At 70.9% G+C, this 56213-nt stretch carries 51 protein-coding genes (1 of these 51 running past the window's edge); 20 read left to right on the plus strand and 31 right to left on the minus strand.

Going from position 1 to position 56213, the window contains the following annotated elements; translation table 11 throughout:
• The 3 genes from ACFOYY_RS30665 to ACFOYY_RS30675 all read left to right on the plus strand — a co-directional run.
• Window positions 1-1037: GAF domain-containing sensor histidine kinase (locus ACFOYY_RS30665; protein ID WP_386194438.1), on the plus strand; the 1037-nt coding region annotated here is incomplete at its 5' end.
• A gap of 362 nt (window positions 1038-1399) precedes the next feature.
• Window positions 1400-2107, plus strand: coding sequence for a hypothetical protein (locus tag ACFOYY_RS30670; protein WP_386194441.1), 708 nt, complete (start codon window positions 1400-1402; stop codon window positions 2105-2107).
• 163 nt (window positions 2108-2270) lie between these two features.
• Window positions 2271-2414, plus strand: a complete 144-nt coding sequence (locus ACFOYY_RS30675; protein WP_386194444.1) for a hypothetical protein — start codon at window positions 2271-2273, stop codon at window positions 2412-2414.
• A gap of 178 nt (window positions 2415-2592) precedes the next feature.
• On the opposite strand, the gene ACFOYY_RS30680 is transcribed toward ACFOYY_RS30675, so the two are convergent.
• From ACFOYY_RS30680 to ACFOYY_RS30700, 5 genes are all read right to left on the minus strand, one after another.
• Window positions 2593-2799, minus strand: a complete 207-nt coding sequence (locus ACFOYY_RS30680; protein WP_386194447.1) for a DUF1918 domain-containing protein — start codon at window positions 2797-2799, stop codon at window positions 2593-2595.
• A gap of 55 nt (window positions 2800-2854) precedes the next feature.
• Entirely contained in the window at window positions 2855-3289 is a 435-nt protein-coding gene (locus ACFOYY_RS30685; RefSeq protein WP_386194450.1) for an OsmC family protein, read from the minus strand.
• Window positions 3290-3316: 27 nt separating this feature from the next.
• Complete coding sequence (locus tag ACFOYY_RS30690) at window positions 3317-4153, minus strand: slipin family protein (RefSeq protein WP_386194453.1); 837 nt, start codon at window positions 4151-4153, stop codon at window positions 3317-3319.
• 123 nt (window positions 4154-4276) lie between these two features.
• Window positions 4277-4531 carry a dsRBD fold-containing protein gene (locus ACFOYY_RS30695; RefSeq protein WP_386194457.1) on the minus strand — a complete coding sequence of 85 codons (255 nt, stop codon included), beginning with the start codon at window positions 4529-4531 and terminating at the stop codon, window positions 4277-4279.
• Between the two features lie 264 nt (window positions 4532-4795).
• Window positions 4796-7465 carry a cation-translocating P-type ATPase gene (locus ACFOYY_RS30700; RefSeq protein WP_386194459.1) on the minus strand — a complete coding sequence of 890 codons (2670 nt, stop codon included), beginning with the start codon at window positions 7463-7465 and terminating at the stop codon, window positions 4796-4798.
• 197 nt (window positions 7466-7662) lie between these two features.
• Here ACFOYY_RS30700 and ACFOYY_RS30705 point away from each other — a divergent pair, with 197 nt between their 5' ends.
• The 3 genes from ACFOYY_RS30705 (at window position 7663) to ACFOYY_RS30715 (ending at window position 12968) form a co-directional block, all read left to right on the plus strand.
• Window positions 7663-9333 (plus strand): NADH-ubiquinone oxidoreductase-F iron-sulfur binding region domain-containing protein, encoded by a 1671-nt coding sequence (locus ACFOYY_RS30705; RefSeq protein ID WP_386194462.1) that lies wholly within the window; start codon window positions 7663-7665, stop codon window positions 9331-9333.
• Window positions 9330-12008, plus strand: a complete 2679-nt coding sequence (fdhF, locus tag ACFOYY_RS30710) for a formate dehydrogenase subunit alpha (protein WP_386194465.1) — start codon at window positions 9330-9332, stop codon at window positions 12006-12008. Before ACFOYY_RS30705 ends, fdhF begins: the two co-directional genes overlap by 4 nt.
• Before the next feature lie 108 nt (window positions 12009-12116).
• Window positions 12117-12968: a universal stress protein gene (locus ACFOYY_RS30715; RefSeq protein ID WP_386194468.1), complete on the plus strand. Its 852-nt coding sequence runs from the start codon at window positions 12117-12119 to the stop codon at window positions 12966-12968.
• Window positions 12969-13124: 156 nt separating this feature from the next.
• On the opposite strand, the gene ACFOYY_RS30720 is transcribed toward ACFOYY_RS30715, so the two are convergent.
• A complete protein-coding gene (locus tag ACFOYY_RS30720; RefSeq protein ID WP_362776384.1) occupies window positions 13125-13760 on the minus strand; it encodes a CBS domain-containing protein in 636 nt (211 codons plus the stop codon).
• Between the two features lie 34 nt (window positions 13761-13794).
• The gene (locus ACFOYY_RS30725; RefSeq protein ID WP_386194471.1) at window positions 13795-16449 is read right to left on the minus strand and encodes a bifunctional acetate--CoA ligase family protein/GNAT family N-acetyltransferase; all 2655 of its coding nucleotides are present in this window, start codon (window positions 16447-16449) and stop codon (window positions 13795-13797) included.
• A gap of 51 nt (window positions 16450-16500) precedes the next feature.
• On the opposite strand from ACFOYY_RS30725, the gene ACFOYY_RS30730 reads away from it, so the two are divergent.
• A complete protein-coding gene (locus ACFOYY_RS30730) occupies window positions 16501-16683 on the plus strand; it encodes a hypothetical protein (RefSeq protein WP_352011741.1) in 183 nt (60 codons plus the stop codon).
• 26 nt (window positions 16684-16709) lie between these two features.
• Here ACFOYY_RS30730 and ACFOYY_RS30735 read toward each other — a convergent pair whose 3' ends face one another.
• The 3 genes from ACFOYY_RS30735 to ACFOYY_RS30745 form a co-directional block, all read right to left on the minus strand.
• Entirely contained in the window at window positions 16710-18827 is a 2118-nt protein-coding gene (locus ACFOYY_RS30735; protein WP_386194475.1) for a glycoside hydrolase family 65 protein, read from the minus strand.
• Window positions 18802-19560 carry an HAD family hydrolase gene (locus ACFOYY_RS30740; RefSeq protein WP_386194477.1) on the minus strand — a complete coding sequence of 253 codons (759 nt, stop codon included), beginning with the start codon at window positions 19558-19560 and terminating at the stop codon, window positions 18802-18804. Before ACFOYY_RS30740 ends, ACFOYY_RS30735 begins: the two co-directional genes overlap by 26 nt.
• Before the next feature lie 115 nt (window positions 19561-19675).
• On the minus strand, window positions 19676-20350 hold the full coding sequence (locus ACFOYY_RS30745) for a pyridoxamine 5'-phosphate oxidase family protein (protein WP_362776372.1): 675 nt from the start codon (window positions 20348-20350) through the stop codon (window positions 19676-19678).
• Between the two features lie 447 nt (window positions 20351-20797).
• On the opposite strand from ACFOYY_RS30745, the gene ACFOYY_RS30750 reads away from it, so the two are divergent.
• From ACFOYY_RS30750 to ACFOYY_RS30765, 4 genes are all read left to right on the plus strand, one after another.
• The gene (locus ACFOYY_RS30750) at window positions 20798-23116 is read left to right on the plus strand and encodes a heavy metal translocating P-type ATPase (protein ID WP_386194480.1); all 2319 of its coding nucleotides are present in this window, start codon (window positions 20798-20800) and stop codon (window positions 23114-23116) included.
• Between the two features lie 207 nt (window positions 23117-23323).
• Window positions 23324-24013 carry a DUF305 domain-containing protein gene (locus tag ACFOYY_RS30755; protein ID WP_386194483.1) on the plus strand — a complete coding sequence of 230 codons (690 nt, stop codon included), beginning with the start codon at window positions 23324-23326 and terminating at the stop codon, window positions 24011-24013.
• Between the two features lie 81 nt (window positions 24014-24094).
• Window positions 24095-24430: an ArsR/SmtB family transcription factor gene (locus tag ACFOYY_RS30760; RefSeq protein ID WP_362776369.1), complete on the plus strand. Its 336-nt coding sequence runs from the start codon at window positions 24095-24097 to the stop codon at window positions 24428-24430.
• 9 nt (window positions 24431-24439) lie between these two features.
• Window positions 24440-24985, plus strand: a complete 546-nt coding sequence (locus tag ACFOYY_RS30765; protein WP_386194487.1) for a GNAT family N-acetyltransferase — start codon at window positions 24440-24442, stop codon at window positions 24983-24985.
• A gap of 136 nt (window positions 24986-25121) precedes the next feature.
• Here ACFOYY_RS30765 and ACFOYY_RS30770 read toward each other — a convergent pair whose 3' ends face one another.
• The 5 genes from ACFOYY_RS30770 to ACFOYY_RS30790 form a co-directional block, all read right to left on the minus strand.
• The gene (locus ACFOYY_RS30770; RefSeq protein WP_386194489.1) at window positions 25122-25520 is read right to left on the minus strand and encodes a metalloregulator ArsR/SmtB family transcription factor; all 399 of its coding nucleotides are present in this window, start codon (window positions 25518-25520) and stop codon (window positions 25122-25124) included.
• A 371-nt stretch (window positions 25521-25891) separates the two neighbouring features.
• The gene (locus ACFOYY_RS30775) at window positions 25892-26812 is read right to left on the minus strand and encodes a TauD/TfdA dioxygenase family protein (protein WP_386194492.1); all 921 of its coding nucleotides are present in this window, start codon (window positions 26810-26812) and stop codon (window positions 25892-25894) included.
• Window positions 26813-26846: 34 nt separating this feature from the next.
• Complete coding sequence (locus tag ACFOYY_RS30780; protein WP_352012079.1) at window positions 26847-26933, minus strand: putative leader peptide; 87 nt, start codon at window positions 26931-26933, stop codon at window positions 26847-26849.
• Window positions 26934-27061: 128 nt separating this feature from the next.
• Window positions 27062-28663 (minus strand): monocarboxylate uptake permease MctP, encoded by a 1602-nt coding sequence (gene mctP / locus ACFOYY_RS30785; RefSeq protein ID WP_352011750.1) that lies wholly within the window; start codon window positions 28661-28663, stop codon window positions 27062-27064.
• 3 nt (window positions 28664-28666) lie between these two features.
• Complete coding sequence (locus ACFOYY_RS30790; RefSeq protein ID WP_352011751.1) at window positions 28667-28879, minus strand: DUF3311 domain-containing protein; 213 nt, start codon at window positions 28877-28879, stop codon at window positions 28667-28669.
• A 265-nt stretch (window positions 28880-29144) separates the two neighbouring features.
• Between ACFOYY_RS30790 and ACFOYY_RS30795 the strand changes: the two genes are divergently transcribed.
• Both ACFOYY_RS30795 and ACFOYY_RS30800 read left to right on the plus strand, forming a co-directional pair.
• The gene (locus ACFOYY_RS30795) at window positions 29145-29441 is read left to right on the plus strand and encodes a hypothetical protein (protein WP_386194495.1); all 297 of its coding nucleotides are present in this window, start codon (window positions 29145-29147) and stop codon (window positions 29439-29441) included.
• Between the two features lie 76 nt (window positions 29442-29517).
• Window positions 29518-30432, plus strand: a complete 915-nt coding sequence (locus ACFOYY_RS30800) for an SDR family oxidoreductase (RefSeq protein ID WP_352011753.1) — start codon at window positions 29518-29520, stop codon at window positions 30430-30432.
• On the opposite strand, the gene ACFOYY_RS30805 is transcribed toward ACFOYY_RS30800, so the two are convergent.
• Window positions 30429-31385, minus strand: a complete 957-nt coding sequence (locus ACFOYY_RS30805; protein ID WP_352011754.1) for a helix-turn-helix transcriptional regulator — start codon at window positions 31383-31385, stop codon at window positions 30429-30431. The two genes, ACFOYY_RS30800 and ACFOYY_RS30805, sit on opposite strands and share 4 nt — an antisense overlap.
• A gap of 26 nt (window positions 31386-31411) precedes the next feature.
• Window positions 31412-33019 (minus strand): CocE/NonD family hydrolase, encoded by a 1608-nt coding sequence (locus tag ACFOYY_RS30810; protein ID WP_386194498.1) that lies wholly within the window; start codon window positions 33017-33019, stop codon window positions 31412-31414.
• Between the two features lie 309 nt (window positions 33020-33328).
• Between ACFOYY_RS30810 and ACFOYY_RS30815 the strand changes: the two genes are divergently transcribed.
• Window positions 33329-35473, plus strand: a complete 2145-nt coding sequence (locus ACFOYY_RS30815; protein WP_386194501.1) for an anthranilate synthase component I — start codon at window positions 33329-33331, stop codon at window positions 35471-35473.
• A gap of 220 nt (window positions 35474-35693) precedes the next feature.
• On the plus strand, window positions 35694-36419 hold the full coding sequence (thyX, locus tag ACFOYY_RS30820; RefSeq protein ID WP_386194503.1) for an FAD-dependent thymidylate synthase: 726 nt from the start codon (window positions 35694-35696) through the stop codon (window positions 36417-36419).
• A 14-nt stretch (window positions 36420-36433) separates the two neighbouring features.
• On the opposite strand, the gene ACFOYY_RS30825 is transcribed toward thyX, so the two are convergent.
• The 3 genes from ACFOYY_RS30825 to ACFOYY_RS30835 form a co-directional block, all read right to left on the minus strand.
• Entirely contained in the window at window positions 36434-37036 is a 603-nt protein-coding gene (locus ACFOYY_RS30825) for a hypothetical protein (RefSeq protein WP_386194506.1), read from the minus strand.
• 163 nt (window positions 37037-37199) lie between these two features.
• Window positions 37200-37586 carry a cupin domain-containing protein gene (locus ACFOYY_RS30830; RefSeq protein WP_386194508.1) on the minus strand — a complete coding sequence of 129 codons (387 nt, stop codon included), beginning with the start codon at window positions 37584-37586 and terminating at the stop codon, window positions 37200-37202.
• 21 nt (window positions 37587-37607) lie between these two features.
• Window positions 37608-39128, minus strand: coding sequence for an MFS transporter (locus tag ACFOYY_RS30835; RefSeq protein WP_386194510.1), 1521 nt, complete (start codon window positions 39126-39128; stop codon window positions 37608-37610).
• 64 nt (window positions 39129-39192) lie between these two features.
• Between ACFOYY_RS30835 and ACFOYY_RS30840 the strand changes: the two genes are divergently transcribed.
• The gene (locus tag ACFOYY_RS30840; RefSeq protein WP_352011761.1) at window positions 39193-39855 is read left to right on the plus strand and encodes a TetR/AcrR family transcriptional regulator; all 663 of its coding nucleotides are present in this window, start codon (window positions 39193-39195) and stop codon (window positions 39853-39855) included.
• A 43-nt stretch (window positions 39856-39898) separates the two neighbouring features.
• On the opposite strand, the gene ACFOYY_RS30845 is transcribed toward ACFOYY_RS30840, so the two are convergent.
• Window positions 39899-42730, minus strand: a complete 2832-nt coding sequence (locus ACFOYY_RS30845; protein ID WP_386194513.1) for a BTAD domain-containing putative transcriptional regulator — start codon at window positions 42728-42730, stop codon at window positions 39899-39901.
• 578 nt (window positions 42731-43308) lie between these two features.
• On the opposite strand from ACFOYY_RS30845, the gene ACFOYY_RS30850 reads away from it, so the two are divergent.
• Complete coding sequence (locus ACFOYY_RS30850) at window positions 43309-43647, plus strand: hypothetical protein (RefSeq protein WP_352011763.1); 339 nt, start codon at window positions 43309-43311, stop codon at window positions 43645-43647.
• 189 nt (window positions 43648-43836) lie between these two features.
• On the opposite strand, the gene ACFOYY_RS30855 is transcribed toward ACFOYY_RS30850, so the two are convergent.
• The 6 genes from ACFOYY_RS30855 to ACFOYY_RS30880 are packed head-to-tail and all read right to left on the minus strand — an operon-like array spanning window position 43837 to window position 50075.
• Window positions 43837-44811: a M24 family metallopeptidase gene (locus tag ACFOYY_RS30855; RefSeq protein ID WP_352011764.1), complete on the minus strand. Its 975-nt coding sequence runs from the start codon at window positions 44809-44811 to the stop codon at window positions 43837-43839.
• 7 nt (window positions 44812-44818) lie between these two features.
• Window positions 44819-45745: an ABC transporter ATP-binding protein gene (locus tag ACFOYY_RS30860; protein WP_362914783.1), complete on the minus strand. Its 927-nt coding sequence runs from the start codon at window positions 45743-45745 to the stop codon at window positions 44819-44821.
• A complete protein-coding gene (locus tag ACFOYY_RS30865; protein ID WP_352011766.1) occupies window positions 45742-46512 on the minus strand; it encodes an ABC transporter ATP-binding protein in 771 nt (256 codons plus the stop codon). The genes ACFOYY_RS30860 and ACFOYY_RS30865 overlap by 4 nt, the downstream gene beginning before the upstream one ends.
• On the minus strand, window positions 46509-47348 hold the full coding sequence (locus tag ACFOYY_RS30870; RefSeq protein ID WP_352011767.1) for an ABC transporter permease: 840 nt from the start codon (window positions 47346-47348) through the stop codon (window positions 46509-46511). Before ACFOYY_RS30870 ends, ACFOYY_RS30865 begins: the two co-directional genes overlap by 4 nt.
• Complete coding sequence (locus tag ACFOYY_RS30875) at window positions 47345-48490, minus strand: ABC transporter permease (protein ID WP_386194520.1); 1146 nt, start codon at window positions 48488-48490, stop codon at window positions 47345-47347. The genes ACFOYY_RS30870 and ACFOYY_RS30875 overlap by 4 nt, the downstream gene beginning before the upstream one ends.
• Entirely contained in the window at window positions 48465-50075 is a 1611-nt protein-coding gene (locus ACFOYY_RS30880) for an ABC transporter substrate-binding protein (RefSeq protein WP_352011769.1), read from the minus strand. Before ACFOYY_RS30880 ends, ACFOYY_RS30875 begins: the two co-directional genes overlap by 26 nt.
• 121 nt (window positions 50076-50196) lie before the next feature.
• On the opposite strand from ACFOYY_RS30880, the gene ACFOYY_RS30885 reads away from it, so the two are divergent.
• A complete protein-coding gene (locus ACFOYY_RS30885) occupies window positions 50197-50835 on the plus strand; it encodes an Lrp/AsnC family transcriptional regulator (RefSeq protein ID WP_352011770.1) in 639 nt (212 codons plus the stop codon).
• Between the two features lie 34 nt (window positions 50836-50869).
• On the opposite strand, the gene ACFOYY_RS30890 is transcribed toward ACFOYY_RS30885, so the two are convergent.
• The 4 genes from ACFOYY_RS30890 to vanY-N all read right to left on the minus strand — a co-directional run bounded on the left by ACFOYY_RS30890 (window position 50870) and on the right by vanY-N (window position 54170).
• Window positions 50870-51223, minus strand: coding sequence for a hypothetical protein (locus ACFOYY_RS30890; RefSeq protein WP_352011771.1), 354 nt, complete (start codon window positions 51221-51223; stop codon window positions 50870-50872).
• Window positions 51224-51421: 198 nt separating this feature from the next.
• On the minus strand, window positions 51422-52192 hold the full coding sequence (locus ACFOYY_RS30895) for an MgtC/SapB family protein (protein ID WP_386194524.1): 771 nt from the start codon (window positions 52190-52192) through the stop codon (window positions 51422-51424).
• Window positions 52193-52224: 32 nt separating this feature from the next.
• Window positions 52225-53466: a serine hydrolase domain-containing protein gene (locus ACFOYY_RS30900; protein WP_386194527.1), complete on the minus strand. Its 1242-nt coding sequence runs from the start codon at window positions 53464-53466 to the stop codon at window positions 52225-52227.
• 59 nt (window positions 53467-53525) lie between these two features.
• Entirely contained in the window at window positions 53526-54170 is a 645-nt protein-coding gene (gene vanY-N, locus ACFOYY_RS30905) for a D,D-peptidase/D,D-carboxypeptidase VanY-N (RefSeq protein ID WP_352011774.1), read from the minus strand.
• 187 nt (window positions 54171-54357) lie between these two features.
• Here vanY-N and ACFOYY_RS30910 point away from each other — a divergent pair, with 187 nt between their 5' ends.
• The gene (locus tag ACFOYY_RS30910; protein ID WP_352012080.1) at window positions 54358-55032 is read left to right on the plus strand and encodes a response regulator transcription factor; all 675 of its coding nucleotides are present in this window, start codon (window positions 54358-54360) and stop codon (window positions 55030-55032) included.
• Window positions 55029-56213 carry the 5' portion of an ATP-binding protein gene (locus ACFOYY_RS30915; protein WP_386194530.1) on the plus strand. 291 nt of this gene lie beyond the right edge of the window, so 1185 of the gene's 1476 nt are visible here — the first part of the coding sequence; it begins with the start codon at window positions 55029-55031; the stop codon falls past the right edge of the window. The genes ACFOYY_RS30910 and ACFOYY_RS30915 overlap by 4 nt, the downstream gene beginning before the upstream one ends.

Raw genomic sequence — 56213 nt, forward strand, 5'->3', positions numbered from 1 at the left:
GGGTGCTGACCCTGATCGCGCGGCGGGCCAGGCAGATGGCGGGCGCCGACATTGTGGCGGTGCTGCTGCCTGACGACACCGGACAGGTCCTGCGGGTGGCCGTCGCCGATGGGCTGACAAGTGATCAGGTGGCCCATGTCGAGGCGGAGGTCACCGATTCCTTGGCAGGGCGGGCTTTCAGCAGCGGCGAGTCACTCATGGTCACTACGCTCGACGAGGCCGGGGCAGCGGTGGCCATTGCCGAATATGCCGAGTTGGGGCCGGTGGCAGCGGTGCCGATTGGGGCTGCGGGAGCCGTACGCGGGGTGCTGTCGCTGGGCAAACGGTCGGGTCGTATCCCGTTCACCCAGGTCGAGCTGCGCACTCTGCACGCTTTCTCCGCGCAGGCTGCGATCGCCCTGGAGCTGGCCGAGAGCAGGATGGACGCCGAGCGGCTCGGTCTCCTCGAGGACCGTGACCGGATTGCCCGCGACCTGCACGACGTGGTGATCCAGCGGCTGTTCGCGGTGGCCATGACGCTGATGAGCACGGTGCGGCTGGTCGAGCACCCTGAGGCCTCCTCACGCGTGAAGAACGCGATCGACGAACTCGACAGCACCATCCGGCAGATCCGCTCGACCATTTTCGCCCTGCAGACGCCCCACCAGGACGGCGAGGCGGGGTTGCGCACGCAGATCGTGGGACTGGTTGAGGGCGCCCGCGGCCACCTGGGGTTCATGCCGGGTCTGGAGATGGAGGGCCCGCTGGACACCCGGGTCGGGCCGGAGCCGGCCGAGCATCTGCTGGCCGTCCTGCGGGAGGCGCTGTCCAACGTCGTACGGCACGCCAGGGCGACCAAGGCCGACGTGTGCGCTGAGGCGACGGGGGACCGGCTCACCTTGGTGGTGACCGACAACGGGGCCGGACTTCCAGCCGACAGCAGGCGCAGCGGGCTGCGCAACCTCGCCGAGCGCGCGGAGCGGTTCGGCGGCTCCTTCGAGATCAGCTCCCCTTCCGAGGGCGGCACCCGGTTGACCTGGAGCGTCCCCCTCACCTGAGGCTGGATCGGAACAGGTGGCACCGTTCGTGCCGCGTCCGTTCGATCAAGGCAGGGTCGGCCACCGACACGGGGACGACCCAAGATATGGCCGGCCGCTCGCGGGTACGGCGGCTCGACGCTGCGGCGCGATGAGATCTGCTCCGCCCACAGTACGACGCGACGCGCTAAAGGACTTCGCCGCCGTACCGGCACGGTCGTCGAAGTTTCGTCAGATGCCCGCGGCTTCACCTTTCGGCGGGGCCGGTGTGTTCACCTCCGGTCGGTCCACCGAGCCGATGCCTCCCAGCAAGGGCACAGCGGGTGGAAGGGACCTTCGTCCCTGGAAGCGACGGTGGGAATGGCGGATGGTGGAAAGCGGGGGTGATTGACGTGAAGGAAGGTCATGAGTTCCGCTGGGGCGGGCTGGCCGGGATCACCGCGCTGGTGTTCATGATCGCCGGACGGCTGACGATGGGAAACGTGCCGAGGGTCACCGATCCTGCGGCGGTGATCGCTGGCTACTTTCCGCAGTACCGCGTTCAGATCCTGATCGGAGCACTGCTATACGCCATCGCGATCGCACTGCTGTTGTGGTTCGGGGCCGCACTCGCCACGGCCTTCCGCCGCGCGGACGAGACGGGGGACGCTCCCGCGCTGGTGCTTGCCGGGTATGTGCTCATGTGCGTGCTCGGGTTCATCGGCGTGGCGCTGTTCGCCGGAATCGCGTACGCGCTGACCATGTACCGCGGCCTTCTGGAGGTCGCCGCGGGGCCGTACACCGCGCTGACCGCGATGGGCACCGTTGCCGGGATCGCGGTGGCTGTACCGTTCGGAGCCTCTGCGGCGGCCATCTTGCGCACACGGGTCTTTCCCGTCTGGATGGCCTGGTTCGCCGTCGTCGTCGCCGCGGTCAATGTGCTATCGGCGTTCGCGGTGGGAGTCACAGGAGGTGCGTTGGCACCCGATGGTCCGATCGTGGGCTACGTTCCCGGGGCACTGGTGGGCCTGTGGGTGCTGGTTGCGAGCGGGCTGCTCATCCGCGAACACCTGCCGCTCCCGGCGGGAGCACGGCCGGTGATGGGGCACTGACACGATTCCACCCGCGTGTAGGGCGTGTCCCCCATCAGAGATCGTGCGGCCAGCGAGACTGACGCCAGCGGAGGAACACGAGCGGGCCGAACTTCTTCGTCGCGTGTGACGTTTCCGGAACGGTCGCGTCTCGCTGGATCCGGCGGGCCGTACGGTGATCGTGGTGGACGACAGCGTTGCCACCGGCGGGACGGCCAGGGCGGCCTGCCAGGTCGCTCAGGCCCGAGGAGCCTCTCGGGTGGTGCTGGCGGTTCCCGTGGGGCGCCGGACACGATCGCGGGCCTGCGTGAGGTCTCCGATGACGTGATCTGCCGGCGGATCCCCGGTTGTCTTCGCGGGCTCGGGGCATGGCACGGGACTTCACGCAGACCACCGACGAGCAGGTGATCGAGCTGCTCAGGCGGAGCGCGCCCTCCCGGGCGGGCGCACGACGGGAGGTCCCTCGTGACCGTGGCAGGCTAGAAGAGCCACTTGGCGGGAGGCGGTCAGGGGCTCTCGGTCCTCGCTTCCTCGTGCTCGACGTGGGCGTCCGGGCCGGGGAAGAACATGACCTCGTGTTCCTGGTCGAGCCAGTGGACGTCGTACGGAGGCGTACCGTCAGAGTGGTGTAGCCCGGTGATGACGCCGATACGTCGTGGCTCGCCCACGTGGGTGCTCTCGACGATCAACCGGTCTCCTACTTGCGCCTTCATGATCCTTACCTCTCTCGGTTCTTACCGGCTTTCGGAAAGTACGGTGGTCTGTGGGCTACGCGTGCCCCGGCGTGGACAGGTCCTCCGTGATGTGAAGCCGGAAGGCGATCTCCGGTGGCGTTCGCAGCGAGTTGTACACAGCACTGTGCTCAATCGCCGAGATGAAGGAGTCCCGTAGCCCAGCAGGTACGCCTGGAGCTTCGACGACCAGTTCGATCCGGTTGACGCGTGCGGGACGCAGGGCGAGCTCGTAGTGGGCGGTGACGGTGACGCCGGCGGGCAGTTCACAGCGGTGAAGGTAGCGTTCGGCGCGCTGGGCGGCACAGGCGGCGAGACTTCCGGCGAGCAGTTCGACCGGGTCGGGGCCGGTGTCGCCGCCGCCGAAGTCTCTGATCTGGTCGACGCGGACGATGTGTTGCCGCATGTGGACGTCGAAGCGGTCACCACCGTGCCAGACGATTTTCACGGTGCCGTTGTGGTTCTGCCCCATGCTGGCCTCCCGGGATGGGTCCGGGTTTCAGGAACCTGGATGTGAGGTGGTTCGCGAGCCCGTCGCCTGTGTCCATGGCGTGCCCGCCTTCGTGGTTTTGTGCTGTTCCGTGCCGCGCCAGGTCTTGAGCGCACGGGGAGCGATCCTGTCGCGTTCGGCGGTGACGAAGTCGGACAGTTCACGAGCGCGGGTGAGGAACTGGGCAGGGAAGACGATGGTGGAGTTGTGTTCCACGGCGATCTCGCTCAGTACCTGAAGGTTACGCAACTGCAGCGCGATGGGGTGGGCGGCGATGACGTCGGCGGCCTCGGCGAGCCTTCCGGCCGACAAGGCCTCTCCTTCGGCAGCGATGATCTTCGCGCGCTTCTCGCGCTCCGCCTCGGCCTCGCGGGCCATCGCCCGCTGCATCGACTGCGGCAACTCGATGTCCTTGAGTTCCACGAGCAGTACGTAGACGCCCCACTGCTGGGTGATCCGGTCGAGGATCTGCTTGATCGACTCGTTGAGCGTCTCGGTGTCTGTCAGCACGTGATCCAGCAGGGAGCGGCCGACGACGTTGCGGACGGTCGTCTGGGCGATCTGGCTGACCGCGTCCTGCACGTTCTCGATCTCCACGATCGACTTCACCGGGTCCACCCGGCGGAAGTAGGCCACCGCGGCGACTCCGATGGAGACGTTGTCGCGGGTGATGATCTGCTGCGAGGCGATCGGCATCGTCACGGTGCGCAGGCTCACTTTACGCATCCGATCCACCAGCGGGATCATGAACCGTAGCCCGGGCTCGCGAACCGCCCGCACCTGGCCGAGCCGGAACACCACTCCGCGTTCGTACTGCCGCACGATTGCGATACCGAGGTTTGACATGACGATCCCCTTCCTGCCGTCCCCTCCATCCTGTGTCCGTGTCACGCTGGAACACGGACCCGGTGGCCGGTGGCCACGACCGCGAACCTCCCTGTTCCGGACGGTCGCGCCCCACGAGACCTGTTACGAGGCGGAGCCTGTGAACTGGGCGATGTCGTCCGAGGTGACGTTGAGCAGTCTTGCTGCCAGGTCGGCCAGCGCGCGGGCGACAGCGAGCTCGTCGCCGATCTCGGCCACCGGCTCGTCGACCGGGTTGCGGCGTGCCCGGCCGACCCCGGTCAGGTCGTGGGTGTCCCTGGTGGCCAGAACCGCTCTGGCGAAGGTCTCGTCGCCTTCCTCGGTGATGTGGATCTGTACGGTCCACTGCTTGGCTTCCATGATCTGAAACTCCGTTCGACGAAGTGGTGATCGCGATGCCGAGCCGGGTGCCGGATCTCCTTGCCGCTGTACGGTTCGGCGCAGCGCTCTTCGAACCGCCGGGCGCGCAGCATCCGGCGCGACGACTCCCGCTGTAGGATGGTCCACGCCTTGCGTTTGACTGTCATAGCCGTGTCTCACATGCGTACACCCACCTTCTCCACTGTCGGTACCGCACGGCGATGATCGACAGTGGCTAAGGTCCCATTTCTCCAGGTAATTCGGCTATTCCTCGGTGGAACCGTTCATCGGTCGAACACGGTCGCGGGCCGCTGCCGAGCGGCGTACGAGCCAGCGACGGAACTCGTCGCTCCCCCACACGACGAACGGGAACAGGGTGATCAGGGCAACGACGTCGAGCGGGAGCATCGCCGTGCCGAAGACACGTTGCAGAGGCGGAACGTAGACGACCAGGGCGGTGAAGGCCAGCTCGAAGGCGATTCCCCACAGCAGCAGCGGGTTGGTGAACAGTCCGATCCCGCGCAGGGAGGCGTGTTCGGTGCGGGCGGCGAAGGCCGTGCCGACCTGGCACATGACGATCCCGGCGAACGTCGCGGTGGTGGCCTGGACGTAGGCGTGATTCAGGGCCGTGCCCGGCCCGGTCGGGGCGCCCGGATACCAGCCGGACCGCCACAGGATGAGGAAGAACACCACCATGACCAGGGTCGCGGAGATCAGACCGAGGAAAACCCAGGCCCGCACGAGCATGGCAGCGGTGATCACGCCTTCCTGCCGGCGGCGGGGCGGACGGTTCATGATGCCGGGCTCGGCGGGCTCACGGCCCAGGGCGAGGGCCGGGAGTGTCTCGGTGCCCAGGTCGATGGCCAGGATCTGCAGGACCGTCAGCGGTAACGGCACCGCGCCGCCGCTGAGGGCGAAGATCAGGAACGGCACGACCTCGGGAGTGGTGTGGGCGAAGATGTACAGGATGAACTTGCGCACGTTGTCGTAGACCCGACGCCCCGACTCCACGGCGGTCACGATGGTGGCGAAGTTGTCGTCGGTCAGTACCATCGTCGCCGCCTCCCGGGCGACATCGGTGCCCGAACGGCCCATCGCGACCCCGATGTCCGCCCGATGCAGCGCGGGGGCGTCGTTCACCCCGTCTCCGGTCATGGCCACGATCTGTCCCTGGCCGCACAGGGCGTCGGCGATGCGGAGTTTCGTCTCCGGCGACGAACGGGCGAAGACGATCTCCTGGTCGCGGGTGAGCAGTTCGTCCAGTTCGTGATCATGGACGTGTTCGGCCTCGGCGACGACGCACAGGCGGGGGTGGCCGACGCCGACCTCGCGGGCGACCTCGGCGGCGGTGATCCCGTTGTCACCGGTCACGATGTGCACGCGCAGTCCGGCCCGGTGACAGCGCTCCACGGCCCCGGCCACCTCGGGGCGGGGCGGATCGTCAAGGCCGACCAGGCCGATCAGCCGCAGGTCCCGTTCAGCGTCCTCACGGCGTTCAGGGGCGCGACCGGTCGTACGGGCGGCCACGGCCAGGACGCGCAACCCACGTCCGGCGAGAACGGCCACCTCGGCCATCACGTGTTCCCGGTCGCAGTCCGGGACACGGGCGAGTACGGCCTCGGGCGCCCCCTTGACGTAGACCACATGATCGGTCGCGACGGACATCAACCTCAGGAGCGGGTCGAACCTGAACAGCGCCCGGCGGCGTTTGTCGCGACCGTCCAGGTCAGCGGGGTGTCCGAGCCAGTCGGCGCCCTCGACGAGCGCGATCTCGGTCGGGTCCCCGGCCAGGCCGTCAGGGGTGCGGGCGACCGTGGTGCACTCGGTCGTCGCGGCCGCCAACCTCTCGAAACCGGCAGGGTGCGGACACGAGCGGTCGACCGTGCCGTGCGGGGTCCACGCCGCCTCAAGGCGCATCCGGTTGCGTGTCAGGGTTCCGGTCTTGTCGGTGCAGATGACGGCGGTGGATCCGAGCGTCTCCACCGCGCTCAGCCGTTTGACGACGGCGCCGTCGCGGGCCAGCGCGCGCACTCCGACGGCCAGTGCCAGGGTGATCGTGGGTAGCAGTCCTTCGGGTACGTTGGCCACCAGCAGGCCGATGGCGAACGTCAGCGCGGCGACCGTGGACATCCCCGAGGCGACGCCCGCCAGGAGGAACACCGCTCCCATACCGACGGCGGCCAGGGCGATGAGCCAGGCGACTCGTCTCACCTGTGTCTCCAGCGGGCTGCGCTCTCGTACGGTGCGTTGGCTGAGCACCGCGATGCGGCCCAGTTCGGTGTGGTCACCGGTGGCGAAGGCCACCGCCGTCGCCTCTCCGGCGACGCAGGTGGTTCCGCTGAAGACCAGGTTGGGCTCACTGAGCAGAGGAGCGCCCTCCCGCGACGGGTCGGCCGTCCGGGCCACCGGCATGGACTCACCGGTGAGCATGGACATGTCCACCTCAAGGGTGCCGTCGATCAGGCGCAGATCGGCGGGAACCCTGTCGCCCTCACCGAGCAGCACGAGATCTCCGGGCACCACCCCGCGAGCCTCGATCGACACCTCCTGGTCATCTCGTGTCACACGGGTGTGTTGCGGCAGGTAGCGGGCGAGGGTTTCGACCGCCCGCTCGGCCTGCCGTTCCTGCAACAGCGCGAACACCGCGTTCAACACGACGACGGCGATGACGGCGGCCGCCAGCACCGCCGTACCCGCGGCGTAGGCCAGGGCCCCGGCCGTCCACAGCAGTAAGGCGAGAGGATGGACCAGCTGACCGAGTAATTCGTCGAGCAGCGACCGGTGCCGTCTGCGGCGTACCTCGTTGGGGCCGTACACCGCAAGACGGCGGGCCGCCTCCCGGGATGACAGCCCTCCGGGACCGGTGCCGAGCTCCCGACGCAGCCGGGACAGGGGTTCCCGAGGGTCCAGATCCCTGACCTCGGCACTTTCCATAGTTCTCACCGTCGGATTCCCGGGGGCGTTCACGGTAGCGGTCCAAGGACTCTTGACATGGGGCGAAGGTCCCACGTCCTGGTAGGAGGGCCTGGCCCGTCGAACCCGGACCAGGATCGGGCAGGAGGGGCGAAGGTCCCGTCGCGTCGGGTCCATGGACCCTGAGAGGCGGGATACGGCGGAACCATTCTGGACTTATGGGCGGTTTCAACGGCTCCAACGGCTTTCGTGTGCTCGCGGGGCGAAGAGGGCACCTCGGCGCCAGGCTGCTGGAGGCTTTGGCCGGGGCCGCCGAGAGGTCACCGGACGGCCCGCAGGTGTGGGCTCCGCGGGTGGCCCGGCGCCTGGGGCTGCCGGCGGCCGCGGGGCTGGGGTCGGCCACCTTCTACGCCGACCTGGCCGCCCCGCGCGGCCGCCGCCACGTGCGGGTCTGCGCCGCGGCGGCCTGCTTCGCCGCCCGGGCGGGTCGTCAGCTCACCGAGGTCGAGGAGGCCCTGGGCGTCGCGGTCGGTGGCGTCGGCCGGAACGACGTCTCGCTGCAGGCGGTTCGCTGCCTGGGCTTCTGCTACGCGAGTCCTGGCTGCCTCGACGGTGACACGCCGTGCGTCGGCCCCACCCTCACCGAGCAACTGGCCGGGGGGCTGCCTCCCACGGCACCCGTCATTCCGGCCCGGGACGTCACCGGCGATCCGGTGGCGCTCGCCGGGATCGTCGCCGGTGAAGAGCCCTGGACGGTGTGGCCCGAGGCTGTGGCCACCGGAGCCGCACAGCGGGTTCTGGCCGAGGTGGCGGCCTCCGGGCTGCGGGGACGAGGCGGTGCCGGTTTCCCGGTGGCCGCCAAGTGGGCCGCCACGGGCGGATCGCCGGACACGGTGGTCGTCGCCAACGGTGACGAGGGTGATCCGGGTTCCTACGCCGACCGGTTGCTGATGGAAGCCGATCCGGCGCGGGTGCTGGAGGGCCTGGCTCTGGCCTGCCTGGCCTGCGGAGCCCGTCGTGCCGTGGTACTGGTGCGCTCGGAGTACCCGCAGGCGCTCACCCGGATGCGGGCGGCGGTCGGCCAAGCCTACGCCGGCGGCCATCTGGGCGGGTCGGTCCACGGCAGTGAGGTGAACCTGGACGTCGAGGTCGTCGAGGGCGCCGGATCCTATGTGGCGGGAGAGGAAACCGCGCTGATCGCCGGGCTGGAGGGCGGCCGCGGCTGTGCACGGTCCCGCCCGCCCTACCCCACGCGACAGGGCCTGTGGGACGCCCCGACCGTGGTCAACAACGTCGAGACACTAGCCGCCGTACCGTGGATCGTACGGCGTGGCGGAAACGCCTACGCCTGCCGCGGCACCCGAACCGAAACCGGCACGAAGCTGGTCTGCCTGTCCGAACGCTTCGCCCGGCCCGGCTGCTACGAGGTCGAGCTCGGCACTCCGGTGATCCACATCGTCACCGAGCTGGGCGGCGGCCTGCGGGAGGGGGCCGAGCTGGGGGCCCTGCAGGTGGGCGGTCCGCTGGGCGGATTCCTGCCCCCTGACGGGCTGGACGTACCGCTGACCGAGGCCGATCTGGCCCGCCACGGCGCCGCCCTCGGACACGCCGGTCTTGTCGCCTTCGACCGGCGTGTGACGGGGAGGGAGGTGCTGCGGCACGTGTGGGAGTTCGCCGCCGCAGAAAGCTGCGGAGCCTGCTCCCCCTGCCGGGTCGGCTCCCGCCGGGGCCTGGAGATCACCGAATCCGGCACGCCGTCCGAGGAGTACACGCGGCTGTTACGGGTGATGGGCCAGGCGAGCCTGTGCGCCTTCGGGCGCAGGGTGCCCGCCGCGGTACGGAGCCTCGCCCGAGCCTACGGGGACCAGCTCAGGGAGTGGGACCGATGAGGGTCGACGTCGACGGCGTCGCCGTCCATCTGGAAGACGGTGCCTCACTGCTGGACGCGGTCCGTCTCGCCGGGGGCGAGTTGCCCACGCTGTGCCACGACGACCGCCTGACATCGGTGGGCTCCTGCCGTACCTGTCTGGTGAGATCCGGCGGGAGCGTGGTGGCCGCGTGCGTCACCCCGGCCGTGGACGGTGCCGTGGTCGAGGTCACCGCCGGCGAGTTGCGAGAACTGCGCCGTGACGCCGTGGAACTGATCGTCTCGGCTTTGCCGCCCCGCGCCTTGGACGGCGATGCGGACGGTGGCGAGCTGGCCCGGATCTGCCACGAGCTGGGGCTCGCCCCGGACATCGCCCAGGGGCCGGGCGGACGAGGGCGTGACGACACCCATCCCTACGTCCACCTGGACCGGGATCTGTGCATCGCCTGCGGTCGGTGCGTTCGCATGTGCGCCGAGGTCCAGGGAACCTTCGCCCTCACCCTGACCGGTCGGGGCGCCGACACGGTGGTCGCCCCCGGCACGGGCGGATCATGGGCCGACTCGGACTGCGTCTCCTGCGGCGGCTGTGTCGACACCTGCCCCACCGGGGCGCTCACCGAGCCCGGTCTGCCGGTGGGAGACCGGGCAAGGACCTCGGGACGGACCCGTACCACCTGCGGCTACTGCGGGGTCGGCTGCTCCTTGGAGGTGCTCACCCGCGATGGCGAGATCGTCGCGGTCCTGCCGGACCACGATGGTCCGGTCAATCGTGGGCACGCCTGTGTCAAAGGCCGTTTCGCGCACGGGTTCCTTCACGCGTCCGAACGGCTCACCCGGCCGTTGCTGCGCCGCGACGGGCTCCTCACACCGGTGAGCTGGTCCGAGGCTCTCGACCATGTCGCCCGTGGCCTACGTGCGGCCGTCGCCGCAGGGGGTCCCGACGCGGTGGCGGCGATCTCCTCGGCCAGGGCGACCAACGAGGAGAACTACCTGATCCAGAAGTTCATGCGGGTCGCCGTCGGCACCAACAACGTCGACAACTGCTCCCGCCTCTGCCACGCCCCCTCGGCGGCCGGTCTGACCGCGGCCTTCGGCCTGTCCGGCGGCACCGACAGCCTCGACGACGTGGAAGGAGCCGACTGTCTGCTGCTGGTGGGCGCCAACCCGGTCGAGGCCCACCCCGTGGTCGGCGCGCGGCTGCTGCGGAGGGTTCTGCACGGGGCACGGCTGATCGTCGCCGACCCCAGGACCGTCGGCCTGGCCCATCACGCCGACGTGCACTTGCGGTCCCAACCTGGCTCTAACGTCGCCCTGTTCAACGGCTTGGCGCACGTGATGCTCGCCGAGGGGCTCGTCGACGACGATTTCCTGCGCCATCGGGTCGCGGGGCTGCCGGAGCTCACCGCGCTGCTGGCCGGTTACGGGCCGGACCGGGTGGCCGCCCTCACCGGGGTTCCGGCCGGGGACCTGCTTGAGGCCGCCCGGCTCTACGGGCGGGCCGAGCGGCCGGCGATCGTCTACGGACTGGGCGTCACCGAGCACCTGCACGGCACCGACGGGGTCCGCGCCCTGGCCAACCTGGCGATCCTGCGTGGCGCGGTCGGCACCGGACACGGTTTCGGGATCAACCCGCTGCGCGGCCAGAACAACGTCCAGGGCGCCTCCGACATGGGCGCGCTGCCCGACCTGCTGCCCGGCTACGCCAAGGTGACCGATCCCGCCGCCCGGGCCAGGGCCGCCGACGTCTGGGGAGCGCCGGTTCCGGACCGGCCCGGGATGCGCATCCCGGAGATGTTCGCCGCCGCACGCGCCGGAACGCTGCAGGCCCTGTGGATCGTCGGTGAGGACGTCTGCGCCACCGACCCCGACACCGTCCGGGTCACCGAAGCCCTGGAGACCTGCCCGCTGGTCGTCTGCCAGGAGCTGTTCCTGTCCGAGACGGCCCGCCACGCCGACGTCGTGTTGCCAGCTGCGGCCTGGCTGGAGAAGGACGGCACCTTCGTCAACTTCGACCGCCGCTTCCAGAGGGTCCGTCCTGCTCTGGATCCTCCGGGGGACGCCAGGACCGACTTCGCGGCGGTCCACGCTCTCGCCTCCGCCCTCGGCGTGGACCTCGGCTGCCGGACGCCGGCCGAGACGCTGGCCGAGTGCGCCCGGATGGCGCCGCTCTTCGCGGGGATCTCCCACGAACGCCTCGACCGTGAGGGCGCCGTCTCCTGGCCCTGCCCGGATTCCCTCCGGCCGGGAGAGGCGAGCCTGTATCGGGAGCGGTTCTCCACCTCCGACGGCTTGGCCCACCTGGCCGCCTGCCCCTACCTCCCGCCGGGGGAGACGCCGGACGACCGCTACCCTCTCGTCCTGGTCACCGGACGACGCTGGGCGCACTACAACTCCGGGAACATGACCCGCCGTACGGCCAACCTTCAGCTGGAAGGGGTCGATCTGCTCGATCTCCATCCTGCCGACGCCGCTCGGTACGGCCTCGGGGAGGGGGATCCGGTCACGGTGAGGAGCCGGTACGGCCGCGCCGTGTTGACCGCTCACCTCAGTGACGACATGGTGCCCGGCCAGGTCTTCTGCGCGTTCCACTTCCCTTCCAGCGGGGTGAACACTCTCACCTCCCGCCATGCCGACACCGTGACGTCGTGCCCGGAGTACAAGGTCACCGCGGTACGGCTGATACCGGGGTGCGTCTGAACGGTGACCTACCCACGGCGGGGCGAACGTCCTTTCCGGATCGGGACGATCGCCTCTGGAGGAGGCGGTTTGCCCGCGGTCCGATGAAAGAGGGAAAGGGGGAAGGACATGACCAAGTCGATTGTCGTCGCCACCGACGGCTCATCCGCCGCCACGGCCGCCGTGCGGTGGGCGGCCGACGACGCGGCACGCAGAAGACTGCCGGTGCGGATCGTGCACGTCGTGGAACGCTGGCCGTACGGGATCTCGGCGTTCTCTCCACCGGAATGGCAGGACGCGCTGGCCGACGCCGGTGAGCGGGTGCTCACCGAGGCGGCGAAGGCCGCCGCGGAACGCAGGCCGGACATCGACGTGACGACCGAACTGGTCGGGGGAACACCCGCTGAGACCCTGCGCGAGCGGGCCGCCTCGGCCGTCGAACTCGTGATCGGCAACCGAGGCCTGGGCGGCTTCGCCGAGGCGCTGCTGGGTTCGGCGGTCCTGCGACTGGCGGGCCACGTGCCCGGCGCCATCGTGGTCGTCAGGACTGAGGAGGGTGAATCGCGAGATGAGGTCGTCGTGGGCGTCGACGGCTCCCCGGAGTGCGAGCCCGCCCTGGGCTTCGCCTTCGAGCAGGCCCGGCTGCGCGAATGCACCCTGCGTGCCCTGCACGCCTGGCAGGTTCCGTTGCACGCCTTCATGCCGGAGCCTGTCCGTGACCTCTCCGGGGAACGGCGGGAGCAGCAGCGGATGCTCGCCGACCGACTCACCCCGTGGCGGGACAGGTTCCCCGAGGTCGAGATCGTGTCGGAGGTGACCTACGCCCACCCGGTGTCGGCTCTGAGGGACGCCTCGGCGCAGGCCGACCTGCTGGTGGTGGGTTCCCGCGGGCTGGGTGCCGTCGGTTCGGCGGTGCTGGGGTCCGTCAGCCGGGACGTGCTCCACCACGCCCGCTGCCCGGTGGCCGTGGTCCGGTCGTGAACCTCCCGCGGGAGAAACGTCGGGTCGTGGCTGGGGACGATCTTCTGGTGGTGGACTCCGTGGACGTGGTGACGTCGCCTCGGTCTGGACGGCGCTTCCTCGCGGGCGAGGGCGGGGGAGTTCCCGTCCGGCCGTCGGCCAAGGTCTGTGGATCTCCTATCTCTCTTCGGGTCTTCCTTCGGGGCCGGTGTTGTCCCGGTCCCAGGTGAGCTCGTCGACCACGTCGACGACTCCGTCGACCTGCCCAGTCATCCGGACGGCGAGCCGGACGTCCTTGCGCAGAGTCATCCTCCCGCTCAGTGTGACCACGCCGTCGGCGACGACGACACGGATTCGTGAGGTGTCCATCCACAGCGACCGGGACAGCACGTCCCGGCGTATCTCACGCGCGATGTCGTCGTCGGAACGGGCGAACACCTTCAGCAGGTCACAGCGGCTGACGATGCCCGCCAGATGACCGTGGCCGTCGGTCACCGGCAGCCGCTTGACGCCGTGGTGTTCCATCAGGCGGCCCGCGGTCACCACGGGGGCGTCCACCGGGACGGTGACGGCCGGAGCGCTCATCAGGTCTCGGGCCGTCTCGCGCCCCGGCCGGGGCGACCCAGTGCGGAACCGCTCCCGGCGCACCAGGTCGGCCTCGGAGACGACGCCGACCACGTGGCCGTCGCCGTCCAGGACCGGTACGGCACTGACTCCGTGCTCCAGGAGCGTCTCGGCGATGTCCTTGAAGCAGGTGCCCTCGGTGACCGAGACCACCCGCCGGGTCATGACGTCCTTGACGGTGACGCGCATCATCGCCTCCCACCGGATCCGCAGGTCCGGTCGCTCATCGCAGTCTCCTGCGGAAGGGCGACGGCGGCGGGGCGGCGGGTGCGAGCCGTATCCGGACGTCCACGGCGAGCGCGCCGGACGTGGTGACGATCACCGGGTTCAGGTCGAGTTCGGCCACCTGCGGAAGGTCGTCCAGCAGCTGTCCGACCCCGGCGATCTGTTCCCGGAGCGCGGCGACGTCGACGGCGGGGCGTCCCCGGTAGCCCGAGAGCAACGGGGCGCATCGCAGTTCGGCGACCATCGCAGCGGGATCCTGATCGTCGAGCGGAGGTACCCGGAAGGAGTGGTCGGCCATGAGCTCGGCGGCGGCGCCGCCCATGCCGACCATGAGCAACGGGCCGAAGGACTCGTGTGCGACGCCACCGATGATCATCTCCACACCGGGCTCGGCCATCGGCTGGACGATCGCGCCGGTCATCGCCGGTCCGATGGCGTCGGCCATCTCCTGGTAGGCGTGGCGGACCTCGCCGGGAGTGGAGAGGCCGAGGCGGACTCCGCCGACGTCGCTCTTGTGCACCAGGCCGGGCCCGGTGGCCTTGAGCGCGACCGGTAGCCCGGTGGACTCGGCGGCCGCCGCGGCGGTGTCGGGGCCGTCGGCCTTGGTCGAGGCGATGACACGGACGCCGTAGCAGCCGAGCAGGCGGGCTGCGGTGGCGTGGTCGAGCCATCGGCCGCCGGGATGGCGGGCCAGGTCCGCCGCCACGAGGCCACGGGCGGTGACGGTGTCGGCCGCCGGTGGCTTGGCGGGCGCGGCCTGTGGCCTCGCGCGCCACGCCGCGTACCCCACCGTGTGACGCAGGGCCCCCACGGCCTGTTCGGGAAAGGCGTAGCACGGGATCCGTCCGTCCAGCAGGCCGTCGTGCCCGGCGATACAGGCGGCCACGGTCTTGGTCGTCGTGGCGGTCGCGGCGATGATGGCATGGCGGGTGCCGGCCAGTCCGGAGCCGAACGGCGGGGTGTAGACGATCAGGACGGCGTCGATGTCGGGGTCGGCCAGGACGGTCTCCACGGCGAAGGCGAGATCCCGTGCGCTGCCGCCGGCGGTGAGATCAACGGGGTTGGCCACGGCGGCCGAGGCAGGAAGCTGGGAACGCAGGCGTCCACGGGTGAGGGGCGACAGCCCGGGAACCAGCAGGCCGTGCCGCTCGCAGGCGTCGGCGGCCAGGGCTTGAGGTCCGCCGGAGTTGCCGACGACGGCCACCCGCCCGCCACGGGGCAGCGGCTGGGTTCCCAGCAGGCGCGCGGTGTCGAGCATGTCCTGGACGCTGTCGACGCGGATGACTCCCGACGCTTTGAGCAGGGCGTCGACGGCGACGTCCGGGGTGGCGGCGGCCGCGGTGTGGGAGTGGACCGCCCGCTCCCCGGAGACGCCCCGGCCGCTCTTGATCACGATGATCGGCTTGCGTCTGCTCACCCGCCGTGCGATGCGGCCGAATCTGCGGGGGTTGCCGAACGACTCCAGGTACAGGGCGATCACGTCGGTCGCCGGGTCGTCCTCCCAGTACTCCAGCAGGTCGTTCCCGCTGACGTCGGCCTTGTTGCCGACCGAGGCGAAGCCCGACAGGCCGACCCCCAGGGCGTTGGCCCGGTCGATCAGAGCGACCGCGACCGCGCCCGACTGCGACATCAGGGCCAGGCGCCCGGGAGCGGGAGGATGAGGCAGGAAACTGGCGTTGAGATTGGCCCCGGTGTCGGCGACACCGAGGCAGTTGGGGCCGATCAGACGCATGCCGGATTCACGGCAGATCCTCAGCAGCTCGCCTTCCATACCTGTCTCACCCGCCTCGGCGAATCCGGCCGTGACGACGACGAGGTCGTGCACGCCGTGGCCGGCGCAGTCGCGGGCGATCTCCAGCACGGTGTGGGCCGGGGTGGCGACGACCGCCAGGTCGACCGGGCCGGGCACCTGCCGCACGGTCGCGTACGCGGGCAGGCCGAGGATCCTGTCGGCGTGCGGGTTGACCGGGTGGACGGGGCCGGAGAAGCCGGCGTCGAGAATGCTGCGCAGGATGCGGTGGCCGATCCCGCCCGGGGCGCGTCCCGCGCCGATCACCGCGATCGACTCCGGGTGGAACAGCCGCTTCAGGCAGGCGGAGGTCGCCTCGTGGGCGCGTTCCTCGATCCGCTCCAGCAGGCCCGGAGTGGGATGCGGATCCATCCGGATCTCCACCGTCCCGTCGAGGAAGGCCCGCCGGGTGGGCAGTCCGAGATCGTCCAGCACTCGCAGCATGGGGCGGTTGTCGGCCAGTACCTCGGCGACCAGCTCGCGCACGCCCTCGTCGGCGGCCTCCAGCGCCAGGTGCTCGACCAGCAGGGTGCCCAGGCCACGGTGGTGCATCGTGTCGTCGATCAGGATCGCGAGTTCGGCGTCGCCGTCCTGACCGGGGACGTACTCCGCGACCGCCACCAGGCCGCCGTCCACTGCGGCGACCAGGACGCGGCCCGGGTGGTCCGGTTCGGTGACGCGGTCCATGTAGGCGTGGGCGCCGGCCTTGCCTCCGGTGAAGAACCGCAGGTAGGCCGAGCGTTCGGACGACCTGTCGACCAGCCTGTGCAGGGACGGCCCGTCGCCGGGACGCAGGGGGCGGATGTGGGCGATGCCACCTTCACGTAACAGGACATCGCATTCGTCGGGGACGGTTCGCCTCATACCAGCAGCCTCCGCCACCGCCGCGCCGGGTCCTAGGGCCGAAGTGCCCTGGTGGCAGGGCCGGTCGTCGTCGGCTACCTGGTCCTGGTCGAGCCGGCCAAGAAGGTGTTCTCCGCGTTCCCGGAGGGTGGTGGGCCCGCCGTCCGGCGCCGTGGACACGCCCACCACGCGCGGCGCCGGGCGTCCCGGCTCAGCCACACCGGCCCCCTGCCGAGTGGAGCCGCGCGGCCCTGACGGTCACATGCGCTAGCCGGTGGTGCTCAGGGCCTCTCGAACAGAACGGCCACCCCGGCCATCGCCCCCAGATGGACCCCCTCCGCCGTGGTTCCGCCCTGCAGGTCCCGTACGTCGTTGTTCAGCGCCTCGACGAGGAAGGGCTGGGAGGCGCCGGGACGTACGTGGGCGAGGACCCCGGCGTGCACGACCGCACTGAGCGTGGAGCCGTGGCAGGTGCGGGCCAGGTAGTAGTCCACGGTGCGCGCCGCCATCGCGGAATTCCACGTGTGGCCCAGGCCGGTCAGCGCCTCGCCAAGCCCGTCGGAGCCCAGCAGGTGGAACAACATCAGCACGTCGGCCTGTTTGGAGATCTTGTACCGGTTCGGAGTGTCTCCCTCGGCCTCCAGGATGCGATCAAGCCGCCGAATGTCACCATATTTCCTGCGATAGGAGGCCCAATCCAGTTCCTTCAGGGCGTCGTAGCCCTCGAACTGGCTGATCACCCCGTCGTGGAAGTCCACCCGCATCCGTGCGGCCATGGCGGTGAAGCGGTCGACCTCCTCCTGGCTCACCCTTCCGGCTCCGACCAGGGCGATCATGTCCAGGACGCGGCGCATCAGCCAGGCGGTCATCACGTTGGTGTAGGCGTTGTTGTCCACTCCGGGCTCGGCGCGGTCCGGGTAGCCGTCGTGGTACTCGTCGGGCCCCATCACGCCCCGGATGGCGTACCGATCTCCCTCCCGCACGGCGAGGCAGGCGAAGAACCGGGCGATCTCCACCAGCAGCTCGCCGCCGAAGCCGGCCAGGAAGGCGGTGTCCCCGGTGGCCAGGTAGTGCCGCCAGACGTTGTAGGCCACGGCCAGGCCGATATGCCGCTGCAGATGGGAGTGGTCGAGCAGCCAGCGGCCCGATCGGGGGTTCAGGTGCAGGCGGGGGGTCTCCTCCCGGCCGTCGCTGCCGCTCTGCCAGGGGAACATCGCCCCGGTGTACCCGGCTTCACGCGCGGCCCAGCGCGCCTCGGGCAGCCGCCGCCACCGGTAACGCAGCAACGCCTCGGTGACCTCGGGCAAGCGCGGCGCCAGGAAGGGGAAGGCGAACACCTCGTCCCAGAACACGTGTCCCCGGTAGGCCTCGCCGTGCAGGCCGCGAGCGGGAAGCCCGGCGTCGAGTTCGGCCAGGTGCGGGGAGGCCGTCTGCAACAGGTGAAAGATGTACAGGTTGAGGACCTGCTGGACGTCGGCGTCCTCGGCTGTCACGTGAGCCCGCTGCCAGAGCCGATCCCAGGCTCGCGTGTGCCGTCCGAGCAGAGCCTCGAAGGAACCCGCACGTGCCACCGCGGTCCTGGCGGCGCTCTCGCTCCCGGCGATGGCCCGGTCACGGGAGGTGTGCAGGGCGACCACCTTCTCCACGACGATCTCCTGGCCCTCGGCCACCTCCACGGTCCGCTCGTCGCTCACCCACTCCTTCCGGGCGTCGTGTGAGACACCGCCGTCGGCATGGTCGTGTCCTCCGGTCAGGGTGGTGCGGGCGGCCAGGGCGATCTCCACGCGAGAGGTGGCGGTACGCGTCAGCAACCCGATCACCCCGTGGGCGGCGTGCGAGCTGATCGGCACCAGGTGCCGACCGGCCAACCCCTGATAGCGGGCGACCCCGGAGTTGACGACACGCCCGTCCAGAGCGGAGCGGACCCGGAGCGTGCCGCTCCAGTTCTCCGGGACGATCGTCGTCCTCAGGGCGGCCAGGTGCGGATCGTCCATCGAGAGCAGCCGTCGCTGCTCCAGCCGGGTGATCCGTCCCCGGAAGTCGCGGACACGCAGCAGCCGGGTCAGCACTCCCGCACGCATGTCGAGAACGCGGCGGGCGGTGAGGAACTCAACCGTGCCGGGGGCGAACCAGTCGTCATCGTCGACGCGGAAGGTCAGCGGCAGCCAGTTCGGCACGTTGACGAGATCCTCGTTGCCCACCGTACGGCCCGCGACCCGGGAGAAGAGCCGGTCGTAGCAGCCGGCCACGTAGGTGCCGGGATAGCGCACACCGTCGGCGTGCGCCTCCGGTGCGGCTCCACGGGTGGCGAAGTAGCCGTTGCCGAGCGTCGTCAGTGCCTCCCGCAGTCCCTCGGAGGCGGGATCGTCATCGTCATAGATGAGGAGCCAAGGGTTCACCGCTTCTCCCGGCCAGTCGTAGCTCCGCCAGATCGCCGACGACGATGTCGGCTCCCGCCGCCCGTAACGCGTCCCCCGAGCCGTGCCGGTCGACGCCGATGACGAGGCCGAACCCACCCCGCCTGCCCGCCCGCACCCCGGCGAGGGCGTCCTCGACCACCGCCGTCCGCCGCGGCGACACTTCAAGTTCCTCGGCCGCCTTCAGGAACAGCGCGGGGTCGGGCTTTCCGGCCAGTCCCAGCCGAGCTGCCTCGACACCGTCGACTCGGACGTCGAACAGGTGGTCGGCCGCCGCCGCGCGGAGCACCCGCGCGCAGTTACGGCTCGCCGAGACGACGGCCGTACGCACCCCACGACGCCGGAGCTCACGAACGACCTCGACGGTCGAGGGGAAGGCGGCGACACCGTTCCTGTGGATCTCGGCCAGGAAGAAGGCGTCCTTGCGCGCGGCCAGGTCCGCCACCGTTTCCGGGTCCGGCGCGATGCCCCGGGAGCGGAGGAAGTCCTCCACCCCGTCGCGGCGGGATTTGCCGTCGACATGACGCAGATACTCCCCACCGGCGTCGAAGGGCCGGAACCGCCCCCCGGATCGGTCGGCGTACTCACGCAGGAAGGGGTCGAACACCTGTTTCCACGCGGCGGCGTGCACCCCGGCCGTGTCGGTGACGACCCCGTCGGTGTCGAAGACCACCGCGGCGATCCGTCCAAGGTCGACGACCGCGGGCAACGGCATGGCGCACCCCCTCACTCGCACGGTACGGCGGCGCGCGCCGCCGCCATCAGGGCTGACCGATCATTGGAGGATCACGCACGTGGTGGATCACCGGCCACGAGACGGTCGTGCGGCCTCACAGGACGTGCTGGATGCGCCGCCCGCTGATCTCCGCGGGGGTGATCGAGACGTACAGCTCGCGGTCGCCGCCCGCCCACGGCTGGACGCCGGAGGTCTCCGCGTCCGCCTGTTCGTCGCCGGTCACGACGTGGTGGAGACCGCCGCGGATGAGCACGCTCCAGCCCTCTCTGCCGGCCTCGTCGATCCGGTCGACCTGGAAGGCGACCTTGAACTCGGCCCCCTGGACGCCGGTGCGCAGATTGCCGTCGAGCGGGCCGCCGAAGGCCGTGCGGAAGACCACGGCACCGTTGTGCACCGCGTAGTTGACCGGCAGGACCACCGGCCCCTCAGGCTCGTTGAAGGCGACCCTGCCTACGCCGCCGGGAGCGATCAGCCGCAGGCACTCGGCGGGGTCGAGCCTGTTCAGGCGGGGACCCGCGGTGGGGCGGCCCCGGCCGGGAGGCAGATCGACCGTCCCACCGAGCAGTTCGGCGACGCCGACGCCCAGAGCGGTGGCCAGCCTGCGCACGGTCTCGGCCGACGGCGCGGCGGGCGTCTCCTCCAGGTACGCCAGGTACAGGGCGTCGATTTCGGCGTGGTCGGCCAGCTGGTCGCGGGTCAGCCCCAGGTCTTCACGCCGTCTGCTCACCCGGCGGCCCAGGTCTCCCGGGGTCGTCATGTGTCCGGTCATCGAGATCTCCCAGCGAGAAAGGGGCGGACCGCCGCAGGTCCGCCATGCCCTCCATTCCATCGCAGGGAAAAGGAGGAGGTGAGGGCCGGAAGTCCCAGGACGACGGGCCTTTCGGGCCGCTGGGAAGGAGAGGCAGCCGGGTGCAGGATGCGCGGTGACACTCACCGCGCCGGGATTTATGGAGAAACGGGTCCAAAGTCACCAAATAGCAGGTCTGTCGTCTCTGGGTTCCTTCACTCCCGCGTCCGACGCTTGATCTGACCGTGGGCTTGTACATGAGGACTCCTGTCCCGTCGATGCCTCCAGCAGGGCGGACCGGTCGTTGTGAGCCTCTCCGCGGCACCGAGGAACGCGGCACCACGTTCACTGTCCGGTGGCGATCCGGTCCTGGGCCCGTGCGGGCCGGCGGATCCGGGCGAGCCGCTTCGCAGCGGAAAGGCTGAGAACATGCGAAAGTTCGGCGGCACCGCGTTCGTGGTGGTCACCGTGGCCGGGCTGGCGGCCGGGGCCGTGTGCCATCTGGCCGGAGCGGCCCCGGTCGGAGACGCCGTGTGGGCGGCCGTCACGGTGGTGGCCCTGCTTCCCGCGCTCTGGCAGGTGCTGTCGGCGCTGCGCGAGCGCCGGCTGGGCGTGGACGCCATCGCCGTGCTCGCCCTGGCCGGGGCGCTGGCCGTACGGGAGTATTTCGCCGGTGCGGTGATCGGCGTGATGCTGGCCACCGGCCAGGCGCTGGAGGACTACTCCCTGCGCCGGGCCCGCCGTGACCTGACCGGCCTGTACGAACGCGCTCCGCGCTCGGCGCGTCGCTACGAGGACGGGACGCCCCGCCAGGTGGACGTCGGCCTGGTCCGCCCCGGTGACCTGCTGCTGGTCCCCAGTGGTGAGACCGTCCCTGTGGACGGGGTGGTCGCCGCGGGCCTGGCGTCGCTGGACGAGTCGGCGCTGACAGGGGAGGCGCTGCCGGTCGAACGCCCCGCCGGGCAGGGGGTGCGCAGCGGCGTGGTGAACGCCGGTGCCGCCTTCGACCTGCGGGCCACCCGGATCGCGGCCGAAAGCGCCTACGCGGGAGTGGTACGGCTGGCACGGCAGGCCGAGGCGGGCAGCGCTCCCGTGGTGCGGCTCGCCGACCGGTTCGCCGCCTGGTTCCTGCCCGCGACGTTGCTGCTGGCCGGGGGCGCCTGGCTGCTGTCCGGAGATCCCGTCCGGGCGGTCGCGGTCCTGGTCGTCGCCACCCCCTGCCCGCTGTTGCTGGCCGCGCCCGCCGCCATCGCCTCCGGTCTGTCCCGTACGGCGCGTCATGGCGTGGTGGTCAAAGGAGGGGGAGCACTGGAGAGGCTGGGGCAGGCCCGCACGCTTGTCCTGGACAAGACCGGCACGCTGACCGCGGGGTGCCCCGAGGTGGTCGACGTGGTGGCCGCCCCCGGTGCCCAGGCCGACGACGTGCTGCGTCTGGCGGCCGCGCTGGACCAGATGTCCTCCCACGTGCTCGCCGCCGCGATCGTCGACGCCGCTCACGCTCGCGGCCTCACGCTGCCCCAACCAACCGAGGCGCAGGAGAAGCCGGGCACCGGGACCACGGGGTTGGTCGGGGGACGCCGGGTAGAGGTCGGCAAGGCGGCGGCCCGGTCCGATTCCGAATGGGAACGAGCCCAGCGGGCCAGGGCCACGCTGGACGGCGCCATGACCGTCTGGGTCACGGTCGACGGCCGGACGGCCGGGGTGATCCTGCTGCGCGACGCCGTACGGGCCGACGCCGCGCGGACCCTGCGGCGGCTGCGCACCGCCGGGATCGAAAAGGTGATCATGCTCACCGGAGACAGGGCCGAGGTCGCGGAGAGCGTGGGCACGGTGCTCGGCGTCGACCGGGTGCTGTCCGAGCAGACGCCGGTGGCCAAGGTGGAAGCGGTACGGCGGGAGGTGGCCGAGGCGGTGACCGTGATGGTCGGCGACGGGGTCAACGACGCCGCCGTGCTCGCCGCCGCCGACGTCGGGGTGGCCATGGGCGCCCGAGGGTCGGCCGCCTCGGCCCAGGCCGCCGACGTGGTGCTCACCACCGACCACCTGGACCGGCTCGCCGACGCCATGGACGTGGCCCGTCGCTCCCGCCGCATCGCCGTACAGAGCGCCGCCGCGGGGATGGGACTGTCGCTGCTGGCCATGGCTGTGGCCGCGGCCGGAGCACTGCCTCCGGCGGCCGGCGCCCTGCTGCAGGAGGCCATCGACGTCACGGTGATCCTCAACGCGCTGCGGGCGCTGCGTCCCACCAGGGGGACCAGAACGGTGGTCGACGCGGAGACCGAGTCCCTGCTGCGCCGCTTCGAGATGGAGCACTCCTCGCTGAGGCCACCCCTGGAACTGATCCGTGAGACGGCGGACCGGCTCGGCCAGAGCCCCCCGGAGGTGGCTCTCGACCGGCTGCGGGAGGTCCACGACTTCCTCACCGAACGCCTGCTGCCCCACGAACGCGCCGAGGAGAGACGACTGTACCCGGCCATGGGACAGGCCCTGGGCGGTTCGGAGGTCACGATGACCATGAGCAGGGCGCACGCGGAGATCGAACGCCTCATCCGCCGCCTGGACGGTCACCTCGCCCTTGCCGGAGCGGAAGGGCTCCGTCCCGAACAACTCGACGACCTGCGTGCCTGCCTCTACGGCCTGTACGCGGTCCTGGTGCTCCACTTCGACCAGGAGGAGGAGGCCTACTTCTCCCTGACCGCCGCTCCGGACTCCGCGCACCCGGTTTTCTCCTCCCTCCGCTCACCGTGAGCCGAACCGGTTGCTCCTTGGTCTCCTCCAGAACAGGACATAAGTCCCACAAAGGGGTGACATCAGGCGGCTGTGATCAATCGGTCCAGAGCATGGGATGGAGTGGAGGCGGGCCTGCCGCGTTCCCGCACAGGTGGGGCGCCCGCCACCAAGAATCCGTGCCGTCCGGCCGCGCGCCGGATGTGAGAACCCCGTCAGGGGGACGCCATGGCTGCACCGAGTTTTCCCGCCCGCCGCGTAGGTCTCGCGGCTCTGGGCGTCAGCGCCGTTCTGATGGCCTGCGGTGGCCCCGGCGACCTTCATGTCGCGCTCGTCGGGCCGTGGATCGGTGCTCCGGCCGTCTCGTCCACCGGCGTCCTGGCCGAGGAGCACAACGCTCAGGACGTACGCTTCGCCCAGGAGACGATCCTTCACCACCGGCAGACATTGATCATGACCGGGATGGCCGGGACACACACCTCGAACCCCCGGGTCAGGGCATTGGCCGAGCGGATCGGACGGGCCGAGGAAGCCGAGATCGCCCAGCTGACCGCCTGGCTGAGGAACTGGGGAGAACCGGCTCCCGGCCTGGGTCCGTGCATGACGGGACCACCCGGCGGAGGGGACGACGAGCGGGGTCCGTGCAACCGAGGGCCGGAGGACATGGGACCCGGTATGCACCGGGGCCCGCACATGATGGGCTGGACTGACCTGGAAACCCTGGATGAGGCGTCCGGGACCGACTTTGACCGGATATTTCTGGACATGATGGTCTGGCACCATACTGACGCGATCGGCCTGGCCGTGGCCGAGCGGCGAGACGGCCTTTCTCCACGCGCCACGGCACTGGCCGCCTCGATCATCACCCGCCAGAAAGCCGAGCTCGTTCAGATGCGTTCCATGTTCACACGGCTCTGAACGCCGACGACACTTCGCGGCAGAGGCCGGTTGACGGCCATGGTGGCACATCCGTCATTCATCGTATATCGTCGATAGACGATGAATGACGAGAAGAAGTCACTGCCCCGTGCGGAGGCCGAACAGTACGCGAGCTGGTTCAAGGCCCTCGCGGACGCCACCCGCATCCAGATCGTGTCGTTGCTGGCCCGGCGGCGCACGCCGATGAGTGTGGGCGAGATCGTGACCGTGTCCGGGGTGGGGCAGTCGACCGTCTCGCACCACCTGAAGGTTCTGGCCGAGGTGCGGTTCGTGCTGGTCGAACGGCAGGGCACCACCAGCCTGTATCGGATCAACGAGGCATGCGTGAGCTGTTTCCCCACCGCCGCTGACGTGGTGATGGGTAACCCCGTTCCGGCCGTACCGGTTTGTGAGTGAAGGGAACCCATGATGACGCACGAGGAGATCGTCCAGGCAGCCAAGCCCGCCGGGACGGGCCTGGGGATCCGGCCGATGCTCCAGAGTGACGCCGAGCAGGTGCTGGCCATCTACCAGGCGGGCCTGGATACGGGGCAGGCCGGTTTCGAGACGACGGCGCCCTCCTGGGAGGGGTTCACCGCGGGCAAGCTGGCGCACCTGCGGTATGTGGCCGTCGACACCGCGACCGGTCAGGTCGTCGGCTGGGTGGCCGCCTCGCCGGTCTCGGCCCGGCCGGTGTACGCCGGGGTGGTCGAGCACAGCGTCTACGTCCACCCGGGGTGCCAGGCGCACGGCATCGGCCGGGCGCTGCTGGAGGAGTTCATCGCCGCCAGTGAGGACGCCGGGATCTGGACGATCCAGGCCGGGGTCTTCCCTGACAACACCGCCAGCCTCGCCCTGCACGACAGGCTCGGTTTCCGCGTGGTCGGCACCCGCGAACGCGTCGGCCGTCACCGCGGCCTCTGGCGGGACGTGGTCCTGCTGGAACGGCGCAGCGCCGTCACCGGGCAATAAGGCCAGAATGCCTCCGGGGTGGTGGGCGTTCAGGAGATGACGAAGTCGGCGCCCGCTCGTCGCAGGTGGTAGCCCGCCGCCGGCCCGGCTGTCCGGCGCCGACGACCACGACATCCGTCAGACGAGCCGCGTCGGCTCATACGGTGAGCAGTTCCACGTCCACGGGGCCGTTCTGCGCTGCGGCGGGGGTGGCGAGCGGGGTGAACAGCGCGCCCAGCTTGTTCACCGCCTCGGGGATGATCCGGTAGTAGACCCAGGTTCCTCGGCGTTCGCCGTCGATCAGCCCGGCGGTGCGCAACACCTTCAGGTGGTGGGAGATGGTGGGGGCGGTCAGGTCGAAGACGCCGGTCAGATCGCACACGCACGCCTCACCGCCCGCGTGGGAGCCGATCATCGACAGCAGCCGCAGCCGCACCGGGTCGGCCACGGCCTTGAGCAGCGTGGCCAGTTCGGCGGCGTCGGCTTCGCTGAGGGGCTCGCGGGCGATCGGCGCACAGCACTGCGCACCGGTGGAGGCGGGGGCGGTGACGGCCATGGGCGATTCCTTAATTCGATGCTGGTCTAAATTATAGGCGGTGCTAGGCGACCAGCGCGAACACGGCGTACGGCTGTGGCGGGCTCGCCACCCGGGACCCCGGGCGATGGTGGGACATCCGTCGGACACCGGCCTCCCGATGGCTGCCACCTCACAGGTGCCGGGCGTCGGCACCGGCCCCGCGCAGAGTGTTGGAGGAGGAGGGGGCTTGCGCGTGGAACGCCTGAGGCGACGAGAGCCGCCCCTTTTCGCGGCACGAATAAGCCCGCCCGGTGGAGGAGGAGCCGGGCGGGCTTGCTTCGGAGGGGAGGCGGCGAAGTTCTTCGGCGCGCCGTACCCGAGGGGACCGTGCCCCTGTCAGACGGCCCCCGTCAGGCGGCGACGGGCGTGACGGAGGCGATGGGCGAGTAGATCGAGGCGTCGCCGGACAGCACCTCGCTCGGGCGGCCGTCGACGCCCACGGGGACGTCGCCGGCGACGGTGACCCGGTGCAGGCGGCGCGGTTGTGCCCCGAAGTCGTGTACGACCCGGTGCTGGGTCGCCCGGTTGTCCCAGATGGCGACGTCGCCGGGGGACCAGCGCCAGCGGACGGTGTTCTCGACCAGTGTGACCTGCTCCTGGATCAGGCGGATCAGTGAGGCCGACACGTCGTTGGGCAGGCCGATGATCCGTCTGGCGAAGTCACCGAGCAGGATCGAGCGTTCTCCCGTCTCCGGGTGGACGCGGACGACGGGGTGTTCGGTCTCGAAGGAGATGGAGGAGAAGACCTCGGCGTGCCTGCGGGCCTTCTCCGGGTCGTCGGAGGCGTTGACCCGCGCGTAGTCGAACTGGTTGGTGTGGATGGCGCGCAGCCCGTCGATCAGCCTCGCCAGTTCCGAGGGGAGGTTCTCGTAGGCGGCCACCGTGTTGGACCACAGGGTGTCGCCTCCTGAGGGAGGGACGACGACGGCCCGGAGCACCGAGGCCAGTGGCGGACGGTCGACGAACGTGACGTCGGTGTGCCACCGGTCGACCTTCTGCCCGCTGCTGTAGTCCAGGTCGAGGATGGGGAAGTCGTCGTTGAGAGCGGGGACGGTCGGGTGGGCGGTGGTCAGCGGGCCGAGCAGGCGGGCGAAGGCCACCTGGCCGGGTTCGTCGAGGTGTTTCTGACCACGGAAGAAGATCACCTTGTGGCGGAGCAGGGCCGCACGGATCTCCTTGACGACTTCGGCGGGCAGTTCACCACCGAGCCGGACGCCGACTATCTCGGCGCCGATGCGCCCGGCGACGGGGGTGATGACGAGTGACGACATCGTGTCTTCCTTCCAACGAGCCAATGGAACCTTCTCAAGACCGGGTGGAAGGACACAGCGCGCTGGCCACGCGGCAGAGGTCCACGTGACCTCGTGTCGTGAGGTACAGCGGGGAGGTCATGCCCTCACGGTAGGCTTCCTCGCCGATAATGTCAACTAATACGGTAGGAAATTAGGGTTATTGCGGAGGGTCCCGCCGGGTCCGTCCGGCCCATCGGGGACGGACCCGGCGAAAGCCGTATTCGGATGTCAGCCGACGAGGTCGAGATCCTTGACCCGGGGGTCGCCCTCGTCCGCTGTGTAGTGGGCGGGGCTGGTGAGGTCCCCGCCGTCGGCGAGCCTGGCCGCGCGGGCGGCGAGGGTGCCGATCGCGGCGACGAGCAGGTTGACGGCCAGGGCGAGCAGGCCCGCGTAGACCGTCATCCTGGTGTCCAGGCCCAGGTTGCTCAGCGGGAACGCGGATCCGGCGAAGTGCGCCTTGCCGGTCACCGGGTTGCCGATGCTGTAGAGCATGAGCACCCCACAGGTCATGCCCGCGGCCCACCCGGCGACCAGGCCGCCCCGGTGGAACCAGCGGGTGTAGAGACCGAGCCCCACCGCGGGCAGTGTCTGCAGGATGATGACGCCGCCGACGAGCTGGAGGTCGATGGAGAAGCCGGTGTCCATGAACAGGATGAACAGCACCGCGCCGACCTTGACGAGCAGGGACACGATCTTCGAGACTCTGGCCTCGTCCGCGTCGGTCGCGGCGGGCTTCAGGAACTCCCGGTAGATGTTGCGGGTGAACAGGTTCGCCGCGGCGATCGACATGATGGCCGCCGGGACCAGCGCGCCGATGCCGACCGCCGCGTAGGCGACGCCGGTGAACCAGTCGGGGAACATCTGGTCGAACAGCTGCGGGACGATCGTGTTGCTGTCGGGCCTGCCCGCCGTCACGATCGGCTTCACCCCGGCCGCGATCGCCATGTAGCCGAGCAGCGCGATCACGCCGAGCAACAGGCTGTAGGCGGGCAGCGCGGACATGTTGCGCTTGATCACGTCGCGGTTCTTCGACGCGAGCACGCCGGTGACGCTGTGCGGGTAGAGGAACAGCGCCAGTGCCGAGCCCAGAGCCAGCGTGATGTACTGCAGCTGGTTGCCGCCGTTGAGCAGGATGCCGTCACCCGGCGCGGGCGTGGCGGCGAACTTGGCCTCGGCCGCGTCGAAGATCGCATCCCAGCCCCCGAGCTTCAGCGGGATCACGACGAGGGCTGCCAGGATCACGATGTAGATCAGCGAATCCTTGACGAAGGCGATCAGGGCCGGGGCGCGCAGCCCCGACTGGTAGGTGTAGGCGGCGAGGATGGCGAAGGCGATGATGATCGGAAGGTGTCCGGTGACGCCCATCGACTTCAGTACGGCCTCGATGCCGACGAGCTGGAGCGCGATGTAGGGCATGGTCGCCACGATGCCGGTGATCGCGATGAGCAGCGCCAGCGTCGGGGAGCCGAAACGGGCCCTGACGAAGTCGGCGGGCGTCACGAACCCGTGTACGTGCGAGACCGACCAGAGTCTGATCAGCACCAGGAACACGATCGGGTAGGTGATGACCGTGTACGGCATCGCGAAGAAGCCCGTGGCGCCCGCCCCCCACAGCAGGGCGGGCACGGCCACGAAGGTGTAGGCGGTGTAGAGGTCGCCGCCGATGAGGAACCAGGTGACCCACGAGCCGAAGCTCCGGCCGCCGAGTCCCCACTCGTCCAGGCTGGCGAGGTCGTCCGGGCGGCGCCAGCGTGAGGCGACGAACCCCATGACGCTGACGGCCAGGAACAGCACGGTGAAGACGATGATCTCGGTGAGGTGGGCGTTCACGGGTCACCGCCTCCGTTTGGTCATCTGGTAGACGGTCGCGGTGCAGGCGACGCCGAGGGCGACGAAGGCGAGCTGCAACCAGTAGAACCGTGGGAAACCCAGAAACCGGGGGTCGAGGGCGTTGTAGAGAAAGGGCAGCAAAGGCACGACGATCGGAATGATCAGCAGCCGGTTCCACGGGCTGCGATCGCCTCTGTCCTTGTCCGGAGTGGCCAATACGGTCTCCTCGGGGCTGGAGAACGGACAACCGAATGGGGGGTTGACTCCTTCGGCTGACCGGAAGCGTAATTACGTGGTTGTTTCATTGCGGTCACGGAGCGCCGAACGGGGTGCTTTACGCGGCGAACGGTAGGTCGATACCCCGGTGACCGGGGCAAATGTGGAGAATTCGCCCTATCGACCGGAGTATCAGCTTCCTTGACAGGATTAGTGGAGGTATGGCGGTCGGCCGCGTCCGGCGAATTCGCAATAGGCTGGTGCCATGCCGAATTTAGGGCCTACGGAACTGGTCATCATCGGTCTGATCCTCATCCTGTTCTTCGGTGGGATCATCACCGCCCTCGTCCTTCTCGTACGGCGCTCCTCCAGGCCCGCGACGTTTCTGCCGCACTCCGCGCAACCCCCTTCCGCGACTCCGCGTCGCGGCGGCGCCGATCTGGCCTCCCGGGTCCACGACCTCAAGACCTCCGGCCGAGCCGAACAGGCCGTCCTGCTCGTCAGAGGAGAGACCGGTATGACCGAGCCCGACGCGCGGCGCTTCGTCGACGCCGTCGGCTGACCCGACTCCGGCCGCCGCCGGACACGGCGCGAAAACATGACATAAGGTGTCCTGTTTCTTGGGCAGGGTCAGTGGCATGCACACGACACTGCGAGAGAAGGTCGCCCTGGTCGCCGGGGCGACCAGGGGGACGGGCAGGGCCATCGCGACGGCGCTCGGCGAGGCCGGAGCCACGGTCTACTGCACGGGCAGGACGACCCGCGAGCACCGCTCGGAGATGAACCGCCCCGAGACCATCGAGGAGACAGCCGAACTGGTGACGCGGGCCGGCGGCCGGGGCATCGCCGTACAGGTGGACCATCTGGAGTCAGAGCAGGTGCGCGCGCTGGTGGAGCGGATCGACCGTGAGCAGGGCAGGCTCGACCTGCTCGTCAACGACGTCTGGGGCGGCGACCCGCTGGCCGCCTGGGACACCCCGCTCTGGAAGCACTCGCTTGAGGACGGCCTGCGCCTGCTCAGACTGGCGATCGACACCCACGTCATCACCAGCCACCACGCCCTGCCGTTGCTGACCAGGAACCCCGGCGGCCTGGTCGTCGAGGTGACCGACGGAACCGCCGAGTACAACGCCGTCAACTACCGCGTCTCGTTCTTCTACGACCTGGCCAAGGTCTCGGTCAACCGCCTGGCCTTCTCCCAGGCCCACGAACTGAGGCCGTACGGCTGCGCGGCCGTGTCGCTCACACCGGGCTGGCTGCGCTCGGAGATGATGCTTGAGCACTACGGCGTCACCGAGGAGACCTGGCGTGACGCCCTCGTCAGGGAACCGCACTTCGTGATCTCGGAGTCGCCCGCCTACACCGGGCGCGCGGTCGTCGCCCTGGCCGCCGACCCCGACCGGGTCCGCTGGTCGGGACAGTCCCTCTCCAGCGGGCAGCTGGCCCAGGTCTACGGCTTCACCGACGTGGACGGCAGCAGGCCGGACGCCTGGCGCTACATCGTCGAGGTCCAGGACCAGGACAAGCCCGCGGACGCCACCGGCTACCGCTAGACCTGTCGGTCGTACAGGCCGTGCAGCCGGGCGGCGGCCTCGGCCACGCGGGCGCGCAGGGACGGCGGGTCGAGGACCTCGGCCTCCGGGCCGAACCTGAGGATCTGCGCGTAGGCGACCTCCGGGGACTCGACGGGCAGGTGGAGCGTGACCCACCCCCGCTCGTCGGGCTCCCCGGCGGAGGCGAGCGCGTCGTCGAGGGCCGCCGGGTCGGCGAAGACGGGCAGCGCGCGCAGGCCCTCGGGGCTGAGCCGTACGGTCACCCGCGTCTTGAGCAGGGAACGGGCGAACTCGGCGGCGCGCTCGTTCCAGAAGGCGGCCAGGTCGAAGCCGGGATCGCGGGTGAAACACCGATCGGCGTGGACCTCGACCTCGCTGAGCCGCTCGACCCGGTAGATCACCGAACGGGCCGCGACGTACCAGACCCCGGCCTTGAGCACCAGGCCGTACGGTTCCAGGGTCCGCCGGGCGCCCCGGTAGGCGGCCGTCACCGGATGATCGCCCCACACGGCCCTGGCCAGCGGCAGCAGGGACTCCGGCGGCGGCCGGTCACGGGCGAACCAGCCGGGGGCGTCCAGGTGGAAGCGCTGCGCCGCGTCCGCCTGGGCGTCCCGCGCGTCCGCGGGCAGCGCGGCCGACGCCTTCAGGCGCGCCACGGCCCCGACCTCGCCCAGGCCCATCTCGCGCAGCGCCTCGGGCACACCGGACAGGAACAGGGCCTGCGCCTGCGCCCGGTCGAGGCCGGTGAGGCGGGTGCGGTACCCGTCGAGCAGGCGGTAACCGCCACCCCTGCCCCGGTCGGCGTAGACCGGGATCCCGGCCTCGGACAGGGCCAGCACGTCCCGGTGGACGGTCCGCTCGGAGACCTCCAGCTCCTCGGACAGTTCGGCGGCGGTCATCCCGCCACGGGCCTGGAGCAACAGCACCAACGACATCAGCCTGGCCGCGCGCACCCTCCGACCCTAACCCCGCCCCGCTCTCAGCCGGTCACGAGCGGCAGCACGACCGCCGAGGGACGGACGGGGTCGTGGAAGACCTCGTGCAGGCAGGCGACCATCGCGCTGCCGGTACCCAGCGGCTCTCCGGTACCGAGGTTGCGGGCGATGCGGGGGTAGGCGCCGCCCGCGACCTGCAGACGGATGCGGTGACCCCTGCGGAAGCGGTGGCCGACCGGCCACAGGTCGACCAGGACACGGCGCACGCCGTCCACGTCGGGCTGGGGAGAGCCGGGAAGCAGGCGGCGCACGCCGTCGCACACGTCGTAGGAGGTGCCGTCGGGGTGCACGTCGCAGACGCGGACGACCACGTCGGCGTGCTCGGTACTCGTCCTGACGTACAGCTCGGCCCGGACCGGGCCGATCACGTCGGTGTCCTCGCGCAGCTCGGGCCCGGTGTAGACGAGCACGTCACGGCGGGCCTCAAGGCGCCGGTTGTCCCGCGGCTCGGAGTTGCCCAGCAGGACGGGGCCGCCCAGCGCGGGGGTCGGGTGCGCGGGGTCGTAGCGGTAGCGGTCCGGCTCGCCGGAGGAGGGGCTGTCCGGGGAGAGAGCCCGGCCGGGCTGCAGGTGCCAGCGTCGTTCCCGCATGCCGGGAACCGGCCAGTCGGGGTAGTCGCGCCACTCGCCCGCGCCCGTGACGTACAGCCTGACCGGCTGCCGGCGCAGGCCGGAGGGATCGCCGAGCAGGTGCGCCCTGAACCAGGCGAGCGCGTCGGCATTGGCGGCCCTGCCGTGCCGGACGTCGGCGTGGTACCACGGCCCGATCGTCAGCTGGGGGCGTCTGCCCGCGGCCCGCATCGCCGTGTAGTCCTTGATCTGCCACGGCAGGAACACGTCGTACCAGCCGCCGACCATGGTGACGGCGGCCCCGACCTCGCCGACGGAGGCGGAGAAGTCACGTGCCGCCCAGTAGGACCCGGGGTCGGCGTGGTGGGTCAGCAGGTCCTGGAAGAACGGCAGGTCCCGGCCCGCCGACAGCACGTCCATCTCCCCGAGGGGCCGCCCGGACAGCGCCGCCCGCCTGGTCCTGCGCGGCGCGAGGAGGGCGGCGGCACCGCCGAACGGGCCGTCGATCGAGGCGGTCAGCGTGATCCACATCAGCGTGGACTCCAACGCGAACGCCCCGCCCACGTAGGCGGCGTCACGGAACTGGGAGGCGGTCACCGAGGTCGCCATGGCCTTCAGGTCGGGGCCGGCGAACGGGGCGATCGCCCACTGGGCGTAGCCGAGGTAGGAGGGGCCGTGCATCGCGAGGTCGCCGCCGTACCAGGGCTGGGCGCGCAGCCAGGCGAGGGTGGCCAGGCCGTCGTCGTGCTCGTCGCCGAGCGGGTCGAGCAGCCCGCCGGAGCCGAACCCGCCCCGGCAGCTCTGCAGCACGACCTGGAACCCGTGCCGGGCGAACGCCCTGCCGTAGGCGAACCCGAACATCCCCCGCCTGCCGTACGGCGAGCGGACCAGGATCGTCGGCGGGCGCACGGCGCCGACGGGCGCGTAGCGGTCGGCCAGCAGGACGACCCCGTCGGCCATGGGCACGGGCAGATCGCGCTGGATCGTGACCCGGTGCGCGGACCGCGGCCATGTGATCGTCATGCGGCCTCCTCACCTGGCCTTTTACTCGCCGGTAACGAAACTGCCCTCCTCCCTACTGGTAACAGAAGAAGGGGCGTGACGGCTACCCGGCCGCCACGCCGCAGGGGCGGTCACGTTGCATGATCACAGTTTCCGCCGCTAGTCTTGTGGCATGCGACACCCCGAAACCCAGCAGTGGTGGCGCCGCTTCTAGGCGGCGCGGGTTTCGCATTCGCGAGAGCACACAGACGGCCGCCCCGAGTGAGGCGGCCTTTTCTGTGTCAGCCGCCTCTTTGAGGGCCCAGGAGAACCTAGAGGGACGAGGCAGCAGTGGAGACGAGCGGATATACCACCGCGGGGGGCATAGAGGTCGAGGTCACCGCCTCCGACGTGCCCGAGACGATGCTTGAGGATGTCGTCACGACGCTCGGTGAGCGTCGCGGCGGCGTGCTGTCCTCCGGCATGGAGTACCCCGGCCGCTACAGCCGGTGGCATCTCGCCTACGTCGACCCCTGCCTTGAGATCGTGGCCCGGGGACGCAGGATCTCCGCCCGCGCCCTGAACGCCCGCGGCCGGGTCGTGCTGCCCGCCGTCGCCTCCTGCCTGCTCGCCGCGGGCAAGCCGACCGGTGAGCCGACCGCCGACCACGTCGAGGTGTACGTCGCCGAGTCCGAGGACATCCTCCCCGAGGAGATGCGCAGCCGCCGTCCCACCGTCTTCACCGCGATCCGCGAGGTGGTCGCGGCCTTCGCGGGCCAGGACGAGCACCTGGGACTCTACGGCGCCTTCGGCTACGACCTGGCCTTCCAGTTCGAGCCGATCAGGCAGGTGCTCACCCGCGCCAAGGACCAGCGTGACCTCGTGCTGCACCTGCCCGACCGGGTGATGGTCATCGACCGTAAGCGGGAGACCAGCAAGGAGTTCCGCTACGAGTTCACCGTGGACGGCGTCTCGACCAGGGGCCTGCCCCGCGAGGGGGAGAGCGTCCCGCTGCCCCCGGTCCCCACCGAGCTGCCCGCGGACCCGGAGCGGGGCACCTACGCCCAGGTCGTCGCCGCGGCCAAGGAGAAGTTCGTCCGCGGCGACCTGTTCGAGGTCGTGCCCGGCCAGGTCTTCCACTCCTCCTGCACCGACCCGGCCGCCTTCTACCGGACGCTGCGCAAGGTCAACCCGGCGCCGTACGAGTTCCTGTTCAACCTCGGTGAGGACGAGCACCTCGTCGGCGCCTCCCCCGAGATGTACGTCAGGGTCAACGGCGACCGCGTCGAGACCTGCCCCATCTCCGGCACCATCGCGCGCGGCAGCACCCCGATCGAGGACGCCGAGGCGATCCGCACCCTCCTGTCCAGCGTGAAGGAGGAGTCGGAGCTGACGATGTGCACCGACGTCGACCGCAACGACAAGTCCCGTATCTGCGTGCCGGGGACCGTCCAGGTCATCGGCAGGCGCCAGATCGAGATGTACTCGCGGCTCATCCACACCGTGGACCACATCGAGGGACGCCTGCGGCCCGGGTTCGACGCGCTGGACGCCTTCCTCACCCACATGTGGGCCGTCACCGTCACCGGCGCCCCCAAGACCTGGGCGATGCAGTTCATCGAGGACCACGAGGCGACCACCAGGCGCTGGTACGGCGGCGCGGTCGGCTACATCGGCTTCGACGGCTCCATGAACACCGGCCTCACCCTGCGCACCGCGCAGATCCGCGGCGGGGTCGCCACCGTCAGGGCCGGCGCCACGCTGCTGTTCGACTCCGACCCCGAGGCCGAGGAGCGGGAGACCGAGCTCAAGGCGAGCGCACTGCTCGGCGCCCTGGCGGCGGTCAGCGCGGGACAGACCGACCAGGCGGTCGAGGAGCGGGCCCCCGCCGTACGGCCCGGCGAGGGCATGAAGGTGCTGCTCGTCGACCACGAGGACTCCTTCGTCAACACGCTGGCCGACTACTTCCGCCAGCAGGGCGCCGAGGTCGTCACGCTCAGGCACGGGTTCCCGGTGCGGATGATCGACGAGATCGCGCCGTCGCTCGTGGTGCTGTCGCCCGGACCCGGCTGGCCCTCCGACTTCGGCCTGAGCGGGCTCATCGAGGCGCTCTACGAGCGGGACCTGCCGGTCTTCGGCGTCTGCCTCGGCCTGCAGGGCATGGTCGAGCAGGCGGGCGGAAGCCTCGACCTGCTGTCCTACCCCGAGCACGGCAAGCGGGGCAGGGTCAGGAGGCTCGGTGAGAGCGCGCTGCTCGACGGCCTGCCCGAGGAGTTCACCGCCGCCCGCTACCACTCGCTGCACGCCAAGCAGCCGGGAGTCGCGGGCTTCACCGCGACCGCCCTCACCCCGGACGGCGCGGTGATGGCGATCGAGGACGTGGCCAGGCGGCGCTTCGCCGTACAGTTCCACCCCGAGTCGATCCTCACCGCGGAGGGCGGCGCCGGGGCGAGGATCATCGCCAACGTGCTGGAACTCTGCAGGGCCTCGCACTGAGGAGACGCCGGATCGCACGGGAGGGCCGTGAGGCGCCGCTCCCGGTGTGAGGCCGGTGTCGGGCCACGGGCGGATCGGTGCCGGTTCGCCCGTGGTCGCCCCGTGGCCGCCCCGTGGCCGCTTCGCGGCCGGGTTCGGGAAACGCGCGCCGCGTCTGTGGTCTTCTGGGGCCGCCGGTAGGGTTGAGCCGCCCCAACCCCGACGCAGGAGGTCTTCGCCCGTGGACGACAGCAGGCCCCGTTTCCTCGACGACGTCACCGTCGAACTGGTCAAGCACAGCGCCTCGGACTCCGACGTGCTCTGGGCGGCCCGGGTGTCCACCGCGGGGGAGCAGTCCATCGAGGAGATCGACAAGGACCCCGAGCGCTCGAAGGGCCTGATCAACTTCCTGATGCGCGACCGTCACGGCACCCCTTTCGAGCACAACTCCATGACCTTCCTGGTCAGGGCGCCGATCTTCGTCTTCCGTGAGTTCCAGCGCCACAGGGTCGGATGGTCGTACAACGAGGAGAGCGGGAGATATCGGGAGCTCCAGCCTGACTTCTACGTTCCCGGTCCCCAGCGCAGGCTGGTGCAGGAGGGGCGCCCCGGCAAGTACGTCTTCGTCGAGGGCACCGAGGAGCAGCACAAGATCGCCACAGAGGCGATGGAGACGGCCTACCGGCGGTCCTACGAGGCCTACCAGGAGATGCTGGAGGCCGGGATCGCCCGCGAGGTGGCCAGGGCCGTGCTGCCGGTCGGCCTGTTCTCCTCGATGTACGCCACGTGCAACGCCCGCTCGCTGATGCACTTCCTGTCGCTGCGCACCAAGAGTGAGCAGGCCAAGGTGCCGTCGTTCCCGCAGCGGGAGATCGAGATGGTCGCCGAGCGGATGGAGGCGGCCTGGGCGGGGCTGATGCCCCTGACCCACGCCGCCTTCGTGACCAACGGCCGGGTCGCCCCGTAGGGGTCTGCCGGGTCTCAGTGCGTGGAGGCCCGGTAGAGGTAGAACCCGAAGGACCAGTAGCCGCTGTTGTCCCCGGGGTTGGGGTCGTTGACGCCGAACAGCAGCCGGACGGGCGGCCCCGACCAGACCGTGCAGCCGCCGAACGCGGTCGCCTGGTGGATCGGCCCCACCCAGCCGCCGGGGTCGTTGTTGAACCGCAGGATCGCCGAGTACTCCAGCGACCCCGGGTACGGCCAGCCGGTGCTCGGCGCCGGGACGCCGTTGCCGTCCGGCGGGTAGCTCGGCCCCCAGGGCCAGCTGTCGAACTTGACCTTGTAGTAGCTGGACGACAGCAGGAGGAAGACGTCGCCGTCCTGGAGGAGGTTGGGCGGGTTGCTTCCCTGGGGGATGCCCCCGCCGCCGTTGCCGTAGACCCTGAAGTCGCCGATGCCGAAGTCGGCCGACTCGCTGCGCCGGCAGGCGGCCAGGGCGCCCGCGGTGTCGGCGTGCGCGACCTGTGGTGCGGCGGGTACGGCGGCCAGGGGGACGAGCGCCAGCGCGGCGGAGGCCAGCGCCCTGCCGACGCGGGATCCGCGGGGCCGGGTGCCGGTGTGACGTGACGATCCGGACGGGGACATGGCGACCCTTTCGAGGACGACGAGGACGGGACGCCCGGCCGGGGGCGTGCCCGGAGGCCCGCCAGAGGCGGCCGGTCGTGTCCTGAGGATCCGGCCGGGTCCGTCCCCGGGAGAAGGGGGAGGCCATATGTCCGTACAAGGCCGTACAGCCTCCCGGTCGCGTTCATCCCCGGCGTTTCTCCAGGAGGGTGCCACGGCGCAGGGTGACGGACATCAGGTCGCTGGGGCCGTCGAGTTCCAGGCGGTGCCAGCGGCCACGCGGGACGACGAAGGCGGTTCCCGCGGTGAGCGTGACCGCCGTCTCGCGCTGTTCCCGGTCCTGCGGCCGCAGGTAGAGCCGGGCGCCGCCGCTCAGCACGCACACCGCCTCGTCGGCGGCCGGGTGCATCTCCCAGTGGTCGGCGTGGACGTCCTCGTCGGTCTCGACGTGGAAGGCGGCGACGGTCCAGCCGCCGGAGTCGCCGGTCATCCGCCGTGGTCCGGGCAGGACCGTCCCGTCGTCGTCGAGGTGGATGCCGATGGAGAACATGTCGATGGGCGTGGTGTTCACGGTGAGGTCGCCTTTCTGTGGTTATTCGTGGGTTCCGGCTGTGGCCACGGCCTCCGGCGGAGCCGTGGCCCGCAGGGGGTTCGTGGCCTCCAGAGGGGCCTCCGGCGGGGTCTCCGGCGGGGTCTCGGGGGCGGGCCTGACCGTACGGCCGCGCCTGGGCAGCACCGTCACGGCGACGGCGACCGCGGCGGCCAGCAGGACGCCGGAGACGGCCAGGCCGAGGGAGTAGCCCGAGGTGACGGCGGCGGGGGTGGTGCCCGTTCCGGTACGGCCCGCCGCGACGGTGGTCAGGGCGGCCAGGCCCACGGAGCCGCCGAGCTGCCTTGAGCTGTTGAGCAGTCCGGAGGCCATGCCCGCCTCGTGTGGCGCGACGCCCGCCGTTCCCGCGGCGGCCAGCGGGGCGAAGCACATGCCGAGGCCGACGCTGGTGACCAGCGAGGGGCCGAGGACGTCCACGGCGAAGTTTCCCGAGGGGTCGATCAGGCTGAACCAGCCGAAGCCGATCGCGGCGAGCACGCCACCGGGGATCAGCAGGGCGCGGGGAGCGTGCCGGGCGGAGACCCCGGTGGCGATGACGGTTCCCACCACCGTGCCGAAGGTGAAGGGCAGGAACGCCAGGCCGGTCGCGGTCGCGCTCATGCGCAGCACGCCCTGCATGTAGAGGGAGACGAAGTAGAAGGCGGCGAACATGCCCGCGCCCGCCAGGAAGATGAACAGGTTGGCCCCGGCGATCGAACGGTTCCGCAGCAGGCCGAGCCGGATCATCGGGGTTCTCGGGCCCCTGGACCGTGCGGTCTCGACCAGGACGAACACGGCCAGCAGCGCGACGGCCGCCGCGAGCGTGCCCAGCGTGACCGCCGAGGTCCAGCCCTCCTCGCTCGCGCGGACGACGCCGAGGACCAGCAGGGTCACCCCGCAGGTGCCGAGGAACGCGCCGAGCAGGTCGGGACGCTCCCCCTGGGCCCGGCGCCGGTCGGCGGGGACGGACGCCACGGTGAGCGCCAGCGCGGCCACCACGACGGGCACGTTGACCAGCATCACCCAGCGCCATCCCACGTGGTCGGTCAGCAGGCCTCCGGCGAGCACTCCCGTGGCTCCGCCGGCGGCGTTGACCGCGCTCCACACCCCCAGCGCCCTGGTACGGCCCGGGCCTTCGGGGAAGGTCGTGGTCAGTGTCGCCAGTGCGGCGGGGACCAGTGCCGCGGCGGCCAGGCCCTGGACCGCGCGGGCGGCCACCAGCAGGTCCGCCGACTGGGCCAGTCCTCCGGCCAGGGAGGACAGGCCGAACAGGCCGAGGCCCGCGCAGAGGAGTCCGCGTCTGCCGTACAGGTCGGACATCCTGCCGCCGAGCAGCAGCAGGCCGCCGAAGGCCAGCGTGTAGGCGTGGACGACCCACTGCAGCCGGGCGGCGCCGAAGCCCAGGTCGGCGCGGATCGCGGGCAGTGCGACATTGACGATCGAGATGTCGAGGGCCGCCATGAACTGCGCGGCGGCCACCGCCGTCAGTATCAGCCCGGGGCGGCCGATGCCTTTTTTATACATGTATAAAAACTAGCCCGGCCGGGACGCGGGCGTCAACGCCACGGGGTGGGCCATCATGGATCCCATGTCACAGTCGGTTCCGCAACGCCCGCGGGTGGGCAGACCACCACGGATCTCCCGGGAGGAGGTCCTGGCCGCCGCCCGCAGGATCGTCGAGGAGGGCGGCGTGGGAAGCCTGACGATGCGGCGGCTGGCCGCGGAGGTCGGCAGCACGCCGATGGCGCTCTACCACCACGTCAAGGACAAGGAGGAGCTGCTGCTGCTGCTCCTGGACGACTACGCCGCGGGACTGGCGCGCCCGGCACTGCCGGAGGAGCCCAGGGAACGGCTGGTCACCGCCGCGCTGGCGATGCACGACGCGCTCGCCGGATGCCCGTGGGTCGTCGAGGTCCTCGTCGCCGACGACCTGATGTCCGACGCCGGGCTCTGGTACGCGGAGCACATCGTCGAGGCGGCCGTGGCCTGCGGTCTCACCCCGGAACAGGCCGTTCACGCCTACCGGTCCGTCTGGTACTACACCGCCGGGGAGATCATCATCAGGGCGGCGGGGCGCAGGCGCGCCGCCGAGGACCGGCCGACCCACCGCGAACGGGTCTTCGCCGACCTGGACCGGGAGGCGCTGCCCAGACTGGCGTCGATCGGCGGCCGGTGGACCGCGCTCACCGCGGAGGACACCTACCGCCAGGGGCTCGAAGCCCTCGTCGGGGGACTGCTCCCACGCGCGTAGGCCGCCGGGGGCCGCGTACTCGGGCTGGGTGCCGGAACGATCCTCAGCCGCCTCGGCCGCGGGTCGTCGGAGGGACGCCACACCTGGCCGCCAGGCGTTCCTCCAGACGGGCGTGCCGGAACTGGTACACCGCGCCCACCTGGCGCAACACCCCCCGCCGGTGCGCGTCGTCGAGGAAGCGCATGAGGTGGAGCGGGATGTGCCCCCGGGCGGCCAGCCAGAGCCGGACGACGGTGAAGGCGCCCCACGCGCGGGCGAGGCCGACCGTGAGTCCCCCCGCGAGGCCGAACAGCGCGCCCACCGTCAGGGCGTTGGCGAGGCTGGGCGCGCGGGAGAAGATCAGTCCGCCGACCACGGTTCCGGCGAGCCCGTACGCCGCACCGCCGAGGTTGCCCAGCAGGAAACGGCCCAGCAGTCCCGACGCCAGGCCTGCGGCGCAGGCGAGCCCGAGGTCGAAGGTTCCCCCCAGGACGGGGACGAACCGGATCTCGCGCGTGAAGGCGAAGGCCACGGTGTAGAACAGCCCCAGCGACGCCATGAAGGACAGGGTGAACGCCCAGGTGGCGATTCGGTCGTTGCGCAGCACGAGGGGCGGGCTGGAAACGCGGTTGACGTCGACCGGGGTGGCCAGCCAGACGTGCAGGCCGACGCCGACACCGAAGACGGTGGCGAGCAGGCCGATCATCTCCGCGGACAACGACCAGCCGAGGCCGAGGCTGACCCCGATCACCACTCCGATCCCGAAGCGCCCCAGGAATCTCGTCGCGGTGCTGCGAAAGTGCAGCTCCACCCGCAGCGGCCCCGGACGCCGCCCCAGCGTGTGGACGCCGCAGCCCGCCGCCGCGAAGAACAGCCCGTAGACCAGTCCGATCAGCGGGCCGCCCGCGAGCCACCCGGTGATCCAGAACAGCAGGGCGGCGGGCATGCCGAGCAGCAGGCCGCCGACGGGCCTCGGCACGGCGCGGTCGAGCCGCCACCAGGCGAGGTCGTGGGTGCGGGTCCGGTTCAGGTGCCGGGCGAGGAAGGCCAGCCACCGTTCGGCGTGGTCGACGTCGTAGGCACGCGCGGGCACGGGCCGCTCGTGCCGCAGGGGCGGCTCCGGCCAGGACGCGTAGACGGCCGGCAGGTAGGCGTCCAGCAGGTGCCCCTCTATCGCGGCCCGATCGCCGAACCGGGCCGGGTCGCACAGCTCGGCGGGCACGGTCGACGGATGAGCGTAGGCCGTACGGGCGAGATCGATCATCAGGGGGGTGCGCAGTGACTGGGCGAGCGCGCCGCCCGGGCGCCGCCGCAGGTGGTCGATCACGGGCTGCCAACGCTCCTCACCCACCCGCCTGCGCGCGGTGAGGAAGTCGACGGCGTCTTCGAGGGCGACGGGCTCGATCTCCACGACCGCCGCGCGCGCGAGGATCGCGCCCGCCTGGTCCGCCGCCAGCTCGTACTCCTCGCTACGGCAGGTCACCACCAGGGGCCGGTCACCCGCCACGGCCCTGTCGAGGGCGTCGATGGCCGCCGCGCGCAGGCCGGGCGGTATCTCGTCGAGGCCGTCGAGCACGGGCAGGACCCGACTCTCGACCACCAGCCGCGTCGCCGCGTCCCGTCCGTAGACGGCGGTGTTCGCCAGCCCGGGGTACTCCTGGACGAGCATGCGGGCGAGCCAGCGGTGTATGTGCTCCCGGTGCGGGTTCCACGAGGCCAGCGAGAACAGCACCGGCACCGGCTCGCCGGGCCGGTGGTCCGCGAGCAGACCGAGGGTGAACAGGATCGCCAGCACCGACTTGCCCGCGCCGGGACCGCCCAGCACCACCAGTTGGCGCGCGGGCACCTGCCGGAACCTGGCGAACAGGTCGGTGAGGCCACCGCTCGGCATCGGCCGGTCCGGGTCCTCGGCCGATCGGCCGTACGGCGGTGCGGCGGCCACCGCCGCCACCTGACGCCTGGTCTCCGACCATCTCAGCGGCACCGGTTCCGGCCGGTTCAGCGAGCGCACCTCGGCCTCGGCCGTCCACTGCCGGGTGATCACCATGACCAGCTCCTGCACCGCCCGGTCGAGACGGGGCGGCTCCGGGGCGGCGGGCCCCGGTCGCGGAGCCGGCGCGGATCCCGGCTCCCGCACGGCGGATACGGGCGGGGAGAGGTCCACCTCGCCGCGCAGGACACGTTCGTACAGCTCACGGACCTCGGCCCCGGGGTCGACGCCGAGTTCCTCGGCGAGCCTTTCCCGCAGCCGGTGGAACACCTCTATCGCCTCGGCCTGCCTGCCGCAGCGGGTCAACGCGAGCATCAGTTGCGCGTGCGGCCTTTCCCGCAGCGGGTGCTCGGTGACGAGCTCCACCAGCTCGTCCGCGACCTCACGGTGCTCACCCAGCGCCAGTTGCCAGTCCACGCACTGTTCGAGCGCGTCGAGCCGCTGCTCGTCGAGCCGCCTGGCGCGGGCGGTCAGCGCGGCGGTGCCCAGGCCGTCGAGCGCGGGGCCGCGCCACAGCCGCAGCGCCGAGCGCATCTCCAGTACGGCCTCCGCCGGCTCGCCGGCCGCCGCGAGCACACGCGCGGTGGCGATCCGGCGGGTGAAGCAGAGCAGGTCCAGTTGGTCCTCGGTCACGGCCACGCGGTATCCCCGGCCGTCGGTGGCGATGACCTGGCATTCGGTGTCCCCGAGACGCCCCCGCAACGCCGAGACACAGTTCTGGATCTGCTTGGTCGCCGTCGCGGGCGGCTCGTCGTCCCAGGTCGCCTCGACCAGCTTCGACACCGGTACCACGGCGCCGGGCGTCAGCAGCAGCATCGCGAGCACCCGCTGGTGCCGGGTGCTGGGCAGGGTCACCCTGTTCTGGCCGTCCCAGACTTCCAATGTCCCGAGTACGAGAAATTTCATCTCAATGATTTCCCCCCAAAACCGATGCTATCTGGCCAATTAGCGGCCGGGAGTGATTTCGAAGGACGCCGTGATGACGGCGCGATGACGCCGTGAGGACGGTCTCCGCCACGGTGGAGTCGTCCGGTTCGCACGCCGGACGACGGAAAGAGGCGAGAAGTCGTGGATCGCGAAAGGAGAATGCCCATGGCCTGAATCTCGCGGCGAGAACCGCTCACGGTGACCGTGACATCGGCGGTGGTCCGGCCAAGGACGGACGCCACCGCCGGCGCTCCGCGCGGAAGATCCCTTCACCGGATCGTCCTCTCCTCCCCTCGGGTGAAGTTCGACGGGGACCACCGAACTGTCCTTACGGGGATCGAGGGCGCCTCACCGCACGACGGAGCGCTGCGTTGGAACTCCCTGCTTTCTTCGTTTTCGGGCAGCCGGAAAATCCGGAACTGCCGGAGGCGTTCGGTTTATACGGCCCCGGGGGCGGTCGCGGATATTTCGAATCGCCGAACAAGCCAAGAAAGCGTGGCAACGACGGTTTTCCCGTCATTCCACCACAACAAGTACGAATCTCTTCAGGAGGACTCATGAGCAAACTGAGCGCGTCCGCGCTGGCACTGTTCGCCGCGGCCGGGCTGAGCCTGGCGGCCGTTCCGGCGGCGCAGGCCCAGTCCGCCGCCCAGCCGGCAGGCGTGACCGCGCAGGTGCTGGGCAACGCGCCCTCCTGCGTCACCGTCTGGCAGAAGACAGGCAGGATCACCAAGACCGGCTACGCCCGCAACGACTGCAGAGGCCGCACCCTCAACCTCAAGATCGTGTGGGCGCACGGCGCGGACGGCTCCTGCCAGACCGTGAGGCCGGGCGGGACCATCAGCAGCAAGGTCGCGCGGGGCGGCCGCACATTCGACGGCGCGAACATCTGCTGAACCGAAGGCGCGGGGCCCCTCCGGAACCACTCCGGAGAAAGGCGGTGAGATCCCGCCCGGTCGTCCCGGCCGGGCGGGATCTCCAGGGAGGCCGCCGGACGAGGGACGTGGTGACACGAGGACGGGGGCCGGTCATGGCCCGCCACGGTGGCGGGCCATGACCCACGGCGTCCTCCTCCGGCAGGAGGGTCAGTGGTCGATGACGTGGAAGGCCGGGGAGGTCGTGGTGAGGCGGGTGGCGCCCTGGGGGGCGCAGACCGCGATGTCGGCCACCCTCGCGCCGAACAGCTCCGGCAGGTAGATCGACGGCTCCAGGCACACCGTCATGCCGGAGGTCAGTACGGTCTCGTCGCCGGGGACGAGCCAGGGGGCCTCGTCGGGGCCGAGGCCGATGCCTCGTCCTGGGCGTGGCCCGGCGTAGTTGCCGTAGCCGCTGCCCTCGATCACCTCCCGCGCGATCCGCCCGACCTCCGCCGCCGTCACGCCGGGCCGCAGCGCGTCCAGGGCGGCGTGTTGCGCGGCGAGGACGACCGAGTACATCGCCTCGAAGTCCTCCGGCGGCTCGGCGACCGCGAACACGCGGGCCACCTCGGAGCAGTAGCCGCCCCACCTGCCGCAGACCGAGACCAGCAGCGCGTCGCCCGGGTTGATCACCCGGTCGCACGGCACGTGCCGGGGCAGGGCGGTGTGCTCACCGGCGGCGACGAGCACCGACAGCACCTCCTCGCACCCCGTCTCGACCATCATGGCCCACAGCCTGCGCGCCATCGCTCGCTCGGTGGTGCCGAACCACGCCAGCTCGCGGGCCATGAGCAGGACGGCGTCCGCCGCCGAGGCCGCGCGTTCCGTCGCCGCGACCTCGGCGGGACCTCTGCGCGACCTGAGCGGGGCCAGCACGGCCGAGGCCAGCACGACCTCGGCCTCGACGCGCAGGGAGAACAGCTCCCACGCGCGCATCTCCGGGTCCACGCCGACGCGGCGCGCCGAGGGCGGGATGAGCGCCGCGGCCTCCAGCGGCTCCGCCGCGGCGGTGGGCGGACGGTCATGGGTCAGGACGAGGTATCCGTCGCCCTGGCCGCCCAGATAGCGGAAGTCGGGGGAGGGGCGCAGCACCAGGGCGTCGATCCCCTCCTCGGCCATCCTGAGCCGCACCTCGTCGATCATGCGGCGGTCACGCGGGCTCGTGCAGCCAGCAGGCGACCGGTCCGAAGGCCGGTTCGCGCTCCCGGCACACGTCCATCGCCACCGGGCAGCGCGGATGGAAGCGGCACCCCGGCGGCGGGGCGGCCGGGTCGGGCACGTCACCGGGCAGCTCCGCGGGCAGCGTGCCCGCGCCGTCGGGGGCGGGGATGGCGCTCAGCAGGGCCCGGGTGTAGGGGTGGCGGGGGTCGTTCCACACCTCCTCGGTACGGCCCACCTCCACGATCTTCCCGAGGTACATCACCGCGATCCGGTCGGCGATCAGCCGTACCACCGACAGGTCGTGACTGATGAACAGCAGGCCCGCGCCCGAGGAGACCGCGAGGTCGCGCATCAGCCTGGCCACCTGCGCCTGCGCCGAGGCGTCGAGGGCGGAGATGGGCTCGTCGCCGATCAGCAGGGACGGCCTGGCGGCCAGGGCCCTGGCGATCGCGATCCGCTGCCGCTGCCCGCCGGAGAACTCGTGCGGGTGCCGCCCGGCGAAGTCGCGGGGCAGCCCGACCCGTTCGAGCATGTCGGCGGGGGAGGAGGCGGTGTCGCGCCCGGTGCGCAGGCCGTCGGCGATCTGGGCGCCGACCCGGCGCCGGGGGTTCAGCGACGAGTAGGGGTCCTGGAAGACCATCTGGACGCCGGACAGCGCCGGGTTCCTGCGGCGCAGTCCCAGCGGGGTCACCCGGTGGCCGTCGAAGGTGATCGACCCCGAGGTCACGGGGTTGAGCCCGCACACCGCGCGGGCCAGTGTCGACTTGCCGCAGCCGGACTCCCCGACCAGGCCGACGACCTCGCCCGCCGCGACGCTCAGGCTCGCCCCGGCCACGGCACGGACCAGGGGACGGCCGGGGGTGCGGTGTTCGACGACCAGGTCGTCCACGGTCAGCAGCGTCGTGCTCTCCGTCATGCCTTCTCCCCGGGCAGCGAGTCCAGCAGGGCACGGGTGTAGGGGTGCTCGGGATCGCGGAGCACCCGCCCGCGCGGGCCCGTCTCGACGACCAGGCCCTCCTTCATCACGCTCACCTCGTCGGCGACCGCCGACATCACGCCGAGGTCGTGGGTGACGAGCAGTACGGCCAGCCCCAGGTCGTCGCAGAGGCCGCGCAGCAGCCGCAGCACCCCGGCCTGGACCGTCACGTCGAGGGCGGTCGTCGGTTCGTCGGCGATGAGCACCTTGGGCGAGCAGGCCAGCGCGATGGCGATCGCGATGCGCTGGCGCATGCCGCCGGAGAACTGGTGCGGGTAGCGGTCGATCGCCGACTCCGGGCCGGGGATGCGCACCTGCCCGAGCAGTTCGATCGCCCTGGCCCTGGCCTGCTTCCTGTCCAGGCGCAGGTGGTGACGCATGTGCTCGGTGAGCTGGCGGCCGATCGACAGCATCGGGTGCATGCTCGTCGCCGGGTCCTGGAAGACCATGGCGACCTCGCCGCCGCGCACCGTGTTGAGCTCCTTGGCCGACATGCCCAGCAGGTCGCGCTCGCCGAGGGCGATCCGGCCGGTGGCCCTGGCGCCGTGCGGGAGCAGGCCGAGCACGGCCAGGCCGGTCATCGTCTTGCCCGAGCCGCTCTCGCCCGCCAGGCCGTGCACACGCCCCGGCTGCAGGTCGAGGTCGACGCCCCGCAGGATCTCCCGGTCGCCGACGGCGACCTTCAGACCGGAGATGGTGAGGGTCATAGCGCACGCTCCTTGATGGCGCGGGCCGTACGGGGGTCCAGGGCGTCGCGCAGCGTGTCGCCGAGGAAGTTGAAGGCCAGGACGACGGTCAGGATGGCCAGGCCCGGGAAGGTCGCCACCCACCAGCTGTCGAAGACCTCCACGCCGGAGGCGACCATGGCGCCCCACTCGGGGGAGGGCGGCTTGGCGCCGAGCCCGAGGAAGGACAGGCCGCTCAGCAGCAGCAGCGCGGTGCCGATGTCGAGGGTCGCGAGGACCAGGATCGGGCCGGTGATGTTCGGCAGCACGTCGACGCGCAGGGAGCGCCAGGCGGAGAAGCCCAGCAGCCGCCCGCTGATCACGAACTCCCGCCCGCGCACGCCGAGCACCAGCCCGCGGGTCACCCTGGCGTAGGAGGGCCAGGCGACGACGAGTACGGCGAGCACGGCGTTGGCCAGGCTCGCGCCGAGCGCGGCGGCGACGACCATGGCCAGGATGACGGTGGGGAAGGCGAAGACGAGGTCGGCGAACCGCATGATCGTCTCATCAGCCCATTTACCGAAATATCCGGCGCAGGCGCCGAGCAGGCCACCGACCAGCACCGAGAGCGTGACCAGCAGCAGCGTCAGCGGGATCGACAGGCGCGCGCCGTACATGACCCTGCTCAGGATGTCGCGGCCGAGCTGGTCGGTGCCGAACCAGTGCCCGGGGCCGGGCGGGGCCAGCCTGGGCAGGTCCTGGGCGAGCGGGTCGTGCGGCGCCAGCAGCGGGGCGGCCACCGTGATCACGATCCAGGCGAGCGCCACAACCCCGCCGACGATCGCCAGCGGCTGCCGCCAGGCTTGGGGGAGTTTCACGTGAGTCTCACTCTGGGGTCGATGACGCCGTACAGCACGTCGACGATCAGGTTGATGACGAGGTAGACCGCGCCGATGACCAGACCGACGCCCATCACGGCGGGCAGGTCGAGGCCGGTCGCGCTCTTGTAGGCGTACTGCCCGACGCCGGGCCAGGCGAAGATCGCCTCGACCAGGACGGTGCCGGACAGCAGGCTGCCGAAGGCCAGGCCCGCGACCGTGATGATCGGCACCAGCGCCGAGCGCAGCACGTAGCGGAACAGGATCACCCGGCCGGGCAGGCCCTTGGCCCGCGCGGCGCGCACGTAGTCCTGACCCATCACCTCCAGCACCGCCGACCTGGTGAAGCGGGTGAGCAGGCCGATCGTGTAGAGGGCGAGCACCAGCGCGGGGGTGGCCAGGTGGCCGATCGCGGAGGAGAACACGTCCCACTGCCCGGCCAGCGCGGCGTCCACCGTGTACAGGCCGGTCACGTGGGGCGGCGCGGTCATGCCGGGGTCGATCCGGCCGCTGCCCGGGGTGATCTGCAGGCGGTAGAAGAAGATGTAGAAGGTCGTCAGCGCCAGCCAGAACGTCGGCACCGAGATGCCGACCAGGCTGAGGACGCGCAGCACGTGGTCGGAGAGCCGGTCACGGCGCAGCGCCGCGATCACGCCGAACGCCACGCCCGCCACGAGGGAGATCAGGATCGCGGTGCCCGCGAGCTCCAGGGTGGCGGGGACGGCCTCGGCCAGGTCGTCGAGCACCGGACGGTGGCTCTGCTGGCTGGTGCCCAGGTCGCCCTGCAGCACGCCCTGCAGGTGCAGCAGGTACTGCTGAGGGAGCGGCTTGTCCAGGCCGTGATCGGCCCGCCACTGCGCCACGATGGCCGGGTCCCCGAGGGCGCGCTGGCCCAGGTTGGCCGCCACCGGGTCGCCGGGGACGAGGTTGGTCAGGACGAAGGTGACCAGCGTGATGCCCACGGCCAGCAGCAGCGCGGTGAGCACCCTGCGGACCAGGAAGCGCACCAGCGGGTTGGGGCCGCCACCCCGGCCCGGGCGGCGCGCGGTCGTACCGGCGCCCCCCGGGCCGGAGGCCACCTTGGCGCCGTCGCGCTCCGGGGTGGCCTCCGGGTCCTTACTTGGCACCGAGGTCGGCGACATCGATGGTCCAGACCGGGTGGAACTCCATGCCGGTGACGGAGGCGGCCGTCACGATGTTCTGGCTCGGCTGGATGAGCGGGATGAACGGGCTTGAGGCGTTCAGCTTCGTCTGGACGTCGACGTAGGCCTGCTTGCGGGCGTCGTCGCCGATCGCGGCCGCGGCCTTGTCACCGGCCGCCTCGATCTCCTTGTCCGCGCCCGCCTTCCAGCCGGCCCGCAGACCGACGGTCTTGCCCGGCAGGAACACCAGGTAGTCGCTGGGGTCGGGGTAGTCCGGACCCCACCACCACAGGCCGAGCTCCTCCTTGCCGTTGCGGTAGTTGTCCAGCGCGGTGGTGACCGGCGAGGGCGCCAGCTCCACGGTGATGCCGACCTCCTTGAGGTTGGCCTGGATGCGCTCGGCGATGCCCTGCAGGGACAGGCCGTTGAGGGTCAGCTCGCTGGGGTACTCCAGCTTGACCTTGGGGTCGGCGACGCCGCTCTCCTTGAGGGCGGCCTTGGCGCCCTCGACGTCGCGCTTGGCGGCCTGGTCGGCGGGGAGCGCGCCCAGGAACATCGAGGGGATGACGCCCGGCGCCTGCACCGAACCCTCACCGGCCAGTTCGAGCAGGCCCGTGTAGTCGATGCCCTTGCGGACGGCCTCGGCGAACTTGGGGTTGGCGGTGATCGCGCTGACCGAGGAGTTCCGGTTGGCCAGCAGGAAGACCACGTTCGCCGACGGCGTCTTGGTGACCTGCAGGGTGCCCGGCAGCCCGTTGACCTGGTCGCCGGACAGGTCGAGCGCGACCTGGCTGTCGCCGCGCGAGACGTTGAGCTTCTGCGTCGCCGACTCGACGTTGCGGATCACGACCTTGTCGTAGACCGGCTTCTTCGGGCCCCAGTACTTGGCGTTGGCCTTGAGCACGACCTGGCTGCTGATGTTCACCGACTCGATCGTGTACGGTCCCGAGCCCAGCGAGGTGGAGTTGAGGTACTGCTCGGCCTTGTCGCCGGGGTCCGCGGTGGCGCCGTGCTCCTTGGCGACCTTGGAGTTGATGATGCCCAGCGCGGGGTTGGGCAGGATGTACGGCAGCGCCGGGTTGGGGTTCTTCGAGGTCAGGGTGACCGTCGTCTCGTCGGTCTTTTCGACCTCGACCCCGTCGAGCAGGAAGGACGGGGTGCCCTTCATGTCGCGCACCCGGTTGAGGGAGAAGACGACGTCGTCCGCGGTGACAGGGGAGCCGTCGGCGAAGGTGGCGCCCTGGTGGAGCTTGAGGGTCAGCTTCTTGCCGTCCGCCGACAGCTCGTAGGAGTCGGCGAGGGAGGGCACCGGCTTGGTGACGTCGGAGCCGTCGAAGGTCAGCAGGGTGTCGTAGGCGGCCTTGCCGACGGTCAGGCCGGTCGGCTCGTAGGTGCGCCCCGGGTCGGCCGTCTTGAGGTTGAAGGACGTGTCGACCACGAGCGTCTTGGCGGCGGTGCCGCCGCCTGTCTGCGACGCGGGGGTGGACGAGCCGCCGCTGGAGCAGGCGGCAAGGGCGAGGGCGCCGGTGAGCAGCACCGGCAGCAGCGCCGCCTTCGCCGTGGGGCGCCGGGAACGGATCGCCATTTTTGTGTCCTCCGAAAAGGGGCCGTGGTGGACGTTTGGTGGTCGATCGTCCAGGATTGACAGGCAGAAAGTCCAGGTCATGGCAGTAAACTGAGACAAATCCGACCCGAAGGGTATGATCATGACCGAAACGTCAAGGAACATGTCTCCAGATGGCGGTCAGGCTGGACGGATCGGTATCGGCCTTGACCTCGACGCGACGCACCTGAGAATTCTGGAGGTCCTGAGGGAGAACGGCAGGATCTCCGTGGCCGCCCTGGCCGAGCGCGTCGGCATCTCCAGGGCGAACGCCTACACCCGTTTCGAGGCGCTGCGCGCCGACGGCGCGATCAGGCGTTTCACCGCGGAGATCGACCACGTCCGCGCCGGTCTCGGCATCACGGCGCTGATCTTCGTCACCGTCAGGCAGCAGATGTGGCGCCAGTTCCGCGCCCAGCTCGCCCACATGCCCGAGGTCGAGTACTGCGCGGTCACCACAGGCCAGCACGACGCGATGATCCAGGTCCGCATGACGGACGTGGCCGCCGTGCACACGATGGTGACCGAAAGGCTGGCCAGCATCCCCGCCGTCAAGGCGACCGAAACCGTCTTCATCCTCGACGAGGTCATCAGACGGCCCTACGTCCTGCCGAGCGACCGGGGCCCGGCGTGGTCGACCCGCCGCCCGGCCCCCGATCCGGCGGGCGGCGAGGTCCCCCTGGGCAAGATGCGTTTCGTGGGCGCGGCGGAGGGCCGCGCCCAGCTGCAGCGCGACGTCTGACCCGGTTCTCGGCCGGCCAGAGGTCAGAAGGCGGTCAGGCGACCTCGGCGCACACGCTCACGTGCACCGTGTCGTCCCCGGCGAACTGGAACTCCTCGACCAGGCGCAGCCGCCCGTCGGCGAGCGGCTCGATCCGGCTTCCGCTTTTGCCGCTCGCGCGTTCGCCGTTCTTGAGCAGGTGCACGTAGGTCAGCTCGATCCGGTCGCCGTCCCGGACACCGACGAACCGCCCGGTGACCACGGTGTCGCCGGTGTAGTCGCCCCAGATGAGGCCGTCGGACTCCTGGTAGGTGAACGAGGTCGGCCCGTCCGGGTCAACGGCGCTCGCGGTCGAGCTGACCATGACGAACCTGCGGCCGTCGAGATTGAGAAGGTTGTTGTCATCCACGGTCCGCATGGTGCCGTTCCGTCCGCCGTACGCAACCCGGGCTGGACGTTTCTCCCGGAGGAGGAGGAACAGGATGGTGATCCGTCCAGCGGGAGGGGTCCCTCACGTCCCACGCCGAGATCCGGCGGCCGGGTGCTTCGAGCGCCGGAGAGGCCGGGCCGTACGGCCACGCCCCGCGCCGGGATCCGGCGTGACGGCTCAGTCGGTGCTTGAGGCGCCCTCGCGGGAGCTGACACCGACGACGTCGGGCATCTCCCCGAGGGCGGCGGTCAGCTCGGGGATCGACCCCTTGCCCTCCAGGACGAGCGTCACCGCGACGGTCCGCCGCGGGGGCCGCGGCTCGCGGTCACGCCCGTGATCACGACCGCGGCCGTGTCCCGGCTCCGCCGTCTCACCGGGCACCTCACGCTCGACGGAGACCTCGGCCACCACGAAGTCCCGCTGGGTGCACTCCACCAGCACCCGGCGCAGCGCCCCGGTCCCGTCGAGGTAGACGATGCGCAGCTGGATCGGCGCTCGCCGCGACAGCGGCAACCTGCGGCCCAGCGCGTTGAGGCCGTAGACGGTGAGGAAGTGGCAGGCGGTCACGGCCACGGCGAGCACCGGCAGCCCGCCCCCGCAGGCCATCCCCACCGCCGCGGTGACCCACACGACCGCGGCGGTGGTCAGCCCCCGTACGGCGTCGCGCCGCACGAAGATCAGGCCGCCTCCGATGAACCCGATGCCCGAGACGATCTGCGCGGCCACCCGCGAGGGGTCGAGGGAGACGTGCGCGCCGGGCACGTCGCTGAAGCCGTACTTGCTGACCAGCATGAACAGCGCCGCGCCCAGGCCGACGAGCGTGTGGGTGCGCAGCCCGGCGCTCTTGTTACGGGCCTCGCGCTCCAGCCCGATGGCGAAGGAGAGCACCAGCGCCAGCACGAGCTCGGCGATCTGTGGCAACCCCTGACCGGGCGACAACGTGATCACCTGAGGGTTCTACCCACTTATCGGTGACGGGGTCAGCCACCCTCGCCGTCACCGGGAGAGGCCCCGGTGACGGCCTGTATCTCCCGCTGGATGATCTCCTGGAACGGCGCTCCGTCGTGGTTGCCGAGGACGACGCCGACCCAGCCGGTGTACGGATAGATGTTCCAGCTGGCGAAGCTGCCGGGATTGACACCGGCACGACCGAACACCCACTGACCGCCGACGATCGCGACCGGCATCGAGTAGGCCCCGAAGGCGTCCTTGCCGAGAGGGACCTTGGCTCCGGTGAGGATCTCGGAGTGGGGCCGGTCCAGCAGGGTGCCGTCGCCCAGCGCGTGCGCGAACCGGACAAGATCCGGCGCGGTGGCGAAACCGCCGTCCCCGGGGGCGTCGACGAAGAGGCGGCCCGGGTTCTTGCCCAGCTGGTACGGGTCGGGGCTGCCCTTGTCCAGGTTGCGGACGGCGTCCACCACACCGCCGTCGGCCTGCCGCATGTACGAGTGCGCGATGTGCTCGTCGGTGAGCCACTGCGGCCTGGTGAAGAACGCCGTGCCGGTCATGCCGCAGCGCCGGAAGACGTGCTCCTCGACGTGGTCCCAGTACGTCCTGCCGGTCACGGCCTCCACGATCAGCGCGGGGATGGCGACCTCGGCCCCGGCGTGGTCGGTCGGCGTGCCGGGGGGAGCCACCTGCTTCGCGCGCCGGGCCCACTGCTCGTAGAACTCGTGCACCTCCTCCCGGCTCTGGAAGACACGCTGCAGGTCCTCCTCCGGGGAGTTCAGCCCGGAGGTGCCGGAGAGCAGGTGGTGGACGGTCACCCGCTCGGCGATCTCCTTGGGGAAGCCCGTCAGGTAGGTGCCCACCGTGTCCGACAGCTTCACCTTTCCCTGCTGCACCAGCTGCAGGACGGCCACCGCGCCGAACGGCTTGCCCGCCGAGCTGAGGTTGAACGCGACGCCCCTGTGGTTGGGGATCCCCTTCTCCCTGTCGGCCATGCCGTAGCCGCGGGAGAGCACGGTCCGGCCCCGGTGCGAGAGCAGTACCACGCCGGAGAACCTGCCTTCGGCGGCCAGTTTCGCCACGTACCGGTCGTAGGCCCCGCCGGGCCGGGTGTCCGGCGGGATCACGTCACGGGCGGCCGGGGGAGCGTCACGGGTGGCCGGGAGAGGGGAGGGGCGGCCGAGGTGGGCGCCGACCAGCGGCGCGCCGGCCGCCAATCCGCCCCACCTGAGCAGCCGTCGCCGGTCGACACCGCGTACGGAGTCCGAATCCATGATCATGAACCTTTCTTGATCGACGAACCGTGGGTTTTCCGACACGCCGGGCCTCGGGCTCAGGAAGCCGGCGCGAGCCTGCGGGGGGAGGACACCGTGGCGGAGATCGCGACAGCCCGGTCACCCCAGACGTCGAACGGCTCGTCCGTCCGGTATCCGGGGAACACGCCGGGATGGGGCAGCCGCCGGGGCGGCACGCCTTCGCGGTCCGGGCGGTACTCGAAGTGCCACCACTCGTTGTCGTAGACGCGGTAGAGGTCGTGGCGGGCGCCGTGCTCCTCAAGCCATCGCGCGCCCTCGTGCGGGCGCACGTCCAGCGCGAGGCCCTTGACGTGGCTGGACTCCGCCGGCGGCAGCACGAGCATCCGGGCCAGGGCCGGGGAGCCGGAGCGACGCACCTCCTCGTCGAACATCCGCTGCTGGACGGCGGGGTCGCGGTACCCCGAGGTGAGGCCGATGAGCTGGCCGTGCCGCCAGAACGCCTCGGTGCGCGCCGCGGTGAACGCCGCCAGGGCGCCGTCGGTGAGCCCGGTCAGATCCTCGGCGGGGAAGCGCATCCGCAGCGCCCAGCGGCAGGCCAGTTCGAGGGCGCGGCCAGGACGGCAGGCGAGCGCCACGGGCAGCAGGAGTACGGCGAGCACCAGCGTGACCACGGCGAACAGCCGGTCTCGGGGCCGAGAGGGGATGGTGCGTGGTTCATTCATGGCGATTACGATTGGCGCCAAATGTGTGTGCTTTGTCTGCCGTATGTCACCGTTTCTCGACGGCGATCGTCGGCACGACCGTGACACAACCAAGACATCGCGCGGACGGGGCGGTGACAGGGCCGGTCGACAGTGGACGGAGTCGACCGGCGGACAAGGTACGGAGCGTGCGGTGAAACCCGGCAACGTGTCACGAGTGCTGTTGATCGAGGACGATCCGGCCGTGAGGGAGAGCCTTGAGCTGGCCCTGACCCGGCACGGACACCGGGTGCGCGGGGTGGAGTCCGGCGAGCAGGGGCTGGAGTGGCTGCGCGCGGACCTTCCCGACGTCGTCGTGCTCGACCTGATGTTGCCTGGAATGGATGGGTTCGAGGTCTGCCGCCGCATCCGGGCCGCCAGGGAGATACCGATCATCATGCTGACCGCGCGCGGCGACGACATCGACGTGGTGGCCGGGCTTGAGGCGGGCGCCGACGACTACGTGGTCAAGCCGGTGCAGCCCAGGGTGCTCGAAGCGCGCATCCGCGCGGTGCTCCGGCGGGTCGGCCGCGACCAGGCCGAACTTGAGCGGTACGGGGACCTGACCATCGACCGGGCCTCCCTGGTGGTCTCCAAACGAGGCACGCAGGTCGGCCTCACCCCGACCGAGATGCGCCTGCTGCTCGAACTCTCCGGCACACCGGGCCGGGTGCACAGCCGCCAGCAGCTGCTGGAGTCGGTGTGGGAACACGGGTACTTCGGCGACTCACGACTCGTGGACGCGTGCGTGCAGCGGTTGCGCGCGAAGATCGAGGACGACTCGGCGGCGCCCGTCTACGTGCAGACGGTCCGTGGGTTCGGGTACCGGTTCGGCCCGGTGTGACACTCCGGCTGAACCTGGGACTGCGCGCCCGGCTGCTGGCCGCGTTCGCGCTGCTGTGCGTGGTCACCGCGGCCTCGGTCGCCGGAGGGATGTACGTCGTGGCCCGCAACGAGATCCTGGAGCGGACCCAGAACGCCGCGGTCGAGGCGATGAGAGACCGCCTGCAGGCGCTCTTCCCGTTGCGGGACCCGACGCCGGGCCCGGACGAACTCAGCGAGATCGTCAGCGTCGTGGCGGAAAGGAACAGCGACGCGGTCGCCGTCTACCACGGGACACGCTCGCCCGCCGGCCCCGCCCGGCCCTGCCTGCCCTTCGGCCGCCCGTGCAGGCAGGGTCTGGCCCCCGGGACGATCCCCGGCGAGCTGCGGCGGGCGGTGGCCGACGGCGTCATCGCGTGGCAACGCGTGGTGTGGGAGGACGGACCCTATCTGATCATCGGCACGCCGTTGCTGATCGTCGAGGAAGATCGGTCGACCCGGGCGTCCGGCATCGAGGTCTACGTCGCGCGCAGCCTGGCCTCCGAACAGCGCGCCATCGACAACCTCGCCGTGCTCGCCTGGCTCATGGGCGGGGTGGCCCTGGCGTTCGCGGTCGTTCTGACGGCGTTGGCCACCCGTGGTGTGCTGCGCCCGGTGCGCGAACTCGGCCGGGCGGCGCGGCTGCTGGGCGAGGGCGAGCTGCGGACCAGGATCGCGGTGCGCGGCTCCGACGAACTGGCCGAGGTGGCACGCACGTTCAACGACACCGCCGCCGAGCTGGAACGACACGTCGAACAGCTCCGTGAGATGGAGGCCGACGCCCGCCGGTTCGTGGCCGACGTCTCCCACGAACTGCGCACCCCGCTGGCCGCGCTCACCGCGGTCGCCGAGGTCCTGGACGAGGAGGCGGCCGAACTGCCCGAACACGCGGGCAGAGCCGCCAGGCTGGTCAGCCAGGAGACGCTCAACCTCACCGCCCTGGTGAACGACCTCATCGAGATCAGCAGGTTCGACTCCGGCGTCGCGGCCCTCGCGCTGAACGAGGTCGACGTGGCCGAGCTGGTACGTGCGACCCTGCGCACCCGGGGCTGGTCGGAACAGGTGAGCACCGAGTTCCCACCCGGGGTGACGGCGCGGCTGGACCCGCGCAGGGCGGACGTCATCCTCGCGAACCTGGTCGGCAACGCCCTGCGGCACGGCGAA

Source organism: Streptosporangium jomthongense (assembly GCF_042650425.1).
GTDB lineage: Bacteria > Actinomycetota > Actinomycetes > Streptosporangiales > Streptosporangiaceae > Streptosporangium.

Excerpts from the sequence above, each read along its gene's own strand:
- ACFOYY_RS30680 (WP_386194447.1), bottom strand. The coding sequence starts at position 2,799 with ATGAAGGCGCAAGTAGGAGACCGGTTGATCGTCGAGAGCACCCACGTG.
- ACFOYY_RS30685 (WP_386194450.1), bottom strand. The coding sequence starts at position 3,289 with ATGGGGCAGAACCACAACGGCACCGTGAAAATCGTCTGGCACGGTGGT.
- ACFOYY_RS30690 (WP_386194453.1), bottom strand. The coding sequence starts at position 4,153 with ATGTCAAACCTCGGTATCGCAATCGTGCGGCAGTACGAACGCGGAGTG.
- ACFOYY_RS30695 (WP_386194457.1), bottom strand. The coding sequence starts at position 4,531 with ATGGAAGCCAAGCAGTGGACCGTACAGATCCACATCACCGAGGAAGGC.
- ACFOYY_RS30700 (WP_386194459.1), bottom strand. The coding sequence starts at position 7,465 with ATGGAAAGTGCCGAGGTCAGGGATCTGGACCCTCGGGAACCCCTGTCC.
- ACFOYY_RS30705 (WP_386194462.1), top strand. The coding sequence starts at position 7,663 with ATGGGCGGTTTCAACGGCTCCAACGGCTTTCGTGTGCTCGCGGGGCGA.
- fdhF (WP_386194465.1), top strand. The coding sequence starts at position 9,330 with ATGAGGGTCGACGTCGACGGCGTCGCCGTCCATCTGGAAGACGGTGCC.
- ACFOYY_RS30715 (WP_386194468.1), top strand. The coding sequence starts at position 12,117 with ATGACCAAGTCGATTGTCGTCGCCACCGACGGCTCATCCGCCGCCACG.
- ACFOYY_RS30720 (WP_362776384.1), bottom strand. The coding sequence starts at position 13,760 with ATGCGCGTCACCGTCAAGGACGTCATGACCCGGCGGGTGGTCTCGGTC.
- ACFOYY_RS30725 (WP_386194471.1), bottom strand. The coding sequence starts at position 16,449 with ATGAGGCGAACCGTCCCCGACGAATGCGATGTCCTGTTACGTGAAGGT.
- ACFOYY_RS30740 (WP_386194477.1), bottom strand. The coding sequence starts at position 19,560 with ATGCCGTTGCCCGCGGTCGTCGACCTTGGACGGATCGCCGCGGTGGTC.
- ACFOYY_RS30745 (WP_362776372.1), bottom strand. The coding sequence starts at position 20,350 with ATGACCGGACACATGACGACCCCGGGAGACCTGGGCCGCCGGGTGAGC.
- ACFOYY_RS30750 (WP_386194480.1), top strand. The coding sequence starts at position 20,798 with ATGCGAAAGTTCGGCGGCACCGCGTTCGTGGTGGTCACCGTGGCCGGG.
- ACFOYY_RS30755 (WP_386194483.1), top strand. The coding sequence starts at position 23,324 with ATGGCTGCACCGAGTTTTCCCGCCCGCCGCGTAGGTCTCGCGGCTCTG.
- ACFOYY_RS30760 (WP_362776369.1), top strand. The coding sequence starts at position 24,095 with ATGAATGACGAGAAGAAGTCACTGCCCCGTGCGGAGGCCGAACAGTAC.
- ACFOYY_RS30765 (WP_386194487.1), top strand. The coding sequence starts at position 24,440 with ATGATGACGCACGAGGAGATCGTCCAGGCAGCCAAGCCCGCCGGGACG.
- ACFOYY_RS30770 (WP_386194489.1), bottom strand. The coding sequence starts at position 25,520 with ATGGCCGTCACCGCCCCCGCCTCCACCGGTGCGCAGTGCTGTGCGCCG.
- ACFOYY_RS30775 (WP_386194492.1), bottom strand. The coding sequence starts at position 26,812 with ATGTCGTCACTCGTCATCACCCCCGTCGCCGGGCGCATCGGCGCCGAG.
- ACFOYY_RS30780 (WP_352012079.1), bottom strand. The coding sequence starts at position 26,933 with ATGACCTCCCCGCTGTACCTCACGACACGAGGTCACGTGGACCTCTGC.
- ACFOYY_RS30795 (WP_386194495.1), top strand. The coding sequence starts at position 29,145 with ATGCCGAATTTAGGGCCTACGGAACTGGTCATCATCGGTCTGATCCTC.
- ACFOYY_RS30800 (WP_352011753.1), top strand. The coding sequence starts at position 29,518 with ATGCACACGACACTGCGAGAGAAGGTCGCCCTGGTCGCCGGGGCGACC.
- ACFOYY_RS30810 (WP_386194498.1), bottom strand. The coding sequence starts at position 33,019 with ATGACGATCACATGGCCGCGGTCCGCGCACCGGGTCACGATCCAGCGC.
- ACFOYY_RS30825 (WP_386194506.1), bottom strand. The coding sequence starts at position 37,036 with ATGTCCCCGTCCGGATCGTCACGTCACACCGGCACCCGGCCCCGCGGA.
- ACFOYY_RS30835 (WP_386194510.1), bottom strand. The coding sequence starts at position 39,128 with ATGTATAAAAAAGGCATCGGCCGCCCCGGGCTGATACTGACGGCGGTG.
- ACFOYY_RS30840 (WP_352011761.1), top strand. The coding sequence starts at position 39,193 with ATGTCACAGTCGGTTCCGCAACGCCCGCGGGTGGGCAGACCACCACGG.
- ACFOYY_RS30845 (WP_386194513.1), bottom strand. The coding sequence starts at position 42,730 with ATGAAATTTCTCGTACTCGGGACATTGGAAGTCTGGGACGGCCAGAAC.
- ACFOYY_RS30850 (WP_352011763.1), top strand. The coding sequence starts at position 43,309 with ATGAGCAAACTGAGCGCGTCCGCGCTGGCACTGTTCGCCGCGGCCGGG.
- ACFOYY_RS30855 (WP_352011764.1), bottom strand. The coding sequence starts at position 44,811 with ATGATCGACGAGGTGCGGCTCAGGATGGCCGAGGAGGGGATCGACGCC.
- ACFOYY_RS30860 (WP_362914783.1), bottom strand. The coding sequence starts at position 45,745 with ATGACGGAGAGCACGACGCTGCTGACCGTGGACGACCTGGTCGTCGAA.
- ACFOYY_RS30865 (WP_352011766.1), bottom strand. The coding sequence starts at position 46,512 with ATGACCCTCACCATCTCCGGTCTGAAGGTCGCCGTCGGCGACCGGGAG.
- ACFOYY_RS30875 (WP_386194520.1), bottom strand. The coding sequence starts at position 48,490 with ATGTCGCCGACCTCGGTGCCAAGTAAGGACCCGGAGGCCACCCCGGAG.
- ACFOYY_RS30880 (WP_352011769.1), bottom strand. The coding sequence starts at position 50,075 with ATGGCGATCCGTTCCCGGCGCCCCACGGCGAAGGCGGCGCTGCTGCCG.
- ACFOYY_RS30885 (WP_352011770.1), top strand. The coding sequence starts at position 50,197 with ATGACCGAAACGTCAAGGAACATGTCTCCAGATGGCGGTCAGGCTGGA.
- ACFOYY_RS30900 (WP_386194527.1), bottom strand. The coding sequence starts at position 53,466 with ATGGATTCGGACTCCGTACGCGGTGTCGACCGGCGACGGCTGCTCAGG.
- vanY-N (WP_352011774.1), bottom strand. The coding sequence starts at position 54,170 with ATGAATGAACCACGCACCATCCCCTCTCGGCCCCGAGACCGGCTGTTC.